The sequence below is a fragment of the Flavobacterium glycogeni genome, from assembly GCF_048286775.1.
GTDB lineage: Bacteria > Bacteroidota > Bacteroidia > Flavobacteriales > Flavobacteriaceae > Flavobacterium.
In genome coordinates this window covers 1-57,671 of sequence record NZ_JBLVPV010000012.1, presented here as the reverse complement: position 1 = coordinate 57,671, position 57,671 = coordinate 1, and the positions used below count along the sequence as shown (strand labels likewise).

General features: G+C 33.4%; 52 protein-coding genes (1 of these 52 running past the window's edge). 22 read left to right on the top strand and 30 right to left on the bottom strand.

The annotated features are described in order from the left end of the window. A protein-coding gene (gene bcp / locus ACNQGX_RS11145) for a thioredoxin-dependent thiol peroxidase (RefSeq protein ID WP_282743557.1) crosses the window boundary here: on the bottom strand, positions 1–177 show its start. Its footprint begins 276 nt before the window's first position; 177 of the gene's 453 nt are visible here — the first part of the coding sequence; the start codon lies at positions 175–177; its stop codon lies off the left edge, out of view. A gap of 88 nt (positions 178–265) precedes the next feature. Here bcp and ACNQGX_RS11140 point away from each other — a divergent pair, with 88 nt between their 5' ends. Further along, positions 266–916: an endonuclease III domain-containing protein gene (locus ACNQGX_RS11140; RefSeq protein WP_131916882.1), complete on the top strand. Its 651-nt coding sequence runs from the start codon at positions 266–268 to the stop codon at positions 914–916. A gap of 313 nt (positions 917–1,229) precedes the next feature. Here the strand turns inward: ACNQGX_RS11140 and ACNQGX_RS11135 are convergent, their stop codons facing one another. Beyond that, on the bottom strand, positions 1,230–1,814 hold the full coding sequence (locus tag ACNQGX_RS11135; protein ID WP_131916883.1) for an RNA polymerase sigma factor: 585 nt from the start codon (positions 1,812–1,814) through the stop codon (positions 1,230–1,232). A 488-nt stretch (positions 1,815–2,302) separates the two neighbouring features. On the opposite strand from ACNQGX_RS11135, the gene uvrA reads away from it, so the two are divergent. Further along, positions 2,303–5,089: an excinuclease ABC subunit UvrA gene (uvrA, locus tag ACNQGX_RS11130; RefSeq protein ID WP_417976267.1), complete on the top strand. Its 2,787-nt coding sequence runs from the start codon at positions 2,303–2,305 to the stop codon at positions 5,087–5,089. 5 nt (positions 5,090–5,094) lie between these two features. On the opposite strand, the gene ACNQGX_RS11125 is transcribed toward uvrA, so the two are convergent. The 6 genes from ACNQGX_RS11125 to ACNQGX_RS11100 all read right to left on the bottom strand — a co-directional run bounded on the left by ACNQGX_RS11125 (position 5,095) and on the right by ACNQGX_RS11100 (position 11,998). Next, positions 5,095–5,400, bottom strand: a complete 306-nt coding sequence (locus ACNQGX_RS11125; RefSeq protein WP_345956972.1) for a hypothetical protein — start codon at positions 5,398–5,400, stop codon at positions 5,095–5,097. 364 nt (positions 5,401–5,764) lie between these two features. Then, on the bottom strand, positions 5,765–7,234 hold the full coding sequence (locus tag ACNQGX_RS11120) for a lipopolysaccharide biosynthesis protein (protein ID WP_417976265.1): 1,470 nt from the start codon (positions 7,232–7,234) through the stop codon (positions 5,765–5,767). A gap of 51 nt (positions 7,235–7,285) precedes the next feature. Continuing rightward, positions 7,286–7,903, bottom strand: coding sequence for a hypothetical protein (locus tag ACNQGX_RS11115; protein ID WP_417976263.1), 618 nt, complete (start codon positions 7,901–7,903; stop codon positions 7,286–7,288). Beyond that, positions 7,896–9,194, bottom strand: a complete 1,299-nt coding sequence (locus tag ACNQGX_RS11110; protein ID WP_417976261.1) for a glycosyltransferase family 4 protein — start codon at positions 9,192–9,194, stop codon at positions 7,896–7,898. The genes ACNQGX_RS11115 and ACNQGX_RS11110 overlap by 8 nt, the downstream gene beginning before the upstream one ends. A 50-nt stretch (positions 9,195–9,244) precedes the next feature. Further along, a complete protein-coding gene (locus tag ACNQGX_RS11105; protein ID WP_417976259.1) occupies positions 9,245–11,668 on the bottom strand; it encodes a YfhO family protein in 2,424 nt (807 codons plus the stop codon). Between the two features lie 48 nt (positions 11,669–11,716). Further along, entirely contained in the window at positions 11,717–11,998 is a 282-nt protein-coding gene (locus tag ACNQGX_RS11100; protein ID WP_417976257.1) for a DUF4834 family protein, read from the bottom strand. A 124-nt stretch (positions 11,999–12,122) separates the two neighbouring features. Here ACNQGX_RS11100 and ACNQGX_RS11095 point away from each other — a divergent pair, with 124 nt between their 5' ends. Both ACNQGX_RS11095 and ACNQGX_RS11090 read left to right on the top strand, forming a co-directional pair. Further along, positions 12,123–13,082 carry a transporter gene (locus ACNQGX_RS11095; protein WP_417976256.1) on the top strand — a complete coding sequence of 320 codons (960 nt, stop codon included), beginning with the start codon at positions 12,123–12,125 and terminating at the stop codon, positions 13,080–13,082. A 23-nt stretch (positions 13,083–13,105) separates the two neighbouring features. Then, positions 13,106–14,224 (top strand): GTP cyclohydrolase, encoded by a 1,119-nt coding sequence (locus ACNQGX_RS11090; RefSeq protein WP_417976254.1) that lies wholly within the window; start codon positions 13,106–13,108, stop codon positions 14,222–14,224. Between the two features lie 86 nt (positions 14,225–14,310). Here ACNQGX_RS11090 and ACNQGX_RS11085 read toward each other — a convergent pair whose 3' ends face one another. Further along, positions 14,311–14,787, bottom strand: a complete 477-nt coding sequence (locus ACNQGX_RS11085) for a hypothetical protein (protein WP_417976252.1) — start codon at positions 14,785–14,787, stop codon at positions 14,311–14,313. Between the two features lie 121 nt (positions 14,788–14,908). Beyond that, entirely contained in the window at positions 14,909–16,171 is a 1,263-nt protein-coding gene (locus ACNQGX_RS11080) for a cysteate-C-fatty acyltransferase (protein ID WP_417976250.1), read from the bottom strand. A 313-nt stretch (positions 16,172–16,484) separates the two neighbouring features. Between ACNQGX_RS11080 and ACNQGX_RS11075 the strand changes: the two genes are divergently transcribed. From ACNQGX_RS11075 to ACNQGX_RS11050, 6 genes are all read left to right on the top strand, one after another. Next, complete coding sequence (locus ACNQGX_RS11075; protein WP_417976248.1) at positions 16,485–17,459, top strand: M20/M25/M40 family metallo-hydrolase; 975 nt, start codon at positions 16,485–16,487, stop codon at positions 17,457–17,459. A gap of 171 nt (positions 17,460–17,630) precedes the next feature. Further along, positions 17,631–18,416 carry an NYN domain-containing protein gene (locus ACNQGX_RS11070; RefSeq protein ID WP_131916895.1) on the top strand — a complete coding sequence of 262 codons (786 nt, stop codon included), beginning with the start codon at positions 17,631–17,633 and terminating at the stop codon, positions 18,414–18,416. 1,043 nt (positions 18,417–19,459) lie between these two features. Continuing rightward, on the top strand, positions 19,460–20,038 hold the full coding sequence (locus ACNQGX_RS11065; protein WP_417976246.1) for a non-canonical purine NTP diphosphatase: 579 nt from the start codon (positions 19,460–19,462) through the stop codon (positions 20,036–20,038). Positions 20,039–20,243: 205 nt separating this feature from the next. Next, the gene (locus ACNQGX_RS11060; protein WP_417976244.1) at positions 20,244–22,175 is read left to right on the top strand and encodes a DEAD/DEAH box helicase; all 1,932 of its coding nucleotides are present in this window, start codon (positions 20,244–20,246) and stop codon (positions 22,173–22,175) included. Positions 22,176–22,263: 88 nt separating this feature from the next. Beyond that, positions 22,264–23,031 (top strand): carboxypeptidase-like regulatory domain-containing protein, encoded by a 768-nt coding sequence (locus ACNQGX_RS11055; protein ID WP_131916898.1) that lies wholly within the window; start codon positions 22,264–22,266, stop codon positions 23,029–23,031. Positions 23,032–23,168: 137 nt separating this feature from the next. Continuing rightward, positions 23,169–23,507, top strand: a complete 339-nt coding sequence (locus tag ACNQGX_RS11050; RefSeq protein WP_417976242.1) for a DHCW motif cupin fold protein — start codon at positions 23,169–23,171, stop codon at positions 23,505–23,507. A gap of 255 nt (positions 23,508–23,762) precedes the next feature. Here ACNQGX_RS11050 and ACNQGX_RS11045 read toward each other — a convergent pair whose 3' ends face one another. Further along, positions 23,763–25,226 (bottom strand): aminoacyl-histidine dipeptidase, encoded by a 1,464-nt coding sequence (locus ACNQGX_RS11045; protein ID WP_417976240.1) that lies wholly within the window; start codon positions 25,224–25,226, stop codon positions 23,763–23,765. 110 nt (positions 25,227–25,336) lie between these two features. Between ACNQGX_RS11045 and ACNQGX_RS11040 the strand changes: the two genes are divergently transcribed. Continuing rightward, complete coding sequence (locus ACNQGX_RS11040; RefSeq protein WP_417976238.1) at positions 25,337–26,398, top strand: DUF3810 domain-containing protein; 1,062 nt, start codon at positions 25,337–25,339, stop codon at positions 26,396–26,398. Positions 26,399–26,505: 107 nt separating this feature from the next. Here ACNQGX_RS11040 and ACNQGX_RS11035 read toward each other — a convergent pair whose 3' ends face one another. Together ACNQGX_RS11035 and ACNQGX_RS11030 are read right to left on the bottom strand one after the other, a co-directional pair. Then, positions 26,506–27,726, bottom strand: coding sequence for a 3-oxoacyl-[acyl-carrier-protein] synthase III C-terminal domain-containing protein (locus ACNQGX_RS11035; RefSeq protein WP_417976236.1), 1,221 nt, complete (start codon positions 27,724–27,726; stop codon positions 26,506–26,508). 271 nt (positions 27,727–27,997) lie between these two features. Beyond that, positions 27,998–29,302, bottom strand: coding sequence for an NAD(P)/FAD-dependent oxidoreductase (locus ACNQGX_RS11030; RefSeq protein WP_417976234.1), 1,305 nt, complete (start codon positions 29,300–29,302; stop codon positions 27,998–28,000). A 288-nt stretch (positions 29,303–29,590) separates the two neighbouring features. On the opposite strand from ACNQGX_RS11030, the gene ACNQGX_RS11025 reads away from it, so the two are divergent. Continuing rightward, entirely contained in the window at positions 29,591–30,094 is a 504-nt protein-coding gene (locus tag ACNQGX_RS11025; RefSeq protein WP_099714727.1) for an RNA polymerase sigma factor, read from the top strand. Then, complete coding sequence (locus ACNQGX_RS11020) at positions 30,091–30,723, top strand: hypothetical protein (RefSeq protein ID WP_417976232.1); 633 nt, start codon at positions 30,091–30,093, stop codon at positions 30,721–30,723. The genes ACNQGX_RS11025 and ACNQGX_RS11020 overlap by 4 nt, the downstream gene beginning before the upstream one ends. A gap of 32 nt (positions 30,724–30,755) precedes the next feature. On the opposite strand, the gene ACNQGX_RS11015 is transcribed toward ACNQGX_RS11020, so the two are convergent. Together ACNQGX_RS11015 and ACNQGX_RS11010 are read right to left on the bottom strand one after the other, a co-directional pair. Next, positions 30,756–31,565 (bottom strand): lysophospholipid acyltransferase family protein, encoded by an 810-nt coding sequence (locus ACNQGX_RS11015; RefSeq protein ID WP_131916906.1) that lies wholly within the window; start codon positions 31,563–31,565, stop codon positions 30,756–30,758. Positions 31,566–31,705: 140 nt separating this feature from the next. Further along, positions 31,706–32,347 (bottom strand): NUDIX hydrolase, encoded by a 642-nt coding sequence (locus ACNQGX_RS11010; protein WP_417976230.1) that lies wholly within the window; start codon positions 32,345–32,347, stop codon positions 31,706–31,708. 93 nt (positions 32,348–32,440) lie between these two features. Here ACNQGX_RS11010 and ACNQGX_RS11005 point away from each other — a divergent pair, with 93 nt between their 5' ends. Then, the gene (locus tag ACNQGX_RS11005; protein WP_417976228.1) at positions 32,441–32,881 is read left to right on the top strand and encodes a DUF4268 domain-containing protein; all 441 of its coding nucleotides are present in this window, start codon (positions 32,441–32,443) and stop codon (positions 32,879–32,881) included. Between the two features lie 192 nt (positions 32,882–33,073). Here ACNQGX_RS11005 and ACNQGX_RS11000 read toward each other — a convergent pair whose 3' ends face one another. The 11 genes from ACNQGX_RS11000 to guaA all read right to left on the bottom strand — a co-directional run bounded on the left by ACNQGX_RS11000 (position 33,074) and on the right by guaA (position 46,413). Then, a complete protein-coding gene (locus ACNQGX_RS11000) occupies positions 33,074–33,484 on the bottom strand; it encodes a hypothetical protein (RefSeq protein WP_131916909.1) in 411 nt (136 codons plus the stop codon). Between the two features lie 10 nt (positions 33,485–33,494). Beyond that, a complete protein-coding gene (locus tag ACNQGX_RS10995) occupies positions 33,495–34,439 on the bottom strand; it encodes an NAD(P)H-dependent flavin oxidoreductase (RefSeq protein WP_417976225.1) in 945 nt (314 codons plus the stop codon). A gap of 12 nt (positions 34,440–34,451) precedes the next feature. Next, a complete protein-coding gene (locus ACNQGX_RS10990) occupies positions 34,452–36,068 on the bottom strand; it encodes a S8 family peptidase (RefSeq protein ID WP_417976223.1) in 1,617 nt (538 codons plus the stop codon). Positions 36,069–36,201: 133 nt separating this feature from the next. Further along, positions 36,202–37,389 (bottom strand): tRNA 2-thiouridine(34) synthase MnmA, encoded by a 1,188-nt coding sequence (mnmA, locus tag ACNQGX_RS10985; protein WP_417976221.1) that lies wholly within the window; start codon positions 37,387–37,389, stop codon positions 36,202–36,204. A 72-nt stretch (positions 37,390–37,461) separates the two neighbouring features. Then, positions 37,462–38,175: a toxin-antitoxin system YwqK family antitoxin gene (locus ACNQGX_RS10980; protein WP_417976220.1), complete on the bottom strand. Its 714-nt coding sequence runs from the start codon at positions 38,173–38,175 to the stop codon at positions 37,462–37,464. A 177-nt stretch (positions 38,176–38,352) separates the two neighbouring features. After that, positions 38,353–40,257: a membrane protein insertase YidC gene (gene yidC / locus ACNQGX_RS10975; RefSeq protein ID WP_417976217.1), complete on the bottom strand. Its 1,905-nt coding sequence runs from the start codon at positions 40,255–40,257 to the stop codon at positions 38,353–38,355. 65 nt (positions 40,258–40,322) lie between these two features. Then, positions 40,323–41,936, bottom strand: coding sequence for a CTP synthase (locus tag ACNQGX_RS10970; RefSeq protein WP_417976216.1), 1,614 nt, complete (start codon positions 41,934–41,936; stop codon positions 40,323–40,325). A gap of 159 nt (positions 41,937–42,095) precedes the next feature. After that, entirely contained in the window at positions 42,096–42,326 is a 231-nt protein-coding gene (locus ACNQGX_RS10965) for a DUF3820 family protein (protein ID WP_131994394.1), read from the bottom strand. An 86-nt stretch (positions 42,327–42,412) separates the two neighbouring features. Further along, a complete protein-coding gene (locus ACNQGX_RS10960) occupies positions 42,413–42,814 on the bottom strand; it encodes an OsmC family protein (RefSeq protein ID WP_417976213.1) in 402 nt (133 codons plus the stop codon). Further along, on the bottom strand, positions 42,814–44,754 hold the full coding sequence (locus tag ACNQGX_RS10955; protein WP_417976211.1) for a LysM peptidoglycan-binding domain-containing protein: 1,941 nt from the start codon (positions 44,752–44,754) through the stop codon (positions 42,814–42,816). Before ACNQGX_RS10955 ends, ACNQGX_RS10960 begins: the two co-directional genes overlap by 1 nt. Positions 44,755–44,883: 129 nt before the next feature. Continuing rightward, on the bottom strand, positions 44,884–46,413 hold the full coding sequence (gene guaA, locus ACNQGX_RS10950; protein WP_131916918.1) for a glutamine-hydrolyzing GMP synthase: 1,530 nt from the start codon (positions 46,411–46,413) through the stop codon (positions 44,884–44,886). 324 nt (positions 46,414–46,737) lie between these two features. Between guaA and ACNQGX_RS10945 the strand changes: the two genes are divergently transcribed. Next, on the top strand, positions 46,738–47,265 hold the full coding sequence (locus ACNQGX_RS10945; protein ID WP_417976208.1) for a hypothetical protein: 528 nt from the start codon (positions 46,738–46,740) through the stop codon (positions 47,263–47,265). Between the two features lie 25 nt (positions 47,266–47,290). Here the strand turns inward: ACNQGX_RS10945 and ACNQGX_RS10940 are convergent, their stop codons facing one another. Both ACNQGX_RS10940 and ACNQGX_RS10935 read right to left on the bottom strand, forming a co-directional pair. Continuing rightward, positions 47,291–47,983 (bottom strand): hypothetical protein, encoded by a 693-nt coding sequence (locus tag ACNQGX_RS10940; RefSeq protein ID WP_417976206.1) that lies wholly within the window; start codon positions 47,981–47,983, stop codon positions 47,291–47,293. A 140-nt stretch (positions 47,984–48,123) separates the two neighbouring features. Then, positions 48,124–48,735: a hypothetical protein gene (locus ACNQGX_RS10935; protein WP_417976204.1), complete on the bottom strand. Its 612-nt coding sequence runs from the start codon at positions 48,733–48,735 to the stop codon at positions 48,124–48,126. Between the two features lie 284 nt (positions 48,736–49,019). Here ACNQGX_RS10935 and ACNQGX_RS10930 point away from each other — a divergent pair, with 284 nt between their 5' ends. From ACNQGX_RS10930 to ACNQGX_RS10905, 6 genes are all read left to right on the top strand, one after another. Then, positions 49,020–49,403 (top strand): RidA family protein, encoded by a 384-nt coding sequence (locus tag ACNQGX_RS10930; RefSeq protein WP_417976201.1) that lies wholly within the window; start codon positions 49,020–49,022, stop codon positions 49,401–49,403. Between the two features lie 61 nt (positions 49,404–49,464). Beyond that, the gene (locus ACNQGX_RS10925) at positions 49,465–50,721 is read left to right on the top strand and encodes a voltage-gated chloride channel family protein (RefSeq protein WP_417976199.1); all 1,257 of its coding nucleotides are present in this window, start codon (positions 49,465–49,467) and stop codon (positions 50,719–50,721) included. A gap of 69 nt (positions 50,722–50,790) precedes the next feature. Then, on the top strand, positions 50,791–51,795 hold the full coding sequence (locus tag ACNQGX_RS10920) for a DHH family phosphoesterase (protein WP_417976197.1): 1,005 nt from the start codon (positions 50,791–50,793) through the stop codon (positions 51,793–51,795). 3 nt (positions 51,796–51,798) lie between these two features. Further along, positions 51,799–52,452, top strand: a complete 654-nt coding sequence (gldI, locus tag ACNQGX_RS10915; protein ID WP_417976195.1) for a gliding motility-associated peptidyl-prolyl isomerase GldI — start codon at positions 51,799–51,801, stop codon at positions 52,450–52,452. A 14-nt stretch (positions 52,453–52,466) separates the two neighbouring features. Continuing rightward, complete coding sequence (locus tag ACNQGX_RS10910; RefSeq protein WP_417976193.1) at positions 52,467–53,594, top strand: peptidylprolyl isomerase; 1,128 nt, start codon at positions 52,467–52,469, stop codon at positions 53,592–53,594. 35 nt (positions 53,595–53,629) lie between these two features. Further along, the gene (locus ACNQGX_RS10905) at positions 53,630–54,742 is read left to right on the top strand and encodes a peptidylprolyl isomerase (protein ID WP_417976190.1); all 1,113 of its coding nucleotides are present in this window, start codon (positions 53,630–53,632) and stop codon (positions 54,740–54,742) included. A gap of 194 nt (positions 54,743–54,936) precedes the next feature. On the opposite strand, the gene ACNQGX_RS10900 is transcribed toward ACNQGX_RS10905, so the two are convergent. After that, positions 54,937–55,377: a hypothetical protein gene (locus ACNQGX_RS10900; protein ID WP_417976188.1), complete on the bottom strand. Its 441-nt coding sequence runs from the start codon at positions 55,375–55,377 to the stop codon at positions 54,937–54,939. Between the two features lie 388 nt (positions 55,378–55,765). Between ACNQGX_RS10900 and ACNQGX_RS10895 the strand changes: the two genes are divergently transcribed. Continuing rightward, complete coding sequence (locus tag ACNQGX_RS10895; RefSeq protein WP_417976186.1) at positions 55,766–57,541, top strand: DUF6119 family protein; 1,776 nt, start codon at positions 55,766–55,768, stop codon at positions 57,539–57,541. Here the strand turns inward: ACNQGX_RS10895 and ACNQGX_RS10890 are convergent. Continuing rightward, positions 57,485–57,671, bottom strand: a 187-nt coding sequence (locus ACNQGX_RS10890; RefSeq protein WP_417976184.1) for a hypothetical protein, incomplete at its 5' end; no start/stop codon positions are given. The genes ACNQGX_RS10895 and ACNQGX_RS10890 overlap by 57 nt on opposite strands.

Here is a 57,671-nt window from a genome sequence, read left to right as displayed (position 1 = left end):
TCGCTCGAAATTGTCTCTTAAGTCACAAGCTTCCGCGGTGCAACCTGGTGTATTTGCTTTTGGATAAAAGAAAACGACTAATTTTTTACCTGCATAATCTGCTAATTGATGTGATTTCCCGTCTTGGTCCAGACCAGAAAAATTGGGTGCTTTATCTCCTTTTTTTAATGTTGTCATTACTTATATTTTTATTTATTTGAATTGAAATTGAATTTTGCTATTACCATTGAAATTGTTTTTCTTTACAAATCAAATTTAATGAATAATGAATAAACAAGAACGTGTAACGTTTGTTATAAATACGTTAAAAGAGTTATATCCAACGATTCCAGTTCCTTTAGACCATAAGGATCCTTATACTTTATTGATTGCCGTTTTACTTTCGGCACAATGCACGGATGTTCGCGTGAACCAAATCACACCGTTACTTTTTGCTAAGGCTGACAATCCATACGATATGATAAAAATGTCTGTTGAGGAGATTAAGGAAATTATTCGTCCCTGCGGCTTATCGCCAATGAAATCAAAAGGTATTCATGGTTTATCGCACATTTTAATTGACAAACATGGTGGAAAAGTACCTCAGAGCTTTGAATTTTTAGAGGAATTACCCGCCGTAGGACATAAAACCGCAAGTGTTGTAATGTCGCAAGCCTTTGGAGTGCCTGCTTTTCCTGTCGATACACACATTCACAGGTTGATGTACCGCTGGAATTTGACAAACGGAAAAAATGTTGTTCAGACAGAAAAAGATGCGAAACGTATTTTTCCTGAAGAGCTTTGGAATGATTTACACCTTCAGATTATATGGTACGGAAGGGAATATTCTCCGGCTCGTGGCTGGGATTTAGATAAAGATATTATCACTAAAACAATTGGAAGAAAAACGGTTATTGATTCCTATCATAAAAAATAAATTTTCATTGAACAAAAAATCCCATTATTTTTTTTTAAAAAAATAATGGGATTTTTTAATAATTTAAAATCAAATTAAATCTACATAAGACCAAACATAATTGGAGTTAGGCTATTTTAATTCGATATGATTTCGAAACTTTTATTGTCTATTTTCATTATGCTCAACGCTTTGGAATAGCTTAATAAGAAAGAAATTGTTTCTTTACTTGGTTTCCTGTTTTTTGAAACTGATGCTTTTTTTGAGTAAGTTTTTGCCATAGAGTAATATATATTTTTCTTTATATTACAACGCAGCAAGTTTAAACATATTGTTAATTGGTCAAAACAATTTGGTGTTTGTCAATCACTTTTCTCAAATTCATCAGAGCATAACGCATTCTGCCTAAAGCGGTATTGATACTAACTCCAGTCGATTCAGAAATTTCCTTAAAGCTCATATCTTGATACATTCGCATCACCAATACCTCTTTTTGATCAGCCGGAAGTCCTTCGATCAGCTTTTTTAAATCCATTTCGACTTGTTCCGAAATTATTTTATTTTCTATAGTCTGGGCCCCATCAGACATTATAGAGAAAATAGAGAACTCTTCTGTTTCCCTGAACATGGGCATTTTTTTTGTTTTCCTGTAATGATCTACAACCAGATTATGGGATATACGCATAACCCAAGGTAAGAATTTACCTTCCTCATTGTATGAATTTGATTTCAAAGTTTTGATTACTTTGATAAAAGTATCTTGAAAAATATCGTTGGTAATGTCTTTATCCGGGATTTTCGAATAAATAAAACCATAAATTTTTGATTCGTGCCTTTTTATTAATTTAGCTAAGGCATCCTCGTTACCTGCGACATAATCCTTTACCAATGACGCGTCAGGGAGTTGAATATTAACCATAATAATACTTTTTAGTTTTAAAATAAATAAGAGATGTCTCTAAAAAGTAGTTTTCTATTATAGGCTAGTGTTTATTTAGGTTTGTTAAGTTTTCAAATTTAACTAATTATTGTTTTAACATGCAAGTAAAATTAATAAAAATTAACATAACTAGCTCTAAATTTGTTAAAATTTTTCTCCTTTTTTACATTTATCATACAAATAGTGTACTGATAAATAATATAGAAGTGCGTTTTTTTCGAAATGAATTCTGAAACTAAAAAAAATAAAATAATACTTGACTAACAGCGAACTTTGACAAACCTTATTTTAGTCCCTAATATCCATATAAACTACTGATATTCTTTAATACAATCGACTATAAAATCAATGAACAACACCACCTGAAGAAATAATAGCTACAATCCTTTTTTAATGATTATTTGTGACTTGTTGAACTCTTTTTCTAAGTTGAAAATTGATTACTTTTGTAAAAATTAATTGTTTTTATGCAAGTTGACCTTTCAAAATTAGATCCCAAGAAAAATATCATCATAAAAGGAGCGCAAGTACATAATCTAAAAAATGTAGATGTTGCGATTCCTCGAAATAAACTAGTGGTTATCACAGGACTTTCGGGTTCCGGAAAATCAAGTTTGGCTTTCGATACTTTATATGCCGAAGGTCAACGCCGTTATGTAGAAAGCTTATCTTCCTATGCAAGACAATTTCTTGGAAGATTGGACAAACCAAAAGTGGAATACATCAAAGGAATTGCTCCTGCGATCGCTATCGAACAAAAGGTGAATACGACAAACGCCCGTTCTACAGTAGGAACATCCACAGAAATCTACGATTATATAAAATTACTTTTTGCCAGAATTGGAAGAACTTATTCTCCTGTTTCCGATCGTGAAGTCAAAAAAAATACGGTTACTGATGTGGTTACTGATGTAAAAAGCTTTGAACTTGACAGCAAATGGTTGCTTCTTGCCCCTATTCATTTAGAAGAAGGACGAAAACTGGAAGACAAACTAAAAGTACTTCTACAACAAGGTTTTGCAAGGATTCTGATGAATAATGAAATGGTTCGGTTAGACGAAATAGACCAACATTCTTTAGACAATAAAGACATAAAGCTCATTATTGATAGAATTGTGGTCAAAGACGAAGAAGAATTCTACAATCGATTGGCTGATGCGGTACAAACTGCTTTCTTTGAAGGAAAAGGAATTTGCCATTTACAGGAATTAAACTCCGATAAAAAGTTTTCGTATTCCAATAATTTCGAATTGGATGGAATCACATTTTTGGAACCCAACGTTCATTTATTCAGCTTCAATAATCCGTATGGAGCGTGTCCCGTTTGTGAAGGCTATGGGAATATTATAGGAATTGATGCCGAATTAGTGGTGCCAAATACAACTTTATCCATTTTTGAAAATGCTCTTTTTCCTTGGCGTGGTGAAAGTATGAGTTGGTTTCGAGACGAATTGGTAAATAATGCTTACAAATTTGATTTCCCAATTCACAAACCTTATTATCAATTATCTGAAGATCAAAAGGAATTGATTTGGAATGGAAATACCTATTTTCAAGGTCTAAATGATTTCTTCAAAGAACTGGAAGAAAAGAATTATAAAATTCAAAATAGAGTTATGCTTTCGCGTTACAGAGGAAAAACCAAATGTCATTCCTGCAAAGGAAAACGCTTGAGAATTGAAGCTTCGTATGTGAAAATTAACTCAAAAACAGTTTCTGATTTAGTTGATTTGCCTATTAAACATTTGGTTACTTTTTTCGAAAACATCGATTTAGACGTGTATGAAAAACAAATAGCGAAACGATTATTGGTGGAAATCAACAATCGCTTATCTTTTTTAACCGAAGTAGGACTGGATTATCTCACATTAAACAGAAATTCAGCAACGCTTTCCGGAGGAGAATCGCAACGCATCAACTTAGCGACCTCATTAGGAAGCAGTTTAGTCGGTTCCATGTATATTCTGGACGAACCCAGCATTGGTTTACACCCAAAAGACACGGAACGCTTGATAAAAGTATTACTGTCGTTAAGAGATTTAGGAAACACGGTTATTGTGGTAGAACATGACGAAGATATCATGAAAGCGGCCGATATGATTATTGATATTGGTCCGGAAGCAGGTACTTTTGGAGGCGATCTGGTGGCCCAAGGCACGTATGATGAAATATTAAAATCGACTTCACTTACAGCAAAATATCTGAATGGAGACTTAGAAATTACCGTCCCCAAAAAACGCAGGCTTTTCAAGAATTTTATTGAAATAAAAGGAGCTCGAGAAAACAATCTTCAAAATATAGATGTAACCTTTCCATTGGATGTATTAACCGTTATTACTGGTGTTTCAGGAAGCGGAAAAAGCACATTGGTAAAGAAAATTCTTTTTCCCGCGATGCAAAAAAAGCTGGAGAATGTTGGTGAAAAAGCGGGGCAATTCAGCGAAATATCTGGTTCTTTTTCGCAAATTAAACATATTGAGTATGTAGATCAAAACCCAATAGGAAGAAGTTCCCGTTCTAATCCTGTGACCTATATTAAAGCGTATGATGACATTCGGGAATTGTATGCCAAAGAAAAACTATCAAAAATAAGAGGGTATCAGGCCAAACATTTTTCTTTTAATGTTGATGGTGGAAGATGTGAAACCTGCAAAGGAGAAGGTTCTATAAACGTAGAAATGGTTTTCATGGCGGATGTACAATTACCATGTGAAACCTGTAACGGGAAACGATTTAAGAAAGAAGTTTTGGAAGTCGCTTTTGAGGGTAAAAACATTCACGATATTCTCACCATGACTATAGACGATGCGATTGCCTTTTTTATAGCCAATAAACAAACTAAAATCACTCAAAAATTACAACCTTTACAGGATGTGGGGCTGGGTTATGTGCAATTGGGACAATCATCTTCTACACTTTCCGGCGGAGAAGCGCAGCGTATAAAACTCGCTTCATTCTTAGTAAAAGGCGCTACAAAAGACAAAGCTTTATTTGTTTTTGACGAACCTACAACCGGATTGCATTTTCATGACATCAAAAAATTATTGGCTTCTTTTGATGCATTGATAGACAAAGGCCATTCAATACTAGTAATTGAGCACAACCTTGATCTTATCAAATGTGCCGACTGGATTATTGATTTAGGCCCAGAAGGTGGAGAAAATGGTGGTAAATTATTGGCAGCAGGAACACCTGAACAAATTGTAAAAATAAAAGATTCAGTTACTGGAAAATACCTAAAAGAAAAATTATAAAAATGCTATTCTGAATAGCATTTTTCTTCAAATGTATTTCCATCTTCGTCAATGGCTATCACTATATTTTTTTCTTTGGAAGAAACATAAGTTAAATAAATCCAGCCAACCGACCATACGCCTAATGTCATACAACAAAGTAAAAAATTAAACCCGTGATCGACGTCTTTCCTGCCTTTTGATAAAACAGCAAAAGGCAATGTATCGTTCCTTTCGATAATTATAAATCCATTATGGATTTTATTAGCTATGATACTAGTAAATTTTTGTAGGCTTTCTTCGTTTATGTATGGATTGCTTTTCATAATCATTGGGGTAAATTATTTTAGCTATTTATTATTGTCTTTTATAAAGATAACAACTGCAAAAGTAAGGATAGTCGCTTATTTGTACAATACCCACTTTTAGTGATTTTTGATCTATCCAAAAACAATTAAACGACTATGATTTTCACTGTTAAAGTTATCTACAAATATATTTTTTTAGATACTTTAAAAGTTACACAATAATTGTTTAAAGTTATAATATTCACATATAAAACTCTTTAATCATTTATAGAATAAAGACTCCTACCATTATTTTCTCAAGGGAGAAAACCCAAATCTCAGATGAAATTTTGTAGGAAATATTATTTTTAGAAATTAAGATTAGTTATTATTTTGAACTGAAAAAAAATTACAACTTAATTCTCAACTTTTTCAAAACTACATCTAGCGCTTGATTAATTTCAATGGAAATAACAAATTTGTAGTTAATATAAACGTATAAAAGAGTAACCAAAATTGATTTTAATCCAATGCTTATTATTGGGCTAAAAGGAAACTCCCAAAAATAAAATGCCAAAAATATTCCAAAAGTAATTGCAAGAGAATACAATGTCTGCTTTGTAAATGGATATAAATGCAAACGCTTGACCACAAAAAGTAACTTGGCAATGCTATAAAAAGTTATTGACAATAAAGTCGCAAAAGCAGAACCCATAATTCCGTACAAAGGAATAAAAATCGCGTTTAATCCAATTGCCAAAGCAACTAAAAAGACTCCTAGAAACAATACGGCTCGATAATATTTTGTATTGAAAATAATGGCATTATTGTTCCCTAAAATTAAATCAAAATATTTAGAAATTCCAATCATAAAAACAACTGGAATACCCCCTCTATATACTTCTGGAACTATTTCGTACAACTGATTGATATTAACAAAAATCCCCAACATCACAAAACCGCCGACTACTTGTAAATTGATAGATGTTTTTTTGTACAAATCATTCAACTCATCATGTTTATTTTCATGCATCAGCTTGGCTGTAATTGGATAAACAATTTGGTGCATCGCCCGGCTTGGAACTGATATGACCAAAGCGATAAATGTTGCAATAGAATAGTAGGCAATATTTTCAATTACCATATATTGGTTGAGCATAATTTTATCACCATCCAACAGTAAATTAGCCACACTTCCTGATAAAATAATATAAAAAGTATACTCCATTAAATTTTTCACATTATGAGGTATGGCAAATTGAAAACTTGGCCTTTTAATATAAAAGGCATAACCCATTGTAATAATTAGTGCTAAAAAATAAATTCCGGCAGTAATATAAACAAAATCCACAACCGATATCCATTTATAATAAACACCAATCAGTGCAATTAAAGAAAACAATCTTAGTCCTACTTCTTTAACAAAATTCCCAAAAACCGAATGCATGTGGACTCTGGCCCAAGCATAAAAAATTTCGAAATAAGCCATGCATAATCCGATAAATGGAATAAGCCAAATAAAGTCTTTGACAACTGGATTTTTCTTTGATACAAAAAATAAAATATCATCAAAGAAAATAAATCCAATAAGAATTAGAGGAATAGACAACAGTAAAGGAAACAATACGGTAAAGGATAAAAATCGGGATCGCTCTTCATCTGTTTCGTATTGCGAATAAAATTTCACTAACGTATTTTGCATTCCTATTGCAAATAATGGCATGATCACATTAGCGACAGAAAGGATATAATTAGTTAAGGCATAATAAGTAGCTCCCAAAAAAATAGGATACAAATAAAGGGTATTTATTGCACCAATTCCAAAACCTAAATAAGTGATTATTGTATTCTTTAAAGATTGATTTAATACTATTCCCATTTTTTTGTCATTGCGAGGCACGAAGCAATCTCACTTTTAATTTACGATTTGTTATTCCGCACAAATATCATTATAATATTGAACTAACTCTAAAATTTTACTCTTTGAAAATTCTCCTTTATCAATTTTCTTGTTAATTACTTCGCAATCAGAAAAATATTTTGCTGCTTTTTTATAGAAACCGCTATTTAAACTTGTAGGATGTTTTTCGTTTGCTCTTTTAACATATATTTCTACGGCAACATTTTCTATACCACTTCGAAAAGAAACAAAATTATTGGTAACAATTTGTGTATTAGGATGATTAAAACCATTTGAATTAATAGCAAAATTCTGAAATATCTTCCTAACTCTTGCATATAAAGTAACATTACCTTCCTCGACAACTTCTAATAATTGAGGTTCTGGTTTAGAAAATTCTTCAAGTGAAACATACTCGAATTTTACAGTTGATTCAAATCCAAAAAAAGTAATACCTTTTACCATATCATAAGACCAACTATCTGTTTTACTATTTAACGAGGCTCTGAATAATATATTATTTTTATTTATACTCCCAAATCCATCAATGGAACTTCCATCATTAAAAAAAATAATAGCTTCTTGATCTTGACTAAATACAAAATTTGCAATTAGTATAAAAACAAATGTTATGAACTTCTTAATCATAATTGTTAAGCAATTCAACCAATTCTTTGGTAAGATTTTTTCTGGAATAGCGCTGTAATCCAACTCCGTTGGCTTGTAATTTACCTTCCAAAAACTGATTATAAAAGTCCAAAATTACACTTTTAAGTTTCACTTTCTCCGAATAATCAAAAAATACACCTGTATTGGTTTCCGTTATGATTTCGGCAAAATCAGAACCGTTAGGGCCAATCGCAATAATAGGTCTGTTAGAAACCAAATATTCAAATAATTTTCCTGGAATAATGCTTTTAGTATCTTCGGAATCAATTTCTATAAGCAGCAAAACCTGTGATTTTCTTTGGTGTGCAATCGCTTCTGAATGCGAAACATAACCCAAATTATTCAAATAGGAATTTAACCCGAATTGAGTAATCGTTTCCAAAACTTCCTGACTCACAGCTCCAATTAGTTTTATTTCCAAATGCGATTTTAAATCTGGAATTTCATGAATCAATTCAACCAAACTTTCCCATAAAATCAAAGGATTTCTCTCGGAAAGAAAAGAACCAATATGCGCTAAGCTGAACTTTGAATCCAAAATTTGTTTCCCAACTTCTTCCGTATCATAACCATTGGTTATGACCGCAATTGGTTTATTTGTAATCGCTTGAAATTCCGTTTTAGTAGTCTTACTAGTTACTATAATTGTATCGGCTGTATTTAAAACCTGATGTTCTAATGCTTTATGTTTTTTGGCAGCAAAACTGGACAATCGCAATGATTTATGATAGCCAATAGTAGTCCACGGATCCCGAAAATCGGCAAACCATTTCAAATTTAATTTTTGTTTTAATTCTAATCCAATAAGATGCAGACTGTGTGGCGGTCCGGAAGTAATAATGGTGTCAATATCATTTTCTACAATGTATTTCTCCAGATAAGCAACCGATGGTTTTACCCAAAAAACACGTGCATCGGGAATAAAAAGATTTCCACGAATCCAAAGAAAGGTTTTGTCCAGAAAAGATTGCTTTTTCTGATTTGGAATAATTCCCGAACTGATTTTTTTGGTTTTGTTTTTCGAAAGAAAAGAAGCCAATTGATACGGTTCAAAAATCTTATGTTTCAAAATAATCGCTTTATCAGAAACTTCCTTAACCAAGTTTTCATCAACAATAGGATACGTTGGATTCTCCGGAATATAAACAATAGGCTGAATACCAAAATCAGGCAAGTACTTAACAAACTTAAGCCAACGTTGCACGCCAGGTCCTCCAGCCGGTGGCCAATAATAGGTAATTATTAAAATTTTCTTTGGTTCTGGTTTCAATTTAATTGTTTTATGGTAGTAGAGACGCACTGCAGTGCGTCTCTACCTAATTACACGGTTTTTTTTCTTTCGAAATAAATCCCACCTGCTAAGAGTAACAGCATTCCTATTGAACTTATCAACGTAATCGTGCTTCCGGTTTTTATCACTTGAGGCTCAAACTTAAATTCAATGGTGTGTTTTCCTGCAGGAATTATCATTGCTCTCAAAACATAATCTACTGGAAAATGCGCTGTTTTTTTTCCATCAACATAAGCATTCCAACCTTTTCCATAATACATTTCGGAGAAAACAGCTAAACCTTCTCCTAAATTTTCAGAAGCATATTTTAGATAATTGGGCTTATAAACATTAAGTTTAATATCACCTTGACTCCATTCTTTTTTATAAAACCCTTCTCCAGTTCCTTTAACAATAGAACCATATTCATAATCATTGAAAACCGCCACATTTTTAGAATCCAAACTATCTAACGCTTTCATCTCTTCATCAGCAGAATTTACCAATTTTACTTGGCTCACAAACCATGCATTTCCATTAACATCCGGATTTGACACTGGGAATTCCTTTCCTTCTTTGTCTTTTTGTATCACATACTTTACATTAAGCATATTAAGGACTTCTATATTGTTTTTGGAAATCTGATAATCAATTAATTGCTGCATTCTTCTAGGTCTTACGGCGCTGTAACCACCAATAGATTTATGGAAAAAAGAAGCTCTTGCACCCATTAAATCTCCCACTTCAAAAACGCGGTAATTAGCCGTGTCTTTTAGAATCTCAGCATCAGAAGGTGACTCTTGAAAAGGCACATCAACTTGACTTCCGCTTACAAAATCTTTTCCCGAAACATACTTTTTATCCACAAAAAACAAATCGGAAACCATCAATAAACCTACAATTATAATGGCTGTATTTTGGGCAAATCTATCTTTAATGAACAACCATAAAACGCCTGCTGTTAACACAATAAAAAAGCCTGAACGCAATAAATCAGCACTGTATAAACTCATTCGATCCAGCTTAAGGGCGCTTACAAATTCTGGACCATAACTTTCTTGAAAATAAGCATCGTTTCCTCCAGAAAAACTGAACAAACTTTTGCTTAAAAATAAAATCAAAATAATTCCTAAACCTAAAATTGTCGTTTCATACAATGCTTTCCATTGCAGTTTTTTATCTAATTTGAAGAAAGACTGTAATCCCATAATAGCCAAAACTGGAAAACACAATTCCAAAACAACTTGGATAGAGGATACCGCTCTGAATTTATCGTACATTGGAACATAATCAATAAAAAAGTCAGTCAAAACGGGGAAATTTTTACCCCATGAAAGAACTAACGCAACTATTGAACCGGATAGAAATACATATTTAATCTTTCTTTTATCGATAAATAAAGCCAAAATCGCCAAAAAGAATACTACAATTCCAATATATGCAGGAGCTGCCACAATAGGTTGATCGCCCCAATACGTTGGCATTCCCGAAACAAAATCAGTTGCCTGATCCTCTGGAACTCCCTGACCTATCATGAATTCATACATATTACTGTCTTTTCCAACAGCCTCATTATTAGAACCACCAAAAAGTCGGGGTGCAATAAGATTAAAGCTTTCCATTACCCCATAACTGTACTCCGTGATATAATCTTTAGACATTGAAGATGTAGTCTCGTTTTTTGACCCGTTTGGATTGAATGTCAGTTCGCTTTTACCTCGAATACTAAAATCCGCATATTCAGAAGTTGCTAATAGATTCGTAGCATTGGCACCAATAGCTAAAATTCCTGCCGCTGCTAATATCCCAAAAGAATACAACAGTGATTTATACTCTTTCTCTTTTACTTGCTGATACAAAAAATAAGCAGAAAGTATCAATAGGAAAATCAATAAGTAATAGGTCATTTGGAAGTGATTTGCATTGATTTCTAATGCTGTCGCAAAAAGCGTAATCAAACCTCCCAGAATATATTTTTTTTGAAATACCAGAATAAATCCGGCTATAACCAGCGGCATATACGCAATCGCATGCGCTTTTGCATTATGACCAACTCCAAGAATAATAATCAAATAGGTAGATAAACCAAAGGCTAATGCACCAAAAAAGGCTTTCAAAGGATCTACTTTTAACACGAGCATCAAGCCATAAAACCCAAGAAAATATAAAAATAAATAATCTGCAGGGCGTGGTAAAAATCGCAATGCATCGTCTATCGCTCCAATATAATCGTGCGGATATTTTGCTCCCAATTGATAAGTTGGCATTCCACCAAAGGCTGAATTAGTCCAATACGGTTCAACATCATCCGTGGCTCTAAAGTCATTTTGTTCTTTGGCCATTCCCGTATACTGCACGATATCAGACTGAAAAATTTGTTTTCCTTGCAAGACAGGATAAAAATATAGGAGAGAAATTACAACAAAACCAAGTATGGCTAGGGAGTGCGGATAGAACTTATTTATTATTTTCAATGTAAAATGGTTTGGATTAGAGTAAAAACGGTGCTAATAACGGCAAATTTAATCTATTTCTTCGTAATCAACATAATCTCCCACTTTTTTGGTTTCGCGTGGATTTTTTGTATTCGCCGTATTGTATATTACTTCATCCTTACTTTGTGTTTTTTTCCAAGTATTGTCTTGTGCATACTGTTGTTGCTTCTGCATATTTTCTCCTGCTTTCTCCACTACTTTTTTAAGCAATAAAGGCAAAAATAGTTTTGCTAAAAATTTAAAAATATAATAGAAAGCGATCATATAAAAAAGCGCTTTTATAAAACCAATGAAAGAGGCTGTTTGCATATAAGTGTAATTTTTTCCAAAATTAATAAATCAACCGTTCAAAATTAAAATATCTCTCTTAAATAAATAATAAAATATAGTACATTTGAAAAGCGTTATTACTTTTTAACCCAAAAAAAATAAGATGTCCAAAATCAAAATCTTACTTATCGTAGCTATTTCAATGATTCCAAGTATTCATTATGGCCAACATACCGATCAAATAAATTCTAACAGACCAGGTGAAACCATGTCGGCTTATTCAGTTGGAAAATCGGTAATTCAAATAGAAACAGGCGTTTACGGAATAAAACAAAACCATAGTTTACTGAATTATGATGCCAATGGTTTTGGAATTGATGCCACATTACGATGGGGTTTATTCATGGAAAAACTGGAATTGATAGCCGATATACAATACCAAAATGAAAAATACACCACCTTATTTAACAGCACAAATCAAGCAGATTTTAAACAAACTGTTTTAGGAGCCAAATATCTAATTTACGATCCTTTCAAAAATTACGAAAAAAAGGTAAACATATACAGTTGGAAAGCCAATCGAGCATTTAGTTGGCGCCAATTAATTCCAGCCGTTTCCGTATTTGCGGGAGCTAATTTTACTTCCAAAGATAACCCTTATGTTTTTTCATCAAATAATCCGAATTCTTTTTTACCCGAATCCGGTATATCACCAAAAATTGTATTGATTACACAAAACCACTTGGGTGATGGAAAATGGGTTTTTGTAACCAATATCATAGCTGATTATGTGACAACAGATTATCCAAGTTATGCTTATGTGTTAACTCTAACTAGAGGATTTAATGACAAATGGTCTGGGTTTGTAGAAAATCAAGGATTTAAAAGTGATTTATACAGTGATGCCATTGTTCGTGGTGGCGCGGCTTATTTATTGAATAAAGGCATGCAAATTGATGCATCGATAAGTACAAGTCTTAAAGATACTCCTTCTGTACTTTATGGAGGCATCGGATTTTCTTGGCGCTATGATGCCAATTATCAAGAAGTAAGAATAAACATTGACAATAATGATTCTGATAAAAAAGCATTAAAAAGAGCAAAAAAGACAAAAAAAGGATAATTTATAGCATTTCAAAAAACATAATGATTACGATAAAAGAAGCTACAACAAAAAGTGAATTAACGAATTATATCAAATTCCCTTTTTCTTTATACAAAAACAATAAATATTGGGTTCCGCCAATCATTGCTGATGAACTGGAAACTTTTGACAAAACAAAAAATCCAGCTTTTGAAAATGCCGAAGCGTATTTTTACATTGCCTATAAAAACAATGAAATTGTAGGTAGAATTGCGGCAATCATTAATTGGAGTGAGGTAAATGACCAGCAAAAAAAGAAAGTCCGTTTTGGTTGGTTTGACGTGATTGATGATATTGAAGTGACGAAAGCACTTTTGGAAAAAGTGTATGAATTAGGTCGAAAAAACAATTTAGAACACGTTGAAGGCCCAATGGGATTTTCAAATTTAGATAAAGTTGGTGTCTTAACGGAAGGTTTTGACGAGATTGGAACTATGATTACGTGGTACAATCATCCCTATTATGCCAGTCATTTTGAGCAATTGGGCTATCGCGTAGAAAAAGAATACTTAGAAAGTAAATTTCCTTTCGAAAACGTAAAACCAGAATTTTTTGAAAAGGCAAATGATTTGGTAAAAAGAAGATACCAATTAAGTCCGCTCAATTTCAAAACTACTAAAGAAGTGATGCCACATGTAGATAAAATGTTTGATTTGTTCAACGAATCTTATGCTTCTTTGTCGTCTTTTGTAGCTATTTCAGACATTCAAAAAGAATATTTCAAGAAAAAATACATCAGTTTTATCAATCCTGAATTCATCAAATTTGTGGAAGACAAAGACCATAACATTGTTGCTTTTAGCATTGTAATGCCTTCTTTTTCAGAAGCGTTGCAAAAATCAAAAGGAAAATTATTCCCATTTGGATTTCTTCATTTGCTGAAAGCCAAAAACCAGAGTAAGGATATGATTTTCTATTTGATAGGCGTTCATCCTGATTATCAAAATAAAGCTGTTACTGCGATAATTTTCAATGAATATTACCATACTTTCAAAGAAAAAGGAGTTATCAACTGTTTCAGAACTCCTGAATTAGCGAACAACCTTGCCATTCATAACTTATGGAAACACTTCAATCCTGTTGTTCACAAACGAAGATGTACTTTCCTGAAGAATTTGTAGCAGTTTAGATTGTACTATTTAAAACAGAAAATCCATCGAAACTGATGGATTTTTTTGTTTTAAACAACCTTGCTTTATCGCGAAAATTACATTTTGCAATCTACTACTTTTGTCAAAACGATATTTCCTTCAAATTTTAGTTGCTTCGTGTCTTTAAAAGTAACTTTTCCTTTGTTATCATCTACAATATCTCCATAACCTTCAACATACGTATTTCCCTTTTTCAAAAAGGCAACTTGACGAATTGACGAAACTCCTTCGGACATAAAAGTATATTCTGCAAAAAGCGTATCGCCCTTTATTTCTCCAACTAAAGTCCCTTCGTTTTTATCTTTTTCAAAAAAATTATAACTCAATTTCCCTGATGCTATTTGATTTCCTTTTATATTCAAAGACATCGAAATAGTATCTTTTTTAATAATCGCACTATAGCATTCTTCTGAAATAGGTTCTTCTACAACAATTTCTTCTGATGGAACTGGGACTTCTTCCATTTCTTTTTCTTTTTTACAAGAGACTAAAACACTCATAAAAACGACACTCAATAAAATCACTTTTTTCATAAACTTTAAATTTTAAGTTGCATAAATATACTATTTATTTGCTAAATTCATTTCAAAAAAAAAATCCATCAACAAAAGTTGATGGATTTTTTATAAACTTAAAATTGCAATAATTTTAAAACTAAGCGTCTAAATCAACTGTAGTCCTGTCAGCAATTTCTTTATAAGTACCGTTTTCCAGTTTTTCACGAATAGCTTCAAAAGCCGTAAGTGTTTCGTCAATATCTGACAAACTATGAGACGTTGTTGGTATCATTCTTAACAAAATAATTCCTTTTGGAATTACCGGATAAATCACAATCGACAAGAATATTCCGTAATTCTCTCTCAAATCATTTACCATAATCATTGCTTCCGGCACACTTCCTTGAAGATAAACTGGTGTAACACAAGTATTAGTATCTCCAATGTCGAAGTTTCTAGAACGCAATCCACTTTGCAATGCATTTACATTTTCCCAAAGTTTGTCTTTCAATTCTGGGTGATTACGCAACAATTCCAATCGTTTCAAAGAACCAATTGTTTGAATCATCGGTAATGCTTTAGCAAACATTTGCGAACGTAAATTGTATTTTAAGTAATCGATAATGTCTTTATCAGCCGCTACAAAAGCACCAATATTAGCCATCGATTTTGCAAAAGTAGAAAAATAAACATCAATTCCATCTTGGCAACCTTGCTCCTCACCTGCTCCAGCTCCTGTTCTACCAAGAGTACCAAAACCGTGAGCATCATCAACCAAAAGACGGAAATTGTATTTCTTTTTCATTTCTACAATCTCTTTCAACTTTCCTTGTTGTCCACGCATTCCAAAAACACCTTCAGTAATAAAAAGAATTCCTCCACCTGTTTCCGTAGCTATTTTGGTAGCACGTTGCAGGTTTTTCTCCATACTTTCGATATCGTTGTGTTTGTAAGTAAAACGTTTTCCACTATGCAAACGAACTCCGTCAATAATACAAGCGTGCCCATCAACATCATATACAATCACATCATTTCTAGTCACCAAAGCATCAATTATAGAAACCATTCCTTGGTAACCAAAATTCAATAAATAAGCTGATTCTTTCATTACAAAAGCAGCTAATTCATTCTCTAATTGTTCGTGATATTTAGTATGACCACTCATCATACGAGCACCCATTGGAGCAGCTGCACCAAATTCTAACGCTGCATCCGCATCTGCTTTACGCACTTCTGGATGGTTTGCAAGACCTAAATAGTCATTCAAACTCCAATTCAAAACCTCTTTTCCTTGAAATTTCATTCTTGGGCCTAAATCTCCTTCTAATTTTGGAAATACAAAATATCCTTCTGCTTGTGAAGCCCATTTACCTAACGGTCCTTTATTGTTTTGAATTCTTTCGAATAAATCTTTTACCATAATATATTGAAGTAATAATTTTAATTTTAAGAAGTTGCAAAAATAATTATTTAAATTTTATAATGGTATTGAAAGTAAACTTATTTTTCAGGAGCTATTTAGCTACGCCGAATCTTCGATGTCCTGCTCTCCGCTATATCTTTTGTGCCGTCAAGAAAGATTGCTTCATCCCTCGTAATGGCGGCACAAAAGGATGCCTCCCGATAACCATCGGGATCATCAGGGCTAAAATAGATTCCAATAATAAACTTTGTATATTTGGTGCGCATTTTCGATATCAATACAGCAATTCATTTTTTAAATTTTAAATATTATGCCATCTCATTATAAATTCGCTCTTGTCCTTGTTTTCACATTATTACTCAGCAAAAATTTAATTGCTCAACATACCATTAATACCCGTACTTTTTATAAGCATGAAAAATATTTAGCTTCCGATGAATTACAAGGTCGCTTTCCAGGAACAAAAGGCAATAATGATGCGGCAACATATATAGCAAAGTATTTTAAAAAATATGGACTGCAAAAATTTGGCAACAGTTATATGCAATCTTTTAAATTATTTGTAAAACCGGAAACAAACCATGCAAAATCAGATAGTGTAACCACTCAAAATGTGGTTGGATACATAGAAGGATCGGATGAAACTTTAAAAAACGAATTCATTGTAATTGGAGCGCATTATGACCATTTGGGATGGGGAGGAAAAGGAACGGGAAGCAAAAAGAAAGAAACTATCGCTATTCACAATGGTGCTGACGACAATGCTTCGGGAGTTTCGGCTTTGCTGTCTATTTTAAAAGAATTATCAAAAACGAATCAACGACCGCTAAGAAGCATCATTTTTATAGGATTCAGCGGAGAAGAAGGAGGATTACTGGGTTCGAAATATTTTGTAAACCATCCTCCAGTTGCCAGTAATGCTCTTAAATTGATGATCAATATGGATATGGTAGGCCGATTGAACAAAGAAAAACATTTATATATGGGAGGTGCCGGAACTTTTCCTGATGGCGTAGCATTAATGAAAAAACTAGGAGAAGGCAGTGGACTCAACCCTGTTGTCAACGCTGGCGATGTTGGTGGATCCGACCATGTTTCTTTTTACAAAAAAAACATTTCGGTTGTGGGGCTTCACACAGGAGGACATCCTCAATACCATACCCCGGAAGATGATGCACATTTAATCAACCAAGAAGGCGCTGTTTTGGTTTGCAAGTATATTTATAATGCATTAGTAACAATAGCCAACTACAATCAACCTTTGTACTTTATTAAACAGGATTAAAAAAGAGACTCTAGTGTGCAAAATGAAACTGCTGTACAAACTAATTTGGCTTAGCACCCACAACAGTGAGTCTAAATAAGGGTCAGATAAACTGGCTTCGGAACAATTTAGACAAATATTTGTATATTTGAAAAGCATTGTATAGACTAATGCCAATTAAAACAATAATATATGTCACAAGACACAAAAGAATTAAAACTGGCCGTTCTCATTGATGCTGACAACGTTCCTTATAGTAATGTAAAAGGAATGATGGAAGAAATTGCCAAATTCGGAACACCAACCACCAAACGCATCTATGCAGATTGGACTAAACCCAATGCTAACGGCTGGAAATCAGTTTTACTGGAACACGCTATTACTCCTATTCAACAATACAGTTACACAATAGGTAAAAACTCCTCAGATTCTGCTATGATAATCGATGCCATGGATTTATTATATTCAGACAAAGTGGATGGATTTTGTATCGTATCAAGTGACAGTGATTTCACACGTTTGGCCATCAGACTGAGAGAATCAGGAATGAAAGTCATTGGAATTGGAGAGAAAAAAACGCCCAACTCATTTATAGTTGCCTGCGATCGTTTTATCTATATCGAAGTATTAGACGGAGCCATAAAGAAAAAACAACCGAAACGTTCCTCAGACACTAAAAAACCAATTGGAAAACCCGTTGAAAAACCTATTGAAAAATCACTCAGTAAAATAGATTTACATACCATAGAACTTATTGAAACTACAATAGAAGATATTTGTGATGATGATGGCTGGGCATTTCTTGGTGATGTAGGAAACCTAATTGTAAAGAGAAAACCTGAATTCGACCCAAGAAACTATGGTTTTGCTAAATTAACCCCAATGCTAAAATCCCTAACCGATATTCTTGAAATTGACGAAAGAGATTCAGATAAAAAAGGTATCAAACACGTTTATGTTCGATTAAGGTTTAGCTAATAGACCACTATTTCCATCAATGCCATAAAGACCCATAATTTATCTGCTCCTAATTAAATATAACACAAAAAAGGAGGACCCTTAGAGTCCTCCAGTTGTCGGTTCTGATTTACCATTATCAACTCATACAATTATATTAGTATAGCTGACTATTGAATTATCATATCTTATTGTAAGATTGATATACTCAAGTAATTAATCAAAACCACACTCAAAGATACAATTTACTCTCACCAAAACAATTAAAAATCAACCATTTAACGAATCATTAACGCACTGATTCATAGCGTAGCAATTACATTCAAATAGTAATTTTGCACTTATAAAATTCATCCCTCTAATTCTTATTTTAAAAATTCTTTAAATTCCTTTTAAAATTAAAATTCTCTAAAATTGAACCATAAAAAAAGGAGGCCTTTTTAAAGGGCCTCCTATGTGATTCTGAATTACCTATACTAACTCTTACCGTTACTGATATAGTCGATTGTGAGTTATCAATCTCATTATAAGATTGATATTCTCAAGTATTCAATCAGAATCACATATCAAAGATATTATTTTTTACCAAAAAACACAACTAAGAATCAGTACTTTAACCAATAATTAACGTGTGGATTTATAGCAGTAAAATTGCTTTTAAAAAAAAAGCAAAAAGGAAATTATTACTCTGGCATATAGCCACAAAAAAGGAGGCCTTTTAAAGGGCCTCCGAATGTAGATTTTGATTTACCATTTATCAAACATACCGTTCAGTATGAAATGACAATTTGAATACTCTTCTCTTTGCAGATGGTTTTTACTCAAGTGATTAATCAAAACCACACTCAAAGATACAACTTATGTTAGTTGAATTTAAAAAAAACAGCACTTTAACTCTAAATTAACGTGTTGATTTTTAATTAATTACAGTTGAATACATTCTTTGAATTCCAAACAATATAGAGATCGCTATGATTAACAGCTAGTTTGAACTGCTAATGACATCATCCCGATGAAATATCTAAAAAAATGTATCTTTGGAGAGTCAAATTAAAACTAAAATAATGCAACTTGTTTTCGCTTCCAATAACAAAAATAAAATACTGGAGATACAAAGTATACTTCCAGACACGATTGAAATTCTAAGCTTAGAAAGCATCGGTTGTCATGAAGAAATTCCTGAAACCGCCGATACTATAGAAGGGAATGCTATTTTAAAAGCCAATTATGTTACACAAAAATACGGTTACAACTGCTTTGCTGATGATACCGGACTGGAAGTGGATTCGCTGAATGGCGAACCTGGTGTTTACTCTGCAAGATATGCTGGAGAGCAACGCAATTCTGATGACAATATGAATAAATTATTGGAGTGCTTATCCGATAAAAGCAATAGAAAGGCACAATTCAAAACAGTGATTGCATTGAATTTAAACGAAAAACAGCATCTTTTTACAGGAATTGCCCGAGGCGAAATTACTTTAGAAAAATCAGGGAATCAAGGATTTGGCTATGACCCTATTTTCAAACCTGAAGAATACCAAGAAACTTTTGCCCAATTATCATTGGACATAAAAAACAAAATCAGCCACAGAGGAAAAGCCACACAACAACTAATTGATTTTTTGAAAGTAAATAAATAAACGCTCTGAAATACAACATTTTTATAACAAAGAAACAAATTTCAAGGCGTAATTTCACACTAAAATCCTAAATCAAAACCCATAATTTGCAAATAAAAAACATAACTTTCTGATAATCAAATTATAATAAATCATTAAATCTTAAAATAGCATTAGTTTATATCGATTATTAACAGTAATTTTGCACCCTATTTTAAAAATACATATGAATAAATTTGAACAATTAGGATTGAGTGAATCGTTACTGAAGGCGATTTTAGATCTAGGATTTGAAAATCCGACCGAAGTACAGGAGAAAGCGATTCCCCTATTATTGGAAAAAGACACAGATATGGTTGCGTTGGCTCAGACAGGGACAGGGAAAACGGCAGCTTTTGGTTTTCCAGTTATTCAGAAAATTGATGCCAACAACAGAAACACACAAGCATTAATTTTATCTCCAACACGCGAACTTTGTTTGCAGATTACCAACGAAATTAAAAACTACTCTAAATACGAAAAAGGTATTAATGTGGTAGCAGTTTACGGTGGAGCTAGCATTACAGAACAAGCGAGAGACATAAAGAGAGGCGCACAAATTATTGTGGCAACTCCAGGAAGAATGCAAGACATGATTAATAGAGGATTGGTAAACATTTCTCAAATTAATTTTTGTATTCTTGACGAAGCTGACGAAATGTTGAACATGGGTTTCTACGAAGATATCGTAAACATCCTTTCTACTACGCCAGACGAAAAAAACACATGGTTATTCTCTGCAACAATGCCTGCTGAAGTAGCACGTATTGGAAAACAATTCATGAAAGATCCGATTGAAATTACAGTTGGAGCTAAAAACTCAGGTTCTGCCACAGTTTCTCACGAATTTTACCTTGTAAATGCACGTGACCGTTACGAAGCTTTGAAACGTTTAGCTGATGCTAATCCAGACATTTTCTCAGTAGTTTTCTGTCGTACCAAAAGAGATACGCAAGCTGTTGCTGAAAAATTGGTTGAAGACGGATACAGCGCTGCTGCATTGCACGGAGATTTATCTCAAGCGCAACGTGATGGGGTAATGAAATCTTTTAGAGGAAGACAAATCCAAATGCTTGTAGCGACTGATGTTGCTGCACGTGGAATTGACGTTGATAACATTACTCACGTAGTGAATTATCAATTACCTGACGAAATCGAAACGTACAATCACCGTTCAGGTCGTACTGGTCGTGCTGGAAAATTAGGAACTTCTATCGTAATCGTTACTAAAAGTGAATTGCGTAAGATTTCTTCAATTGAAAGAATCATCAAACAAAAATTCGAAGAAAAAACAATCCCTTCTGGAATTGAAATCTGCGAAATCCAATTGTTACACTTAGCTAATAAAATTAAAGATGTAGAAGTTGATCACGAAATTGACAACTATCTTCCTGCAATTAACAGCGTACTTGAAGATTTATCGAAAGAGGAATTAATCAAGAAAATGGTATCGGTTGAATTTAATCGTTTTATCAATTACTACAAGAAAACTAGAGATATTTCTAATCAAGCTTCAGGTTCTGAAAGACGTGATCGTGATGATAGAGATGGTGCTCCAAGAGAAAATAACAATGGTGGTGCAACAAGATATTTCGTGAACATAGGTTCTAGAGACAACTTTGATTGGATGTCATTGAAAGATTACTTGAAAGAAACATTAGACTTAGGTCGTGATGACGTTTTCAAAGTAGATGTAAAAGAAGGTTTCTCTTTCTTTAACACTGATCCGGAACATACTGATAAAGTAATGGAAGTATTGAACAACGTACAATTAGAAGGACGTAGAATCAATGTTGAAATTTCTAAAAATGACGGTGGCGGAAGACGTGATCATAACGGAAGAAGTTCTGGTGGAAGTTTTGGTGGCGGAAGAAGTGCTGCTCCAAGAAGAGAAGGTAGTTTTGCTCCAAGAAGAGAAGGTTCAGGCGGTGGATTTAGAAGCGACAGAAGTTCAGCTCCAAGAGAAGGTGGATTCGGAACAAGAAGCTCATCAGCTCCAAGAAGAGAAGGTGGTTTTTCATCTGACAGACCTAGAACTGAAGGTTCATCTGACAGAGCACCAAGACGTTCTGAAAGCTTTGGTGATGCACCAAGACCAAGAAGACCAAGAAGAGATTAACATTCATTGTTAATTTTCTTATAATTATATACTGGAACTACAAAATATTTAATCCTGTTTTATTACTTTTAAAGTCTTAAATCAGTTTATGAAATATTTTGTAGTTTTCTTTTTTTTAGTACTATCTGTAACTGCTTTTGCGCAAGTTAAAGAACCCTCCCAAAAAGTTAATGGTATCATTATCAGCAATACTACTAGACAGCCCTTATCTAGTGTAAATATCATTAATATCAATAAAGTTAGAGGTGCAACTACCGATTCAGGAGGATACTTCGAAATAGACGTACAGCTGAACGATACACTTCACATTACTAGTTTAGGATTTCAATCGCTTCGCGTTCGAGTGACCAATGACTGGATAAAAAACAAAAGCACCAAAATACAACTTACTGAAAAAGCCATTGCGCTTGAAGAAGTGGTAATCAGACCCTTTAATTTAACCGGATATCTTGAAGTAGACACTAAAATTATCCCGGTTAGAGAAAACTACAGATATAGTATTTCCGGTTTAACGCAAGGATATGAGGCAGGCGAATACTCTCCAAATGCTTTTGGAAGAGTTCTCGGCTCTATATTCAACCCAGCGGACATGCTCTATAATTTCTTTGGTAACAACCCAAAAGAGCTCAAGAAACTGAAAGAAATGAAGAAAGATGATACGGTACGAAATCTTTTGGAATCTAAATTTGACAGAGAAACTATAGCTGTTCTTTTAGGTGTTGACAAAAATGAAATTGCCGAAATTCTGCAACGTTGTAACTACTCCGAATCGTTTATAAAAACAGCTAATGATTTACAAATCATGGATGCTATTAGTGGCTGTTACGAGGAATATAAGATTCTGAAGAAAAAATAAACGCAGTATTTCATTACACAAACAGCTAGTTATTTTGAAATAAAAAAATAATTTAATCCCCGATTCCGAAAAGTAATTGGGGATTTTTTATTTTAAAGCGCTTAAATTTGAGTTTTAATAATCTAAAAATAAAATCTATGTCTAGTATACCTTTTCAGACTATCAATTGGGATACAATAGAAAAAACAGAACATATCGGTACAACGGGAATAGCCTATTGGCAAACGATACAATTAGGCGGACTTAGAATTCGCAAAGTAACGTATTCCAAAGGTTACTTGGCAGATCACTGGTGTCAAAAAGGACATATTGTGCATTGTCTTGAAGGGGATTTTATTAGTGAATTAGATTCGGGAGAGCATGTCCAACTTTCTAAAGGAATGACTTATGTGGTTTCAGATGATGTAAGTTCCCATCGCTCTATAACTGCTAATGGAGTTGAATTATTAATCATAGATGGGGATTTTTTGAAATAATATTTAAAACAAACCAAAATATTATATACATTTACTCAAATCATAAAATAAAAACACAATCTAAACACCTATATCATGGCAAAAAGTCAAGACGCTAAGAAAACACAAAAGAAAGAGCCACTAAAAACGGCTAAAGAAAAAAAAGAAGAAAAAAGAGACAAGAAAAACAGTCCTAAAAGAGACTAATTCTTTTTTATAAAAACAAACCCTCGTTTATTGCTAAACGAGGGTTTTATATTTTATTGAAATTCAAGATTATTTCACCGGAATATTGGCTAAAATTTCCAAAACAAATTTCCAAAATTTCTGAGAAGAGGAAATACTCGCTCTTTCATCAGGGGAATGCGCACCGTGAATCGTTGGTCCAAAAGAAATCATATCCATATCCGGATAATTCGTTCCCAGAATTCCACATTCTAATCCTGCATGACACGCCACTACTTTTGGTTTTTCACCGTTTTGTTTTTCGTAAATTGGAACTAAAACATCCAAAATCTCTGATTCAGAATTCGGTGTCCAACCTGGATACGCACCAGAAAATTCCACTTCACAACCCATTAATTCAAAAGCGGAACGCAAGGCATTAGCCAAATCAAATTTAGAGGTTTCAACCGAAGAACGTGTTAAGCATTGTACCGAAAGTTGCCCTTCCCCAACAATTACTTTAGCGATATTGTTCGATGTTTCCACCAAGTTATCAAAATCAGCACTCATTCTATAAACTCCATTATGAGCCGTATACATTGCTCTTACAAAGTAAAACTGAGCAATTGAGGGCATTACTTTAGCAGGAGTTGCATCCATTTTTTCAAAAACAACTTCTAAATTAGGTTCCATTGTTTTTAACTCCGTTTTGATTTCGTTTACAATTTGCTGCATGTCAAAAACAAAAGCTTCATCATACACCTCAGCGATAATCACTTTTGCCTGACTTTCACGCGGAATCGCATTACGCAAACTTCCTCCTTTTATTTCGGAAATTTGCAAACCAAAATTATCAAAACCATCAAATAATAATCGGTTCATTATTTTATTGGCATTACCCAACCCTTTGTGAATATCCATTCCTGAATGTCCACCATTCAACCCTTTTACAGTAATCGTATATCCTACAGAACCTTCCGGAGTTTCCTCTTCATCATACTCAGCAGTAGCCGTGACATCAATTCCTCCCGCACAACCAATATCTATTTCATCATCTTCCTCCGTATCTAAATTCAAAAGAATTTGACCTTGTAAAATGCCTCCTTTTAAGTTCAACGCTCCTGTCATTCCCGTTTCCTCATCGATGGTAAACAAAGCTTCTATCGCAGGATGTGGAATATCAGTACTTTCCAAGATTGCCATGATAGCTGCTACACCAAGACCGTTATCAGCACCAAGAGTTGTTCCGCGAGCACGAACCCAATCTCCATCCACATACATATCGATTCCTTGTGTATCAAAGTCAAAAACGGTATCCGAATTTTTTTGATGCACCATATCCAAATGTCCTTGAAGCACGATTGCTTTTCGGTTTTCCATTCCTGGAGTAGCCGGCTTGCGAATAATTACGTTGCGAATTTCATCTTCAAAAGTTTCCAATCCAAGACTGTTTCCGAAATTTTTCATAAACTCAATCACACGCTCTTCTTTTTTAGAAGGACGAGGTACAGCGTTCAAATCGGCAAACTTATTCCAAAGCGCTTTTGGTTCCAGATTTCTTATTTCTTGACTCATTTATTTTTGTTTGAGGTTTAACATTTAGAAAGCCCAAAGTTACAAAGTTTAAATTCTTTATTGATACTAATTGATATTGTAATTATATTTACAGTATTAAAATTCATCCTGTGCGAACAAAATATTTTCTTTCTTTCTTTCTTTTTGTCCAAATACTAATTTTGCAGATTCTGCCTTATTTTCCGCTACAAGTAGAACAATTTTACAGTAATGGTTTCTATCCGATACTTTCAAAATTTTCAAGATTAGCATTGGGCAGCATTCCATTTTCTTTGGGGGATTTAATTTATATTATTGTTATTGGTTTTGTTTTGAAATGGTTTTGGAACCAACGAAAATCTTGGAAATTAAAATGGAAAAGTAATATATTATCTATAGTAAGTTTTGTTTCGGTATTCTACTTCTTGTTTCATTCTCTTTGGGCGTTTAATTATTACCGCCAACCGCTTTTTGAAAAAATGGAAATTAAAAAAGACTATTCAGATGCTGACTTATTGGCTTTCACCAAAAAATTAATCACTAAAACAAATGCAATCCAAAAGCAGATTACAAAAAATGATAGTTTGAAAGTGGTATTTCCTTACTCACAAAATCAGGTTTTTAAGATGAATTTGAATGGATACAAAAAACTAGCTGAAGAATACTCCTATTTTACTTATAACCATTTAAGCACCAAGAAATCACTTATCAGTTTGCCTTTGACTTATATGGGTTTTGGTGGTTATCTGAATCCGTTTACCAATGAAGCTCAGATTAATTATCTGGGTCCAATGTACAGCTTCCCGATGACTACCAATCATGAAATGGCACATCAAATGGGTTTTGCCAGCGAGAGTGAATGCAACTTTATTGGATTTTTAGCATCCACAAAAAATGAAAATGCATACATTCAATATTCAGGTTATAGTATGGCTTTACGGTATTGCTTAGGCAATTGGCAAGTTCGAGATGAAAAAATTTTTAAAGAACTCCTAAAAACAATTCATCCCGGAATTTTGAAAAACTACAAAGAAAGTGAGCATTTTTGGAAACAATATGAAACTCCTCTTGAAACCGCTTTTCATGCTTTTTACGATAGATTTCTTAAAATAAACCAGCAAAAAGACGGTTTAGAAGGATATAGTAAATTTGTGAATTTAATGGTGAATTATTATAAAGGGAAAAAGTTATGAGTTTTGAGTTATAGGTTATGCGTTATGCAGTGAGGTAAACGTTAAAAGCTTCCATAACATATAACGCTTGACGTCTAACTCCTAACATCCAATTTAGCGCTTAAAAATTATATTTTTTCCAGTAATAAACCTGTAGCAGTAAGTCCTGGTCCAAATGCCATAGCCACAATTTTCTTTCCTGATTCAATGTTTGGGTCGTTTACAATTTCGTGGAAAATATGAGGAATCGTAGCCGAGGACATGTTTCCCTGACGGCGTAAAACCTCATAAGACCAATTCGCCTGTTCTTTAGTCAATCCAATTGCATCTATAACATAATCAATGATTTTTGGTCCACCAGGATGTATCGCAAAATGCATATTCGCTTTCTGCTCTTCAAGATCAACATTCCCTTTTTTACAAAGTGCAGTCAAAAAAGGTTTGATATTTTTACGAATAAAAACAGGCACTCGCTTGGACAATGTCATTAAAAAATTATACTCTCCTAAATCCCAAGACATGTCTTCTAATGAATCTGGTATGATTACTTCATGAGACGCTATAATTCGCAGTCCTTTTTTCTCAGGAAACGAATCATCATTTAGGAAAGATTCTTCATCAAATAAGGAATAACCAATAAATCCATCTGCAAAAAGGGAGCAAATCATAATATTTGAATTGGAAAATTCGGTCAGATTTAAATGTGCCGATAATAATTCAGTGTGAACTACATCTACTCTACCTTTAGTTGAACTGGCACACAACAAACTTCTTCCTGTACGAATTGCCGGAAAAGCTCCATAACACCCCATGTGATAGGAATGTGTAACTTGTACCGTTTCCCAATCTCTTTCTATCACCGCTTCCTGAGCAACACTTGGAGAAGAATATCCAGAACAAGTAACGTGTATTAGATTCTCTGGACTTGTATTTGTTTTTGAATAAAATTGATCAAAAACATATCCCATTTTTCTTTTGAACCACTCCATTCGAACCTCAATTTTAGGTCCATAAAGATTTCCGGATTTGACTTCGAAACCAACTGGAAAATGATATCCAGAAGGTGACGTGACTTCCATTATATTTTCAATAAAATCTTCAACTTCCTCAAAAATAATACTTTGTCTACTATTAATATTTTCGGAAGAAACAGCATACTTATCCACTTGATCAGATATAATCTCAAAAGTTATAGGTTCACTATCAAAAGCTCCAGTTCCAGTTACACCAGATTTTGGAAGATTTTGAAAATGATAATACAGAAATTTTGTGTACTGATTGAGTTTTTTTTGATCTATCAATTTACCCACTAGAATTGGATGAAAATTGGAAAGTATAACGCTTTTCATTAACTTTTAAATTTTAATTGAAATATAAAATTAAATCAAAAATCATTCAAAAAAGATCAAACTAAGAGAGTTTCGTTTATTTAAACAACAAATCACTGATTTACAGATAGTTACAAATATTATTGTTTTGTTAAAAAACTGAAAATCAGATAGTTATAAGAATTATTTTACACACTCTTTATTCGCTGATTATCAGGTATGTAAGAATAAAAACACAGCATTCTGCGTCACTGTTTTTTAAGTTTATTTTTTAAAAATTTTGAAAAATTATTTAAACTTCATCGCTTGTAAATGTCGTAAAACTTTTCTTTTTATAGGGTCTGATAATCAAACGCCCTTCGCGATCAAAACGAATGTAATTGTACACCCAATTTAAAAAAACTACGGCTTTATTTTTGAACCCAATAAGTGAAAACAAGTGTACAAACATCCATACAAACCATGCAAAAACACCGTTGAAATGGTATTTAGGCAAATCGACAACCGCTTTATTTCTTCCTATGGTTGCCATGGAACCTTTGTCGTTGTATTCAAAAGCTTCCATAGGTTGGTTTTGAATTAATTTTACTAAGTTTTCACCCAATAATTCCCCTTGCTGCATCGCGGGTTGCGCCATCATGGGATGTCCTTGAGGATAAGTTTCGGATTCCATGGAGGCAATATCACCTACGGCAAAAATATTGTCATAACCAATCACTTGATTGTATTCATTTACCCGAATGCGTTCTACTTTTTCAACCAAAGATTTACCATCCAATCCAGCAACAAGAGCACCTTGAACACCTGCGGTCCAAATTACGGTGGCAGTTTCAAAAGTCAAATCGGAATTTGTGGTTATGGTGCGTCCATCGTAATTAGTCACTCGGACATTTTTCCAGATTTTCACTCCTAAACTGGTTAGAAATTTTTCGGCGGCTTGAGAGGATTCTTCGCTCATCGTGTTTAGGATCCTATCCCCACTTTGAATCAGATTGATTTCCATTTTGGTAATATCAAGATCAGGATAATCTTTTTGTAGAATGGCTTTTTTCATTTCGGCCAAAGCACCGGAAAGTTCTACTCCTGTTGGTCCGCCACCAACCAGTACAAAATTAATCAAACTATTTTGTTCAGCTACATCAGTTGTTAAAACCGCTTGTTCAAAATTCTCTAAAATCAGACTTCGAATATTGAGTGATTGCGGTATGGTTTTCATGGCCATACTGTTGCGCTCGATTTCTTTGTTGCCAAAATAATTGGTTTTGGAACCGGTGGCAATAACCAGATAATCATACTTTAATTCACCAATTTCGGCGATTATCTTTTGATTTTTAGTGTCGATTTCTTGTACGTTGGTGAGCCTAAAGTAAACGTCATCGTATTCCTGAATTACTTTTCGGATTGGGTACGCTATAGAACCAGCTTCGAGACCGCCTGTAGCAACTTGATATAATAAAGGTTGGAAAGTATGGTAATTGTGTTTGTCTAAAAGAACAACCTGAACTTTTTTGTTTTTTAGTTTTTTGGCTAATGCAATTCCTGCGAAACCTCCACCTATGATTACTATTCTGGGTAAAGTTGAATTTGGGATGTTCATGTTTAAAAAAGTTCTGAATTGTTGATACTCAAAGATACAATGTTTTCTACTGTTGAATTTCATCAAATAGTATCGAAATTTTTGTTCTTGGGGAAAGGTCTTCAGAAAACTAAACGTGCAAATTAGCCCCGATGGTAATGGAAATCCTTTATTTTTCTGATTTTTTCAGAAAATAAAGATTGTAATGTACAGCGGGACGAGTCTTAATTATGAAATGAATGCTGTTGTGCTACTAAAAAAAAAGTGCTACTTTGTAACAAAAACTAGTATTGGTTTACTAACGTATATATGAGTGATAATTTAGAACATTCTTTTGTAAAACAATTGCAGGAAAATCAGAATATAATCCACAAGATTTGTAGGTTGTATACTAATGGCGATGATGCACATAAGGATTTGTTTCAGGAAATTACGATACAGTTATGGAAAGCTTTTCCAAAATTCAGGGGCGACAGTAAATTTTCTACTTGGGCCTATCGAGTCGCGCTGAATACAGCGATTACTTTGTACCGAAAAACAAAACGATCCATAAACACTATTGAATTTGAAGGGCGGCAACATTTCCTGAATGATGTGGAATATGATTATGAGGAGGAAGAACAATTAAAGCTAATGTATAAAGCGGTTTACCAGCTGAATGACATTGAGAAAGCGTTGATATTCATGTATCTGGAAGACAAAGATTATCAGGAAATATCAGAAACTTTAGGAATTAGCGAGGTAAATGCAAGGGTGAAAATGAATAGAATAAAAGGGAAATTAAAAAAAATATTAAATCCATTAGGCGTATGAAAGAGTTGGATTTATTAAAAAAAGACTGGCAGAAGAATACTAATTCTTTTGAGCAAGTATCGGAAATCGAGATTTATAAAATGATCCATAAAAAATCATCTTCGATTGTGAAGTGGATTTTGATAATTAGTATTTTGGAAGTTTTATTGTGGACTTGTCTAAGCGTCTGTTTTAATTCGGATGATTATTTAATTAAAATGAATCATCCTGAGTTAATTCAATACTTTGAAGTGTTTGCTTATTTTAATTATGGCGTGATACTATTTTTTATTTATTTATTTTATAAAAATTACAAAACTATTTCAACCACTGCTTCTACAAAACAATTAATGTCCGACATTTTGAAAACCCGAAAAACGGTTCAATATTATGTTTGGTACAATCTGGCAATGTTAGTAGTGAGTTTAATCATAGGGTTTATAATTGCTTTTGTTTATAATCCCGAAATGAGTGTTTTGAAAGATAAAATTGCCACTAACGGAAAGGTGATGGCAATAACAATAGGAATCTTGACACTTACAACTTTAGTGTTTTTAGGGGCATTTTGGTTGTTTTACCGGGTATTGTATGGTATACTGCTTAGAAGATTGTATGCTAATTATAAAGAATTAAAAAAAATAGATTTATAAAAAAAGAGGCAATTGCCTCTTTTTTTGTATTATTAATATTCCCATTTTCGTAATCGATTCAATTCTTCCTGTTCTTTAATTTCTTCAGCAGGAATAACTTTTAGAAATGAAGGGTGTTGCTCGATTGCATATTCTACTTTTTCTACAATTTCCTCGATTGTATCATTATCGTAATCAATATCCAGAGGTTCTTTGATAATAAAGGATTGCAGAATCCCTTTTTTCTTCATGCGAAATCCTTTTTTGTCAAACGAACGACGAAAACCATCTATAACAATCGGAACCACGATAGGCCTGTGTTGTTTAATAATATGTGCTGTTCCTTTACGAACCGGTTTGAAAGATTTTGTTGTCCCTTGCGGAAAAGTAATCACCCAACCATCGGCTAGAGCAATTTTAATATTCTCAGTATCGTTAGGGTTTACGTCTCGTTTTTCGGTTACATCAACCCCTTTGGCACGCCAAGTTCTTTCAACGGTTATTGCGCCTACATACGATAAAATTCTTGGTAACAAACCTGCCTGCATGGTTTCCTTGGCAGCAACGTAATAAATATTCATTTTAGGTTGCCAGAGATAGCAAACATTTTTAATGCTATCATCACGTCCGCTCAAACTCGCATTAAAAACATGAAACATAGCAACGACATCCGCGAAATACGTTTGATGATTGGAAATAAAAAGTACGTTGTTGTCCGGTAAATTTCTAATAATTTCTGAACCTTCAATCTGCAATTCGTTAAATCCTCTGTACCGTCTATGCGTCATGGCTCCAAAGATTCGGATTAGCCATTTTTTTATAAATAATATGTGTCCGAAAGGATTTCTCTTCAACAATCCCATAAAATTTGTATTTTTTTTTGTGAATTTGATCTACAAACTTACGAAATTTATATTTGAAGTTGGTTGCTGAATTCAACTGAACAATTTGAAAACTACAACCAATTAATCCGCATTTTTCTAATACTAAAAATTAAAATTTATCATCCAAGAACCTCTTTCAAAACTTCTTTTAACTCACTCAACATCATCGCAGTAGCACCCCACACAATATGCTCCTCAATTTTGAAAGCCGGAATACTGATGTTATCAGCATAGGAAGTTGACAAATTTGTATCCACTACAAGTGCATCGTCTAAGAAAACCGATAAAGGCAATTCGATAATATTTGCCACTTCAGAAGCTTGGGGTATAAACACCAATTCTTCTTTACTGATACCTAAAAATGGATGTACCATAAAGTTACTTGGCGGAATATATAATTCTGTAAATGGTTTAAGAATTTCAATTTTATCAGGATGAATTCCTACCTCTTCATGGGTTTCCCGAAGTGCCGTTTTAGCAAAATTTTCATCATCCAATTCGTATTTACCACCAGGAAATGCAATTTGAGCAGAATGTACTCCTTTATAGGAATTTCGGACAATCAATACCAAATGTGTTGTGTCATTTTTAGGATAAAAAAGCATCATTACTGCTGCTATTCTTGGTTTTTTATCTTCAATATTGATGTTTTTTAAACTTTCTAATCGCTCTAAAGGTGCCATTTTTACATGTGCGTCAAAAGCTGGAAGCCTTGCCTCAATTAATTTAGGAACATACCGTAAAAATTCTTGAAAATCCATAATCAAAGTCTATTTTTGCATATAAAACAGCATATAAATATAGTTTAGAAAATACAATTGCACAAGTTTTCTATAACCAAAAAGTCATTACAGATGTACAGCAAAGAAGAAACACAAAGATTAAAGCGAGAGTTCTGGATTGCATTCGCAGAAAAATATCCCCGAAAATGGGTATTATATGATACTAAAATCAAGGATTTCTCTTTTAAATTTTATGTAGACAATAAAAAAGCTCAAGTTTTAATCGATATTGAACACCGAAGTGATGAAAAAAGAATCGCCTATTTTGAAAAATTGGAAGCGCTAAGAAATATTCTCGAAGAGGATTTTATCAAAGACTTGGTTTTCGAAAAAGACTATACACTGGAGAGTGGCAAAACCATCAGTAGGATTTGGGTTGAAAAACTAGGAGTCGGTGTCAGTAATCGCAACTATTGGGATGAAATATTTGATTTCTACAATGAAAAAATGAATGCTCTGGAACTGTTTTATTTAGAGTATGATGATTTTATAAAAGACATTGAAAAGCTTTAATGACATTAATCAATATATAGTCCAATATTTTTTTGTCTCATCGAGCGCAGTCGAGATGCAATACAGGTTCTCGACTGCGCTCGAACTGACAAATTAGAAATAATAATATAAATTGGAAAGCCATTCACGATTAAAAAAAAGCATTAATTTGAACGATTTAATTGTTCAAATTAATGCTTTTTTTATTCAAATTTACATATTGAAGATATTATACACAATAATCCGATCTTCATAATTGATATACAATTGCTTTCTATTATCCTGTTTTTTTCTGGTGATGATAGAAACGGTACAATCTAATCCTTCATTATCCTTACAGGTAAACGAATAAACAATATCAGTATCATTCTCTTCGATAGGTTGATACTCTATGATTTCAAATAATTGAATGATTTGAGAATAAACCACTATTCTATTTTTATTGGTATCCAATGTGACTAAAATATTGACCAAATCCAAATCAGACCACTTACCCCATTTCCCTTTTTCTGTTTTTTCTAAAACACTAAAACCCGAAGTTTTAAACTTGTAATTTTGGCCAAAGGAATGTTGCAATCCCATTACTAAAAAAAGTAATACTATATATATTTTTGTCTTTGTCATTCCTTATCAATTAAAAATCAAAATTATTTATTTCTTTTCTGGCTGTTTCAAAATCGGTTATCATTTCCTGAATGATTGTTGCGGCTGGTTTTATCTCATGAATCAATCCGGCTATTTGTCCAATCTCTAATTCACCTTCGATTAAATCGCCTTCAAACATTCCTCGTTTTGCCCTTGCTCTACCTAACAAACCAATAAGTTCTTCTTTGGTTGGACATTTTTCATACAATTGCTGAACATCCTGATAAAACTTATTTTTAATCAATCGAACAGGCGCGAGTTCTTTCAAAGTCAGTTGTGTATCGCCTTCTTTAACATTTATAATCGTTTCCTTAAAATTATCATGTGCTGATGATTCCAAAGATGCCGCAAATCTACTTCCTACCTGAACTCCATCAGCTCCCAGCACCATAGTTGCAAGCATACCACGACCGGTAGCAATACCGCCAGCTGCAATCAACGGAATACTAATCTTTTCTTTCACCATCGGAATCAGTGTAAGCGTAGTTGTTTCCTCTCTACCATTGTGTCCTCCGGCTTCAAAACCTTCGGCAACAACTGCATCAACACCTGCATTTTGTGCTTTTAATGCAAAAACAGAACTGCTAACCACATGAACAACAGTTATGCCATTTTCTTTCAAATAAGGAGTCCATGTTTTTGGATTCCCAGCCGATGTGAAAACGATTTTTACACCTTCATCAACGATAATTTTCATGATTTCTTCGATATTGGGATACAACATCGGGACGTTTACTCCAAAAGGTTTTGAAGTGGCCTTTTTACATTTTTGAATGTGTTCGCGTAAAATTTCAGGATACATGGAACCTGCTCCAATCAATCCTAAACCTCCGGCATTACTCACTGCACTTGCTAATTTATAACCACTATTCCAAATCATTCCTCCTTGAATAATTGGATATTTAATCTTAAAAAGGTCTGTGATTTTATTCATGTATTTTTAATACTATAATTTTTTAATTAATTTTCCTGTTTTAGAAAAACCATCTGATTCCATTTTATAAAGATACACTCCTTCATGGAGCGATTTCAATGAAATAATGGATGTTTGCGGTGTGATTTTTTGTTCTAAAATTTTTTGTCCCAAAATGGAATAAATAAAGACTGTTCCCCTATCCAATTTTGCAGGTAAAGAAACCGAAACAGTGTCACTGGCAGGATTGGGATAGAGCATAAAATCATCTTTAGAAAATGATTCTAACGCCAACTGGTTACTCACAGCCAATGCAAAATCAGGAATTCCAAATCCATATTGATTATTGGGAGCAGAGAATTTATCTGCTGATTTTAATACTAAATCTCTAATTTCCTGATTTGTTTTTTGGGGAAATGCCTGCCATAAACAAGCAATCATTCCTGCCATTATAGGACTTGAAAAAGAAGTTCCATTAGCAGTCACGATGTTTCCCGCAGCATCCGAGACTATTGGTGCTTGTCCTTGTGCCATCACATCCGGTTTTATTCTTCCGTCAAACGAAGGACCTACTGAACTGAATGAAGTCAGTACTTCCGAAGAATTTACTGCACCTACAGCAATTACTGAAACAGCATCGGCAGGAACCGCAATATGTGGATCTGATGTACCGCCTGAATTACCCGCAGAAGCCACTATAATCATACCTCTGCTAAATGCAATTTCAGCCCCACGGGACATGAATGCAGTGGTACCATTTATTTCACTATACGTATGGCTATACGCCTCATTATCGTAATCAAAATATCCTAAAGAGGTATTGATAATATCTACTCCCAAACTATCTGCTCGTTCTGCTGCTTCGACCCAAAGTGATTCTTCAACAGGATTTTCCGATGCATCATCTTCGGTAATGAATAAATAATAGGATGCATCTGGTGCTGTTCCCACTAACGAATTTTCTTTGTAACCGCCCATTGCCGAAAGTACCGAAGTTCCGTGTGAAACTCCAGTATAAAAATTCGGATCTCTTGATACAAAATTATAACCTCCCAAAATCTGGTTATTAGCTCTTAATCTTTGAAAAGGTTGAATTGTATTTACACCGGGAAAACCGGCATCCATAACGGCAATTATTATACCGGAACCGGTATAATCTTGTTGGTGCAACTGTTGTCCGTTAAGCATCTGGATTTGATTCGACGAAGTACCATAAGCATAATCAATTTTGGTTTTCTTGGTTTTATTTACCTTCTTTATTCTTGAAAGCTTTGCTATTTTTGCGGTTTGATTCAGTGATTTATCCGCAAAATCAACTTTGCTGACAAAAGAAAGCAGTGCCAATACATTTATATTTGCTTGTGTTCCACGAACGTGAACTGCATTCAACCATTTGGATTTTGCCATGACTGTAATTCCAGCAGCTGATTTTACTTGACTAATATACGATTCCTCTACTGGAATATCTTTAAGATCTATAACAATATTTTGATTATTCCTTCTGTCTAATGCTCTCTGAGTAAGCATTTCCAAAGGTGTATCAAAATAAAATTGGGAACTGGGCTTTGCATTAAAATATACCCAAGCATCTTGTTGGGAAAAACCAGCTGAAGTAATCAGTAAAAAAAGAAATATGTAGATTTTTTTCATAGTCAACTTTATTTTTTCAAGTCACAAAAACTCCAACTATTGCTAGGATTGAATCATTATCATTACTTTTCAGGATATATTAAATTCCAGAAAGGCATTCATTTTTTGATCTTTTTATAAATAAAGTACTAAACTAAGAAATTACTCCCGAACCAACTAATTCTTCCCCTAAATACCAGGCTGCAAATTGTCCTTCTGTTATTGCAGATTGCGGTTCATCAAAGGCAACGTACATTCCGCTTTCAAATTGATGCAAGGTAGCTTTTTGCAAAGGTTGTCTGTATCGGATTCTCGCCATAACATCCATAGTTTCTCCATTGGCCAAAGCCAAATCTTTACGAATCCAATGCACTTCGGTTTTTTCTATAAACAAGGCGCTCTTGAATAATCCAGGATGCTGACTCGTCAATCCAGTATAAATAGTATTGGTTTCCACATTAGTGGCGATAATAAACAATGGATCTGTCGTGCCTCCAACATTTAATCCTTTACGTTGTCCAATGGTAAAATAATGGGCACCTTGATGTTTTCCCACTACTTTCCCCATATCTGGAGTGTACGGAATTTTTCTTGCATCAGATAGCAAACTATCTTCTAAAGTTAATTCGGTTTCTTTTTCAAAACTGTAAACAGGATCGTCTTTATCGATTTGAATTATAATTCCGTCTTTTGGTTGCAATTTTTGTTGTAAAAACTCTGGCAAACGCACTTTTCCAATAAAACATAATCCTTGTGAATCTTTCTTTTCGGCAGTAATCAAATCCATTTGAGCCGCTATTTCACGAACTTCTGGTTTTGTCAATTCTCCAATAGGAAATAACGATTTCGACAATTGCTCTTGAGATAATTGGCACAGAAAATACGATTGATCTTTATTAGTATCGGCGCCCGCTTTAAGTTGATAAACCGTTTCTCCATTTACTTCAATTTCACTTTTCTGACAGTAATGTCCGGTGGCCACATAATCGGCACCAAGACTTAAAGCAATTTTCATGAAAACGTCAAATTTTATTTCGCGGTTACAAAGTACATCGGGATTTGGCGTACGCCCTTTTTCATATTCGTTGAACATATAGTCCACGATTTTCTCTTTGTATTCTTCACTTAAATCAACTGTTTGGAAAGGAATCCCTAACTTTTCAGCAACTAATAAAGCATCATTACTGTCTTCAAGCCACGGACATTCATTAGAAATAGTAACGGAATCATCATGCCAATTTTTCATAAAAAGGCCTATGACTTCATACCCTTGTTGTTGCAATAAATAAGCAGCAACACTTGAATCTACACCTCCAGAAAGTCCTACAACAACACGCTTCATCTTCAAAAAATTATAATTTTACAAGGATGCAAAGTTACAAAAGATTTACAACAGTATTTGTTAAGTATAAAGTTAATTCTTTTTGGATTTTGTTGCATTTTCAGGAAAACTCATATTCGTTTCTTTTACCAATTTCCCTTTTTCAAAAAACTGCCAAATCCCTGATTTTTTACCATTTACAAACTGCCCTTTAGAAACTACATTCCCATTAGTGTCTCTAAAAATCGCTAAACCACTGTAAATGTTATTTTTAAACATTGACTCTTCAAGCAAAATCCCTTTTTCAGTATATTTTTTATAAAAACCATTCTTCAAATTGTTTTTATAACTTATTTCTTCTGCTATTTTACCACTGAGATAAAAAACGGTACGCAAACCTTCCAACTTTCCATTTACGTAATTCTCTGTTGTCATAATATTTTTTGAAGCTTGGTGATAGTACTTCCATTGCCCTTCAAATAATTTATTGACAACTCTACCTTCACTTACTTTATTTTTATTCTGATCATAGAAAATGGTATACGCTGAATTGTCTTTTGCATTAAATTCCCTTGTAGCAATTATGGATTTAGCTTTGGTATCATCGTAAAAATTAAAAATCCCAATTTCTTTTCCGTGCTCAAAAGTCCCTTCATATCTCGGTCTTTTTGATTCCTCATAAAACCCTTTCCATACTCCGTGCTTTTTCCCTTTTTCATCTAACTTGTTGAAATCTGTTTGCGCATAAAGACAAAACACATTCAAAAACATCAAAACAAATAGTACTTCTTTATAAAATGTTTTCATATGTTGACATTTATTGTTTTTTATTGGTCCTATGTAATTCGCATATCATCATTAGTGTTTACTACTTAATTACGATCATGCTCATTTCATAATTACCTTTTTATAATAACGAATTCAGGTCGCTTAAATTATATGTAAATAAAAAAATCTCGAAATATATCGAGATTTTTTTATGAATTATTTTTTCTTCTGTTGTGCTTTTTGAGCTTCGGCTTGTTCCATAACTTCTTGCAGTTTTTTCTGGAATTTACCTTGTTTTTTCGGCTCTTTCAATTTGTTTTCTTGAATTTGAGCATGAATCTTATCACTATCGATAAAGTATCGTTTGATGACAATCATAATTCCTATGGTAATTAGATTCGAAATAAAGTTATACAAACTCAATCCCGCACCATAACTATTGAAGAAAAACAACATCATTATTGGCGATACATAAATCATGATTTTCATCATCTTAGCCATATCCGGCATTCCTTCTTGTTGCGGAGCCGCCATTTGTTGGTCACCAGAAGTCATTTTCATATAGAAGAAAATAGCAATCGACGCAAGCACTGGAAACAAACTGATGTGATTTCCGTAAAAAGGAATATAGAAAGGCAATCGTATTACTTCATCAAAAGACGATAAATCATCTGCCCAAAGGAAGCTTTTTTGTCTTAACTCAAAAGCCGATGGGAAAAACTGAAACGAAGCATACATAAAAGGAAGCTGAATCAACGCTGGAATACATCCCGCCATAGGATTTACACCTGCTTTATTGTACAATTTCATAGTTTCCTGCTGCTTCTTCATTGGGTCTTTTTTGAATTTTTCTCCCAATTCTGTAATTTCAGGTCGCAATACTTTCATCTTGGCTTGTGACAAGAATGATTTGAACGTAATAGGCGACATTGCTAATTTTATTAAAATTGTAAAAATAATAATAGCAATTCCGTATGCGATATAAGAACTTAAAAATCCGAATAATGGAATAAAGATAAATTTATTGATCCATCCAAAAATCCCCCAACCTAATGAGATAATTTTTTCCAAATTTTTATCGTAATGACTTAAAGTCTTGTAATCAGTTGGACCAAAATACCAACTCATTTTATGATCTAATTCTCCATTATCAAAAGCTAATGGGATATTTGCTTTAAATTGTTTCGTAAAAGTGGTATCTACTTTATCATCAAGAACCAAATTATCAGACTTCACTTTAGCTGTTTCGAAAGGAGTTTTTGTCAAAAGTATCGTTGAGAAAAAGTGTTGTTTGAAAGCTACAAAAGTCGCTTTTTCAAGATCTGATTCTTCTGTTTGCCCTAAACCTGCGTAATCGATTTTTCCATCTTCGTGTTCGAAATAGATTTCAGTGTAGCGATTTTCGTAAGATACACTTTTCTCATTTCTGTAGGTTTTCAAGTTCCATTCTAAATCCAACGGTTTAGCTGTATTTAAAACTTTGTTCAATCCTTGGGAACGAATGTCAAAACCAATCATGTAATCGTTTGGTTTCAATATGTATTTGTATTCCAAGAATTCATTAGCACCCGCTTTCAATTTCATGGACAACACTTGATCTGACCCAACTTTTGTCAAAGTAGGCTCAAAATACAGGTCTTTAGAATTTAAAGTACGGTTATCACTGGTCAGCAATTGTACATTTAAATTGGCATTATTGTCTTTTATCAATTCAACTAATTGTCCGGAACCTTTCTTGAATCTCTCAAATTTTTTCAAAGTAGCTTCAACAATATATCCACCTTTATTGGCAATTTTCAATGTAACCAATTCGTTTTCAATAGTTGTAAAACCAGCTGTAGCTGAAGGAAGCGTAGCAGAATAAGCAAAATTCCCCAACGTTTTTTGCAATTGAGCCAATTGTGTAGAATCTCCGGTTGCTGCAACCGCAATAGTAGCTTTCGCAACAGTTTTAGTTTCTAATTCTTTGGCTTTAGCCTGCTTAATTACGAGCTCTTTTTGGGCTTTCTCAGCAGCTACCACTTTTGGATCAGGCTGATTTTGGTACATAATCCAAACCAAAATACCAAAAATTAATGCAAAACCTATAATCGAATTGAGGTCTAATTTTTTTTCTTTCATTATTATATTTAAAAAAGTTTAATCTATTAGTCTAAAGTTTGATGAATTGTTTCAAAAAACAAAAACTATTTTTTCTTTGCTTGAACGGCTGCTGCCACAAAACTCACAAAAATAGGATGCGGGTTTGCTACCGTACTTTTGTATTCCGGATGGTATTGTACCCCGATGAAAAATGGATGCTCTTCTATTTCTATAATCTCAACCAATCCTGTATCCGGATTCACCCCTGAAGCAATCAATCCTGCATTTTGTAATTGCGCTACATAATTACTGTTGTACTCATAACGGTGACGGTGACGCTCCGAAATAGTCTCTTTCCCATAAATTTTGTATGCCAATGAATCTTGTTTAAGATCACATTTCCATGCACCAAGACGCATCGTTCCACCCTTATCAGTAATCGTTTTTTGCTCTTCCATAAGGTTTACAACCGGATGTGAAGTTTTATCATTCATTTCAGTAGAATTTGCATCAGCATATCCTACAATATTTCTTGAATATTCGATAATTGCCATTTGCATACCCAAACAAATTCCGAAAAACGGCACTTTATTTTCACGGGCATACCGAACTGCTTCGATTTTTCCTTCAATTCCTCTTTCTCCAAAACCAGGAGCAACAAGAATTCCGTCTAAACCGGCTAATTTCTCGTTTATATTTGTTGCGTCAATGTGTTCTGAATGAATAGAAATCACATTTACTTTGGTTTCATTTGCGGCACCTGAATGAATAAATGCTTCCAAAATAGATTTGTAACAATCTTGCATTTCTACATATTTACCAATCAAACCGATGTTTACAGTATGCTTTGGATGTTTCAATCTGCGTAAAAAAGTATTCCAGTTTTTTAAATCCGGAGCAGCCTTTTTAGGCAAATCTAATTTCTTTAAAGCTACCACATCAAGACCTTCTTCCAGCATTAAATTTGGCACTTCATAAATAGTCGAAGCATCAATAGATTGAATAACAGCCTCTCTTTTTACATTACAGAATAAGGCCAATTTATTGCGAATCTCATCCGAAAGTTCATGCTCTGTTCTACAAACTAAAATGTCCGCTTTGATACCACTTTCCATCAATGTTTTAACGGAATGTTGTGTTGGTTTTGTTTTCAATTCTCCTGCGGCAGCCAAATAAGGTACTAAAGTAAGGTGAATTACGATAGCATTATTCTCGCCCAAGTCCCAAACCAATTGACGAACGGATTCTATATAAGGTAATGATTCTATATCTCCTACTGTACCACCAATTTCGGTAATAACAATATCATAATCGCCAGAATTACCTAGCAATTGCATTCTTTCTTTAATTTCGTTGGTAATATGAGGTACAACTTGAACCGTTTTCCCTAGAAATTCTCCTCTACGTTCTTTTTCTATTACCGAAAGATAAATTCTTCCCGTAGTAACATTATTCGCCTGAGAGGTTGGAACGTTCAAAAAACGCTCGTAGTGTCCTAAATCTAAATCGGTTTCTGCACCATCATCGGTTACATAACATTCTCCATGCTCATAAGGGTTCAAAGTACCCGGATCAACATTAAGATAAGGATCAAATTTTTGAATTGTTGTTCTGTATCCTCTTGCTTGTAACAATTTTGCCAAAGATGCTGCAATAATTCCTTTTCCTAAAGAAGAAGTCACACCGCCTGTAACAAAAATATATTTCGTTTGATTCATTCTGTTGTTGTTTGTATTGTAGTTGTGTAAAAAACTTGGCAAAAGTACAAATTTAATTGGATTATTAGAACATTAGACTATTAGATTTTTAGACTCTTTTAGGTAAAAAAAAGCATAATCTAATTCTCTAAAAATCTAAGAAGTCTAAGAAAGTCTATCCTATGGTTTCGGGTATCTTTTTTTAATATTTCGTATCAATTCCTCTAATCCATTCAATTTTAGCTCATATATGAGTTGGAGTTGTTGCCCTAATTCCCCTTTCGGAAATCCTTTATTGCTATACCAAACCACATAATATTCAGGCAAGTCAATAAGATACTTTCCTTCGTATTTACCAAAGGGCATTTTAGTATGAGCAAGTTTGATGAGTTGTTTTTGGTTTTGATCCATTTTTTTGGAGAAAAAAAGAAAAAAGAGACAAGAAGTAAGACTATTAAATAAATCGTACTTCTTGTCTCTTTCTTCAATATTCTACTTTATTTCCAGTTAAAAATAATACGTTTTTCGATTTCGGTATTTAAACTCAGAAAAACAGGACAGGTCATAGCCGCTCTTTCCAGAATGGTTTTATTCTTTTGATCCGCTTCTCCATACATTTCAAAAGTAATTTCGATTGCACCGATGCGTCTTGGTTCCCCATTCATGATTTTAGTGACTTCAGCAGTTGACCCTTTCAAATCAATTTCCAGATCACGTGCTTTTATCCCCATAATAGTCATCATACAACTTGCCAAAGCATTGGCTACAGTATCCGTTGGAGAAAAAGCCTCCCCTTTCCCATTATTGTCTACAGGAGCATCCGAAATAATTTCAATTCCTGATTGTATATGAATTGAAGAGGTTCTTAAATCCCCTAAATAAGTCACTATTGATGTCATTAGTTTGCTTGTTTTATAGTTAAATCAGTGTCATAGTATAAGATATACACTCCTTTATTAATGTAACCACCGTCTTCTTTTTTGTAAAACTCGAACTTATTATCTACTTGCTCCGTAGCAGTATTGTCAACCGTTTCTTGATATTTTTTACCTTGTGACAATCGCATCATGGTATCAAAAGTAATATCAAAACCTCGTGTGGCAAATGCACTAGGATAAATTTTATTCTTCTTTTTAAATTCTTTTTCGAAAACTAAAGCTTCAGGAGATTCATTTTCACGAGTAACAGAAGGATACATTAATTTCAACTTTGTTAAATTTACAAAACTGATTTCATCCGTATCTAATGTTTCATTTGGTTCCAGAATAACCAATTGCACTTTATAAACAGCCATAGCACTTAACATAGTCGCTATTGTTGATTTAATCATTCCCGTATTTGCCGTTTCCATCACCACATAGTTTATTTTATCTTTCACAAATAAACTTTTTAAATTTTCAGCAGATACACCACCATTTGCATTAAGCGCTGAAAATTTTACATCTTTATGATTCTCTTTAATAAACTGTATAACCGATTCTTTTTTCTTATCGACTACCGCTACAATATTCCCATTTTTCGCTCTCATGAAATCGAACATGGCATTTTTAACGGCTGTGGTAGTAGGAATCGTTTGAAACATATTGCCAAATGAATTACCCGTGTCTTTTGACAAAGGTGAAATCACAGGCACTTGATTTGTACTTAATAATTCAGCGGTTTTTTCAACATTATTTTGATAGAAAGGCCCAATGATAGCATCAGAATTTTCTAGATTATTTTCTTTAATTAGTGCAGCAATAGTAGAGGTGTTTTTAGTTTCCTGAGAATCAAATATATTCACATCTATAGCAAGTCCCAGTTGTTTAGCCGAATCAATTGCCACCAAAGCTCCTGCATAAAAATCTAAAGTCATGTTCAAGAATTTGTCTTTTTTCAAGCGCATTGCAGTCGAATTGACAGTATCTCCTGCAATTTTTGAAATATTAAAAGGCAAAAGGAGTACTAATTTTTTTCTGCTGTTACTTTTCTTTGAGATTACAGCGTATTCTTTTTTAGTTTCCTGCGGGATACTAATCGTTGCCGGAACTTTCAAAACCATACCTTCCACAACACCTTGAGACAAAGCAGGATTAAGAGTAATTAATTCTTCCTGACTCATTCCTGCCATTTTTGATAAACTATAAAGTGTTTCTTTTGGTTTTACCACATAATTCAAATAATTGACTGCGGTAGAAACTTTTTCAGGAATCGCTTTTATAATTTCTTTTTTAGATTCAACCACTGTTGTAGTTTTATCCACTTTTGGAGCATTTCCTTTGATAATTAATTTATACCCAACAGGTAAATTCGAAACTATTTCAGGATTTTTTTTCTCCAATTCTTCAATGGTAATGCCATATTTCTTGGCAATAGAATATTTGGTTTCTTTTGGAAGAACATCATGATATACTACTTTTGCTTGTGTTGGAGTAGTATTTTTTTGTCCAATGCCCGAAGGAATAGTAAGAGTTTGCCCTATTTGCAATCCATCTTTTTCAAGAAAAGGATTTGCTTGTTTTAATGCTTCGTCAGAAACACCATATTTTTTTTCGATACCATACAAAGTCTCTTTTGGCGCTACTTCATGGGTTACAGTTTTCGCATTTGCCTTAGCCTGAACCGCTACTTTTTGTTTACCGCTACTTTTTGGAATCAGTAAAACACTATTGGGTTTCAAACCACTTTGTGCATCTGGATTTAATTGATAGATATCAAATGGAGTAACCTTATACTTTTGTGCAATCTGATTGATTGTCTCTCCTTTCTCTACTTTATGTGTAGTAGTTTTTTCTTGTGAAAAAACACTGTAATTAAAAAACAAAGCCGTTATACAAATCGCAAAAAAATATTTCATCATTTTTATTTATAAAATTATTCAATCATTAATAACGGAACGGTATCAAATTTTATTCCAAAAATTTGATACCGCTTTATAGAGAACATTAAAAATAATGATGTTCAAAGATTTAGATTAAAATCTAAATTATTATTCCCACTCAATAGTTGCAGGCGGTTTTGAACTAATGTCATACACCACTCTATTTACCCCTTTTACTTTATTGATAATATCATTAGATATTTTCATCAAGAAATCATACGGTAAATGCACCCAATCAGCCGTCATACCATCAGTAGATTCTACTGCACGTAACGCAATCACTTTTTCATAAGTACGTTCATCGCCCATTACACCTACACTGTTAACCGGAAGCAAAATTGCTCCTGCTTGCCATACTTTATCGTACAATCCCCAAGATTTCAATCCTTCGATAAAAACAGAATCTACTTCTTGTAAAATTCTAACTTTCTCTGGCGTAATATCTCCTAAAATTCTAATGGACAATCCTGGTCCCGGGAAAGGGTGTCTTCCTAATAATTCTGGATCAATTCCTAATGAAGCTCCTACTCTACGTACTTCATCTTTGAAAAGCATGCGTAAAGGTTCCACAATTTTTAATTTCATGTAATCAGGTAAACCTCCTACATTATGGTGCGATTTAATCGTCGCCGAAGGTCCTTTTACCGAAACTGATTCAATAACATCAGGATAGATTGTTCCTTGCGCCAACCATTTTACATCTTCTATAAGGTGCGATTCATCATCGAAAACTTCGATAAATACACGTCCAATAATTTTACGTTTGGTTTCTGGATCACTAACTCCTGCCAATTCCGACAAAAAGCGATCTCCTGAATCTACTCCTTTTACGTTTAAACCCATTCCCTTGTATTGGTCCAATACATTTTGGAATTCGTTTTTACGAAGCAAACCATTATTTACAAAAATACAGTATAGGTTTTTCCCAATAGCTTGATGCAATAAAACTGCCGCTACTGTAGAATCTACTCCACCAGAAAGACCAAGAACTACTTTGTCGTCTTGTAATTTTTCTTTTAATTCTGCCACCATTTCTTCAACAAAAGCATTTGGTGTAAAGTTTTGAGGAACTTCAGCAATTTTTACTAAAAAGTTTTCCAGCATTTTTGACCCATCAGTAGAATGGAAAACCTCAGGATGGTATTGAATGGCATAAGTTGTTTCACCTTCAATTTTGTAAGCGGCAAATTCCACGTCGTGAGTACTTGCAAGCTTTACTCCATTGGTCGGTAATACTTTGATACTGTCACTATGGCTCATCCAAACTTGACTATTCTCAGAAACACCTTCAAAGAAAATTTCGTTCTCTTTTATAAAAGACAAATTGGCTCTACCATATTCTCTTGTATTTGAAGCTGCTACCTCACCACCACTAAAATGGGATAAATATTGCGCACCGTAACAAACGGCCAGCATAGGAAGCTTTCCTCTAATTTGAGATAAATCTGGATGTGGCGCATCTTCTCCTCTAACAGAAAAAGGGCTTCCTCCAAGAATTACGGCTTTATAACTTGATAAATCACTCGGAAAATGATTGTAAGGGAAGATTTCGCAGAATATATTTAATTCGCGAACTCTACGCGCAATAAGCTGTGTATATTGCGATCCGAAATCTAAAATAAGTACGTTGTGTTGCATGCGCAAAAATACTTTTTATATTTTGAATTGAAAAATTGATTTTTGAAAAATATTCTTTTTTTTTCATTAAAGCATTCATTCCAATTTTTTATTCTACACAGTCAAAACCTTTTGACAAAAAACCAGCCATTTATTCCATGAAACATTGAATAGTTTACTTACAAATAAACTAAACGACATTTTTTTCAGTTAAAAGACTGGAATAAAAATAAAAATCGCATTTTAAACAATAGAAATGATTCTTTAAAGCATTAATTTTGCAAAGCGAAATTTATTAAATAAAATCACAAAAATTACCAACTAAAATTAAAACAGAAATTATTCATGAAAATTAAAACGTACACCATAATTTCACTACTAGCTCTTTTTATCGTTTCCTGTAGTGTCGTAGATCAATTATTGACTTTCACAATATCTAACCAAACTTCTTTTAAAATAGCCAGCGGATTTCCTCTTAACCTCGCCACTGAAATAATTACGCCAGATGTTACTACGAATTCTAGTGCAGAGTTTCAAAACAACAATACAAAAGCTGATTTAGTAAAGGATGTAAGAATAAAGGAGTTAAAGTTGACTATAACTGACCCAACTGATAAAACATTCAGTTTTTTAAAATCTATCCATTTATACATCTCAACAGATGCAAATGACGAAATAGAATTGGCTTATTTAGACAACATTAATTCTACCGCAAACGCTCTAAATCTAACTGTTTCACCAGAAAGATTAGACAAATACATTAAGGCTCCCAGTTATAAAATAAGAACTAAAGCTGTTATCAAAGAAACGCTAACTAAAGACATAACCGTAAAAGCTGACATGAAATTCAAAGTTACTGCTGATCCGTTTTAGGAAATCAGCAGTACTAAAATGCTGTTTATTCTTTAATAATTAGAAATTTTCCTTTTACACCTGCATCCCAATTTGCCCAATAATCAGATTTAATAAATTTTCCTTCTGCATCATAAATCTGAAACTCAGCGGTATTTCCACCTAACAATCCTTTATTAAGAGCTTCTATTACAAATGTATTTATTCCTTCTTTAAAAAATATTTTAAATTGCTGATAATTATCTTTCATTACCAATCTATCTTCTACAACTGCATCATTAACTGATGCTCTCGCTAAATCTCCATCAATCTGTCCAAAATCACGAAATTTAATTACAAAGTATTCTGATTTAGTTCTGATCTCTCCAAAATTGACATCAATTTTAACTAAAAGTCTAGAATCTTCTTTCAAACCCTCTTTAACTAATGTTTTACCTAAATCCTTTTCCATTTTATCCATATAAACATCTCCTGGATTAACAAATTCATTTTTTGGAGTCATGTTTATAGTGCTTGCTTCTCCAATTTTCAATACTGAACTGGGGGTTTTAATTTCAGGGCTTTTAAAAACATTTGGAGTTGCAATAGGCGGTATATCGATCTCCGGCGGGATTACTTTTTTAATTTTTGGACTTTTATCTATAGGTGGAATTGCTTTAAATTTTGTGCTAAAATCACTCTGACCAAAGCTTTTTGAAGCTATACCAATAATTATTATAAAAAAAAGAAACTGTTTCATACTAAGTTGGACATTGACGAATCAATATTTATTAAAAATTTAAAGTAAAAAAATCAATGGCATAAATTCACAAAAATAGCATAAATTAATTTTCTTTGTTTTTATCGAATTGAAAAATTGAATTTTGAAATTATCCCTTTCTATTCTTTCATTAATATTATGGTTGCTTTGAAGCCCATACCAAGATTCCATTGGCTATCCGAAATAAGACTTCCTTTATCATCATAAACTTGAAATTCTGCTGTATTGGGCGGAGCAAATCCTTCGTTTAACGCCTCAAAATCAATCTTATTAATTCCTTTTTCTAATTTTATCTCGAAACCTTTAAACTCTCCATCCATAACAACCTCATAATCAACAACATTATCGTTTAAATATACTCTAATCTTATCTCCATCAACGTATGCAGCATCTCGATACCGTATTTTGGATGTAGTTGATGTAGTTTTGAAATTGCCTAAATTTTGATTTCTTCTGTAAGTAACACCGTCTGGACTCGCTTCTTTTTTATTAATTACCTTAGGATTAACAAAATCGATTTTAGAGACATTATTAGGTAATGATGGTTCCAGTTTTTTTATAACTTTTGGCGAAGCGATTTTTGGCAAATCTGCTTTTGGCGGAGTTACTTTTTTAATTTTCGGGGCATTATTTTTAGGCGGAATTGGCTTAAATTTTGAACTAAATTCATTCTGGGCATATCCACTTAAAGACATACTTATTGCAATCATTAAAAATAAAATCCTTTTCATAACTTTTTTAAATTAGTTTATCTGTGCTTGTAAAATTTTAAAAATAAAAAACTAATCATATAGAATGACTAATTGCAGTATAATTTAACTTTCATTTATAACATTCAATTTTTAAATTTATTGCGTTTTAGAACAGATACTATTCTAACATTTCTCAACAAAAATTGAACTTTTTAATTAAAAATTACTGTTTTTCATTTCAGTATTTTTTATAAATTGCAAATATTATGCCACACCAAAAATTGCATTTAAACAATGTAAAATAATACCTAAATACAATTAAAATGAAAAGAGAAAACATATTGACAGGCTCACCATGGGAAGACAAAATGGGATATTGCCGTGCAGTACGCATTGGAAATATCATTGAAGTATCAGGAACGGTAGCCATTGTTGATGGTGAAAAAGTAAAAGCTGACGATGCTCATGCCCAAACACTAAACATTTTAGAGCGCGTAGAGAAAGTTCTGGAAGACCTGAATGTCAGCATGAAAGATGTCATTCGCACCCGCATTTTCACTACTGACGTTTCTACATTTGAAGCAGTAGCAACCGCTCATGCCAAATTTTTTAAAGACATAAAACCAACTACTGGTTTCTACGGAATTAATCAACTGGTAGCCCCTGAATATTTAGTTGAAATCGAGTTTACAGCTATAGCTTCTTAAAAACCGTTAATTCAAGAAGGATTATAATACTTTTGCAAAAAACACGCCTTCAATTCCAATAATGAATTTAGAAAACGCTAAAAAAATAATGTTTCTCACATTCAAATGGATTTTCATTTGTGTTTTGACAGGCATTTTTTCTGGATCGGCATCCGCATTTTTTTTAGTGGCGCTGGATTGGGTTACACAGTATCGTGAACACAACAACTGGATGATTTGGCTTTTGCCAATAGGCGGTCTGATGATTGGATTGGTCTATTATCATTGGGGAAAAGCTGTAGTTAAAGGCAATAACTTATTGTTGGAAGAATACGAAAATCCTCAAAAAACAATTCCTTTAAAAATGGCTCCATTAGTGCTTTTTGGCACCTTAATCACACACCTTTTTGGAGGTTCAGCGGGTCGTGAAGGAACAGCAGTACAAATGGGCGGCGCCATTGCCGATCAATTTACAAGAATCTTCAAACTTGATAATGCCGACAGAAAGACATTAATCATTCTGGGAATCAGCGCTGGTTTTGCCTCCGTTTTTGGAACGCCTTTGGCTGGAGCCTTATTTGCTTTAGAAGTTTTATATTTTAGTAAAATCAGTTACAAAAGCATTCCGTTGTCCTTTTTAACGGCATACATTGCTTATTTCACCGTTGAATTTTGGCACGTAAAACATACTCATTATAGCATTCCAATCCTTCCCGAAATGAGTTTTACAACCTTATTTTGGATAATTCCAGTCAGTATTCTTTTTGGTTTAGCCGCCATGCTATTTTCTCGGAGCACGCATTTTTGGAGTCATTTATTTTCAAAAAATATCCCCTTTCCCCCACTTCGTCCTTTCATTGGAGGGATAATTCTTGCGGTGGCCATTTACTGCATTGGAACTACAAAATACATTGGTTTGGGAATTCCAGCGATTGTTGATTCCTTTTCTAATCCAAATGCTTCGCATGATTTTATTTTAAAAATACTATTCACAGGATTTACGCTCGGAGCAGGGTTTAAAGGTGGCGAAGTGACTCCGCTATTTTTCGTTGGTGCTACTTTAGGAAGTGCTTTATCGATTGTGGTTCCTTTACCCATCGCACTTTTAGCAGGAATGGGATTTGTAGCTGTTTTTTCGGGAGCAACCCACACTCCTATTGCTTGTACGGTCATGGGAGTGGAACTTTTCGGGATAGAAAGCGGTGTTTTTATTGGGATTGCTTGTTTTATCGCGTATTTTTCTTCGGGATCGGTAGGAATTTATAATGCCCAGATAGTCAAAGGAGCAAAATATCAGGTGTATCAAAAATTAAGAAGAAAAAATATGGAACTTTTATAACATTGTAAAAGTTTGTTAATTACACAAATGATTTCAACTTTACATTAAAAAAATGTAATTTCGCAATCTATGAAAATACAAGACATTCAAGCGATACAGTTGTTATTATCAACTCCAAAAAAGATTGCCATAATCCCACACCGAGGTCCTGACGGAGATGCCATGGGCTCTACCTTAGGATTATATCATTTTTTATTAAAAAACAATCACCATCCTGTGGTGGTTTCTCCAAATGAATTCCCTGATTTTCTGGCGTGGATGCCCGGATCAGAAACCGTAAAAGTATACGAAAAAGACAAAGAAAATTGCACTAAAATACTGGAAGAAGCGGAACTTATTTTCACTTTAGATTTTAATGCTTTGCACCGCGTAGGCGAAATGGAACAGGCGCTAGCCAAGCTAAAAGCGCCATTTATCATGATTGATCATCATCAAAAACCAGATGATTATGCCGCATTTACCTATTCTGACACCTCATTTGGTTCTACTTGTGAAATGATTTATAACTTCATTTTATTTCTTGGAAAAAAAGAAGATATAGATAAAACTATAGGGACTTGTATTTACACCGGAATTCTTACTGATTCAGGTTCTTTTCGTTTTCCAAAAACAACAGGAACAACCCATCGAATTATCGCTGAATTAATTGATTTAGGTGTCGAAAATACGGAGATTCCAACCTTATTATTTGACAACAATTCTTTTGGAAGACTGCAATTATTAGGAAGAGCACTTCAAAATATGAAAGTGTTAACGGAACATAAAACCGCTTATACTACGCTTACTCAAGACGAGTTGAATACTTTTGATTATGTAAAAGGCGATACCGAAGGCATTGTAAACTACGGATTAAGTATAAAAGGAATCGTTTTTACCGCTATATTTATCGAAAATAAAGAAGAAAAAATCATCAAGATTTCATTTCGTTCACAAGGCGATTTTGATGTCAATCAATTTGCCAGAGATCATTTCAATGGTGGCGGACATCGCAATGCAGCCGGTGGAAAATCAGAAGTATCGATGGAAGAAACGATACGGAAATTTGAAGATTTAGTAACAACGCTAAAAATATAATAGATGTCAAAATTTAGTACGTTAATCGTATTTGGGTTCTTTTTATCCATACTCGCCTCAAGCTGTAAACAACATCAGGATGCCAGAAAGCCTATTTCACAGACTTCCGGAAGCTTCATGAAGAAATCAATCGCACGCAATAAAAAACTGGTTGCCAACGAAGAAACTCAAATTGAGGCTTTAATAAAAAGCAATCCGAATGTAAAATACATCGCTTCCAAAAAAGGATATTGGTATACTTATGTGACGAAAAATGAAATCGATTCCCTTACTCCCAAAAAAGGTGATGTTGCTTTTTTTGATTATGAAATAAAAGATTTAAAAGGTACTGTTATCTATTCTGAATTAGAATTAAGACCACAAATCTATTATGTAGACAAACAAAACATCATGATGGGATTGCGTGACGGCATCAAATTAATGCGAAAAAACGAAAAAGTGAGTTTCCTTTTCCCATCAAATATGGGATATGGTTATCATGGTGACGAGAAAAAAATTGGCACCAACCAGCCTTTAATATGTACTGTAACTTTACGTGATTTTAAATCGGAAGCAGTGTATAAAAAAGAAAGTGAAGCCCAACTAAAAGCAACACCCGCACCAGCAAAACAAGAAACCAAAGCCGTAATAAAACCCATAGACACTATAACTCAATAAAATTAAATTTAGAAATGAAAAAAAAGATCCTATTCGCATTCCTAGTTATTGCTTCATTTTACTCTTGTAAAGAAGAGCACAACAATCTTCCTGATGGTTTATATGCAAAAATAGAAACCAATAAAGGAGAAATAATTGTACAATTAGATTTCGAAAAAGCACCTATAACTGTTGCCAACTATGTAACATTAGCCGAAGGAAAAAATGAATTTGTCACCAATGAAAACCTCAAAGGCAAACCATTTTTTGACGGATTAAAATTTCATAGAGTACTTCCAGAATTCATGATTCAAACGGGAGATCCTTTAGGAACAGGATCAGGAGATACCGGTTATAAATTTAAAGACGAATTGTCAGATTTAAGATTTGATAAAGGTGGTGTTTTGGCTATGGCCAATAACGGACCTACAACTAACAGCAGCCAGTTTTTTATCACGCATCTTGCAACGCCTTGGTTGGACGGAAAGCATACTATTTTTGGTCATGTTGTCGAAAAAGGAATGGATGTTGTGAACAAGATTGTACAAAATGATTACATCAATAAAGTTACCATCATCAGAAATGGTGAAGCTGCCAAAAAGTTTAATGCTGTAAAAACATTCAATGATTATTTTTCAGTAGAATCTGAAAATCAAAAGAAAAAAGCAGCCATTGATGCTGAAAACAAAAAAGTGTACGACGCAAAATACAAGGAAGTTCGGGAACAAAAAATTGCTTATTTTGCTACTTTAAAAGCCAAAGCAACAAAAACGCCTACAGGATTGCAATACGTAATCACAAAGAAAGCTGGTGGTAAAAAACCTGCCAATGGCACCCATGTTTTCATACACTACGCCGGTTTTCTTGAAGACGGAGAATTATTTGATGCCAGTGTCGAAAGTGTTTCTAAAACTTTTGGGAAATACGATGAAAACAGAGCCGCTCAAAACGGGTACCAACCCATCCCTTTTCAAGCGGGTAAAAAAGATGGTATGATTCCTGGTTTCATTGAAGGACTGGAAAAATTATCTTTTGGAGACAAAGCTGTAATTTTTATTCCATCTCGATTAGGATATGGTGAAGCGGGAGCCGGAGGCGTAATTCCACCAGGTGCTAATATCATTTTTGAAATTGAATTATTGGAAACAATGCCTCAACAATAACAGATTAAAAAAGTTGGACCTTAAATACTTAAAAAATGAAATTTAAAATTCTGTTTTTATTATTTCTGGGAATGTTAAACTTGCATTCTCAAACTACAAAGAAAGCTGTTCCGGTTAAAAAACCTGTGACAACAGTGAAAGCTGCTGTAAAACCAGCTGTAAAAAAACCAGTAGTAATCGAAGGGATTTTCGCAACAATTGCTACAAACAAAGGAGATATTGTTCTTGAATTAGAATACAAAAAAACTCCGGTTACCGTAGCTAACTTTATAGCACTTGCTGAAGGTAAAAATACTTTTGTAACCGATGAAAAAATAAAAGGAAAACCTTTTTTTGATGGTTTAAAATTCCACCGAGTGATTAACGATTTTATGATTCAAGGTGGTGATCCATCCGGAAATGGTTCTGGAGGTCCCGGTTATACGTTCAAAGATGAATGTTTACCTGAATTAAAAATGGACAAAGCAGGTGTTTTAGCCATGGCTAATGCTGGTCCAGGAACTAACGGAAGCCAGTTCTTTATCACGCACAAAGAAACCAATTACTTAAACGGAAGACATACCGTTTTTGGCCATGTTACCAAAGGAATGGATGTGGTAAACTTAATTGCTCAAAATGATGTGATTACAAAAATCACGATCGTTAGAAAAGGAGCTCTAGCCAAAAAATTTGATGCGCCAAAAGTGTTCTCGGATTATTATGCCAATAAAGCCGAAGACGCTAAGAAAGAAGTTGAGCAGAAATTAGCTAAATGTAAAAAAAATACTGAAGCTAACTTTTTAGCCTATCCAAAAGTAGCAGTAGAATTTTCAAATGCAAAAACAACTGCAAGCGGACTAAAATATATTGTATTACAAGAAGGAACAGGAGCATCCCCTATAGCATCAAGTAATGTAAAAGTACATTACACGGGTATGCTTTTAGACGGAAAAATTTTTGATAGTAGCGTACAACGTGGTGAACCGATTAGCTTTGGTTTAAACCAAGTAATAAAAGGTTGGACTGAAGGTGTTCAATTAATGAAAGAAGGTGCTAAGTATAAATTCTATATTCCATCCTATTTGGCTTATGGAGAGCAAGGTGCAGGTGGTGTGATTCCACCAAATTCAGACTTAATTTTCGAAGTAGAACTACTTAAAATTAACTAATAATAAAAACATTCGTTTACATTAAAAAACCCGTCTCGTTCCTAAAAACGAGACGGGTTTTTTATGCGCTATCCTTTTAAATTTCGCTCCAGTCTTACAGGAACTTATATTCCTTATATGGTTAGATTTTAAAACACATAAGAAATATAAGTTCATGTAAGTTCTAAATTAGACAGACCGCTACTCTCAGACTATTATTTCTTTCCAAATTTCCAGTCAAATTCATCTTTTTGATTGATAATTGCACCAATCTCAAATTTCACCACCTCATCGAATTCCGTTTGAAAAATAATCCAGTTTTCCTCGTTGAAATAGTTTTCGAAGGTGTCGAATTCTTCCTGAGTGAATTTCGTTATTCCTTTGGCAGCCAAATCTTTTTTGACCTCGCTGATTTTTCTATTGATTATTTTATTCCCCAACAAATCCAGTTCCGCACTCGAAGCCACGATATACCCCAATTTGAATTCTTCCTCCACATAGAAAGTCAAACGCATTTTTAGTTTGTTGTAGGCAAAAATCACATTATCATCTTCATCCTTGTAATTCCTGTCCGGTTTACCGTAAATAGCGGTAACATCATTTTGTTTCATTCCGAAAATGAGCTTGTCAATTCCGTTTTTTGGATTTATTTTCATACGTAGTTTATATTTGTTTTTTAAAGGAATATGTAATTCGCATAGCGCTACCGGGGTTTATTTCGAGTTTACGTTATGCTCATTTCATATTCATTTATTTGACCGCAAAGTTCGCAAAGTTTTTCACAAAGTCCACTACCTTTTTTATTTAAAAATTAGTCGTACACAAACACCAATCTCCATCCCGAAATTCAAAAAAGCATCCAACAAATAAAAAGTCCTTTTGAAGATTTGTAAGAAAAAATCAATATATTTGAAATTAAATATTGTGTGATAATTATCACTCATATCTACCCAAATTTGGGTGGCTTTGTGTGATTTTGTCACACCTATATGCAAGTTAGCTACAATTATACCTCACCAAACTTGAAAAAACATCGAAAAAAAAATGAATTTAAATCCGAAAATTTATAAGATTAATAAAGGTCATAGACTTTTAACGGACTTAAAGAACACTTTGGATATCTGTAAATTCATAATTAATTGTGGTCGAAAAAGTTCCGACATTAATTTTAAATTAAAGGATGAAGATTTTTCATACCAAAATGATTTAGATAATAATTTAAAATATTTTTTATATACATTCAATTCTAATGAAGTAGAATCTGATTGGAAAAATTATTTTCCAAAATACTTAATAAAGAATTCAAATTTTATTCAACAAAAATTATCAGTAGTTTTTTTTATAGAATTTGAAGATTTCTTATATGTCATAATTGGTGGAAATTCATATAGAATTATAATTCCTTTTATTGACGATAACTTTGGTATTGATATTTATTCAAGAATTCTTGACCCTGAAAATGACGAACTTATATCGATTAAAACAAGAAGTTTAACGGGTAAAAAAGCAGGGAATTACTCTTTTTATAAAGAAAACTTTAAGTTAATAGACCATATTAAATTTGGCACAATTCCTAATGAAATAAGTTTGAAATTATCTAGTGTCAAAAATGATTATTTTGGTTTTCTAAAAAAATCGAAAAATGAAAAAATTCAAATTATAGTAAGTAATTCTATAAAGTTTAGAAAAAAAATTGAATTTGAATTACTAAAATCTTTAGTTAAGGAAATTAAATATATAGAAGAAATTGAGAAAAACAACTATTTAACAACTTATACAAAAATAGAAGATGATGATTTGGAAATTAAATTAAAAGCGAAACTTATTAGTGAAATTGTAAATGATATTCCAAATATTATTCAAAGAAAAATAAATCCTCGGAATAAATTTCATTTTGAATTTTGTTCGCCAAAATTTATTGATAAATTTTACGAAGCTGATGTTTATCATTTGTATGAAATCAAAGAAGAAAATAAATATTCATTGTTTGCAAAAACAATAGATAAAAATGAGATTTATGAAAGAGTAATAAATAGAGCTATAGAAAAATTCGGTTCAAATTACACTTTTAAAGAAATCGAATATTATTTATACGGAGTTAAAGTTAGGAGTTATAAAAATGATGACAAAAGACAGTTAACATCAGCTTCATTTTTAATGCACTTGAATACCGAATTTATTTTTGAAGATCAACCATATTTTTTATTAGATAATAATTGGTATTTACTGCAAGATAGTTTTGTAAAAGATTTAAATAATCAATGTAAAAGGATTTTAAAAAATTACACAATTCCAAAAAATATTTTATTTAAAAATTGGGATAAAACAGTTAATCGAAAAGAGTCTCAATATAATTTGTTGTATAATGATATTCCAAACTATTTGGTTTTTGATACTATTACTATTAATGGAATTGAATTATGTGATATATTATTCTATGATGAAACAAATTTATATTTAATTCACGTAAAATCAGGTTTTGATTCTTCTATGAGAGAATTATATAACCAAGTAATTCTATCGGCAAGAAGATTACAGGAATCAATTGATTCTAAAGAAAAAGAATATTTAAAAGTCAATTTTAAGTCTATTGAGAAGAAAAACAATACTAAAAACATAACACAATCTGAATTTATCAAACTATTTTCAAAAAAAATAAATTACGTAATGGCATTCACAAGTGATAATACTAAAGAAATAATAATTGAAAATAATCTCGACAAAATTAAATCTAGTATTGCTAAATTTTCAATTATACAATCTTCAAGTGAAATGCGTGGAGAATATTACGATTTGTTTTTTACTCAAATTAAAAGATAAAATAACTGTAGCTAATCGAGTAGACGGCTCCGCCAGAAACTGACGGAGTGCGCCTCTCACACCACCGTACGTACGGGTCTCGTATACGGCGGTTCGCAAAGTGATGGGTTGAGTTCCATGTAAATCTCCA

Excerpts from the sequence above, each read along its gene's own strand:
- ACNQGX_RS11140 (WP_131916882.1), top strand. The coding sequence starts at position 266 with ATGAATAAACAAGAACGTGTAACGTTTGTTATAAATACGTTAAAAGAG.
- ACNQGX_RS11135 (WP_131916883.1), bottom strand. The coding sequence starts at position 1,814 with ATGGTTAATATTCAACTCCCTGACGCGTCATTGGTAAAGGATTATGTC.
- uvrA (WP_417976267.1), top strand. The coding sequence starts at position 2,303 with ATGCAAGTTGACCTTTCAAAATTAGATCCCAAGAAAAATATCATCATA.
- ACNQGX_RS11125 (WP_345956972.1), bottom strand. The coding sequence starts at position 5,400 with ATGATTATGAAAAGCAATCCATACATAAACGAAGAAAGCCTACAAAAA.
- ACNQGX_RS11120 (WP_417976265.1), bottom strand. The coding sequence starts at position 7,234 with ATGGGAATAGTATTAAATCAATCTTTAAAGAATACAATAATCACTTAT.
- ACNQGX_RS11115 (WP_417976263.1), bottom strand. The coding sequence starts at position 7,903 with ATGATTAAGAAGTTCATAACATTTGTTTTTATACTAATTGCAAATTTT.
- ACNQGX_RS11100 (WP_417976257.1), bottom strand. The coding sequence starts at position 11,998 with ATGCAAACAGCCTCTTTCATTGGTTTTATAAAAGCGCTTTTTTATATG.
- ACNQGX_RS11095 (WP_417976256.1), top strand. The coding sequence starts at position 12,123 with ATGTCCAAAATCAAAATCTTACTTATCGTAGCTATTTCAATGATTCCA.
- ACNQGX_RS11090 (WP_417976254.1), top strand. The coding sequence starts at position 13,106 with ATGATTACGATAAAAGAAGCTACAACAAAAAGTGAATTAACGAATTAT.
- ACNQGX_RS11085 (WP_417976252.1), bottom strand. The coding sequence starts at position 14,787 with ATGAAAAAAGTGATTTTATTGAGTGTCGTTTTTATGAGTGTTTTAGTC.
- ACNQGX_RS11080 (WP_417976250.1), bottom strand. The coding sequence starts at position 16,171 with ATGGTAAAAGATTTATTCGAAAGAATTCAAAACAATAAAGGACCGTTA.
- ACNQGX_RS11075 (WP_417976248.1), top strand. The coding sequence starts at position 16,485 with ATGCCATCTCATTATAAATTCGCTCTTGTCCTTGTTTTCACATTATTA.
- ACNQGX_RS11070 (WP_131916895.1), top strand. The coding sequence starts at position 17,631 with ATGTCACAAGACACAAAAGAATTAAAACTGGCCGTTCTCATTGATGCT.
- ACNQGX_RS11065 (WP_417976246.1), top strand. The coding sequence starts at position 19,460 with ATGCAACTTGTTTTCGCTTCCAATAACAAAAATAAAATACTGGAGATA.
- ACNQGX_RS11060 (WP_417976244.1), top strand. The coding sequence starts at position 20,244 with ATGAATAAATTTGAACAATTAGGATTGAGTGAATCGTTACTGAAGGCG.
- ACNQGX_RS11055 (WP_131916898.1), top strand. The coding sequence starts at position 22,264 with ATGAAATATTTTGTAGTTTTCTTTTTTTTAGTACTATCTGTAACTGCT.
- ACNQGX_RS11050 (WP_417976242.1), top strand. The coding sequence starts at position 23,169 with ATGTCTAGTATACCTTTTCAGACTATCAATTGGGATACAATAGAAAAA.
- ACNQGX_RS11045 (WP_417976240.1), bottom strand. The coding sequence starts at position 25,226 with ATGAGTCAAGAAATAAGAAATCTGGAACCAAAAGCGCTTTGGAATAAG.
- ACNQGX_RS11035 (WP_417976236.1), bottom strand. The coding sequence starts at position 27,726 with ATGAAAAGCGTTATACTTTCCAATTTTCATCCAATTCTAGTGGGTAAA.
- ACNQGX_RS11030 (WP_417976234.1), bottom strand. The coding sequence starts at position 29,302 with ATGAACATCCCAAATTCAACTTTACCCAGAATAGTAATCATAGGTGGA.
- ACNQGX_RS11025 (WP_099714727.1), top strand. The coding sequence starts at position 29,591 with ATGAGTGATAATTTAGAACATTCTTTTGTAAAACAATTGCAGGAAAAT.
- ACNQGX_RS11020 (WP_417976232.1), top strand. The coding sequence starts at position 30,091 with ATGAAAGAGTTGGATTTATTAAAAAAAGACTGGCAGAAGAATACTAAT.
- ACNQGX_RS11015 (WP_131916906.1), bottom strand. The coding sequence starts at position 31,565 with ATGGGATTGTTGAAGAGAAATCCTTTCGGACACATATTATTTATAAAA.
- ACNQGX_RS11010 (WP_417976230.1), bottom strand. The coding sequence starts at position 32,347 with ATGGATTTTCAAGAATTTTTACGGTATGTTCCTAAATTAATTGAGGCA.
- ACNQGX_RS11005 (WP_417976228.1), top strand. The coding sequence starts at position 32,441 with ATGTACAGCAAAGAAGAAACACAAAGATTAAAGCGAGAGTTCTGGATT.
- ACNQGX_RS11000 (WP_131916909.1), bottom strand. The coding sequence starts at position 33,484 with ATGACAAAGACAAAAATATATATAGTATTACTTTTTTTAGTAATGGGA.
- ACNQGX_RS10995 (WP_417976225.1), bottom strand. The coding sequence starts at position 34,439 with ATGAATAAAATCACAGACCTTTTTAAGATTAAATATCCAATTATTCAA.
- ACNQGX_RS10990 (WP_417976223.1), bottom strand. The coding sequence starts at position 36,068 with ATGAAAAAAATCTACATATTTCTTTTTTTACTGATTACTTCAGCTGGT.
- mnmA (WP_417976221.1), bottom strand. The coding sequence starts at position 37,389 with ATGAAGCGTGTTGTTGTAGGACTTTCTGGAGGTGTAGATTCAAGTGTT.
- ACNQGX_RS10980 (WP_417976220.1), bottom strand. The coding sequence starts at position 38,175 with ATGAAAACATTTTATAAAGAAGTACTATTTGTTTTGATGTTTTTGAAT.
- yidC (WP_417976217.1), bottom strand. The coding sequence starts at position 40,257 with ATGAAAGAAAAAAAATTAGACCTCAATTCGATTATAGGTTTTGCATTA.
- ACNQGX_RS10970 (WP_417976216.1), bottom strand. The coding sequence starts at position 41,936 with ATGAATCAAACGAAATATATTTTTGTTACAGGCGGTGTGACTTCTTCT.
- ACNQGX_RS10965 (WP_131994394.1), bottom strand. The coding sequence starts at position 42,326 with ATGGATCAAAACCAAAAACAACTCATCAAACTTGCTCATACTAAAATG.
- ACNQGX_RS10960 (WP_417976213.1), bottom strand. The coding sequence starts at position 42,814 with ATGACATCAATAGTGACTTATTTAGGGGATTTAAGAACCTCTTCAATT.
- ACNQGX_RS10955 (WP_417976211.1), bottom strand. The coding sequence starts at position 44,754 with ATGATGAAATATTTTTTTGCGATTTGTATAACGGCTTTGTTTTTTAAT.
- guaA (WP_131916918.1), bottom strand. The coding sequence starts at position 46,413 with ATGCAACACAACGTACTTATTTTAGATTTCGGATCGCAATATACACAG.
- ACNQGX_RS10945 (WP_417976208.1), top strand. The coding sequence starts at position 46,738 with ATGAAAATTAAAACGTACACCATAATTTCACTACTAGCTCTTTTTATC.
- ACNQGX_RS10940 (WP_417976206.1), bottom strand. The coding sequence starts at position 47,983 with ATGAAACAGTTTCTTTTTTTTATAATAATTATTGGTATAGCTTCAAAA.
- ACNQGX_RS10935 (WP_417976204.1), bottom strand. The coding sequence starts at position 48,735 with ATGAAAAGGATTTTATTTTTAATGATTGCAATAAGTATGTCTTTAAGT.
- ACNQGX_RS10930 (WP_417976201.1), top strand. The coding sequence starts at position 49,020 with ATGAAAAGAGAAAACATATTGACAGGCTCACCATGGGAAGACAAAATG.
- ACNQGX_RS10925 (WP_417976199.1), top strand. The coding sequence starts at position 49,465 with ATGAATTTAGAAAACGCTAAAAAAATAATGTTTCTCACATTCAAATGG.
- ACNQGX_RS10920 (WP_417976197.1), top strand. The coding sequence starts at position 50,791 with ATGAAAATACAAGACATTCAAGCGATACAGTTGTTATTATCAACTCCA.
- gldI (WP_417976195.1), top strand. The coding sequence starts at position 51,799 with ATGTCAAAATTTAGTACGTTAATCGTATTTGGGTTCTTTTTATCCATA.
- ACNQGX_RS10910 (WP_417976193.1), top strand. The coding sequence starts at position 52,467 with ATGAAAAAAAAGATCCTATTCGCATTCCTAGTTATTGCTTCATTTTAC.
- ACNQGX_RS10905 (WP_417976190.1), top strand. The coding sequence starts at position 53,630 with ATGAAATTTAAAATTCTGTTTTTATTATTTCTGGGAATGTTAAACTTG.
- ACNQGX_RS10900 (WP_417976188.1), bottom strand. The coding sequence starts at position 55,377 with ATGAAAATAAATCCAAAAAACGGAATTGACAAGCTCATTTTCGGAATG.
- ACNQGX_RS10895 (WP_417976186.1), top strand. The coding sequence starts at position 55,766 with ATGAATTTAAATCCGAAAATTTATAAGATTAATAAAGGTCATAGACTT.